The sequence below is a fragment of the Actinomadura sp. NBRC 104425 genome (assembly GCF_030269545.1).
GTDB lineage: Bacteria > Actinomycetota > Actinomycetes > Streptosporangiales > Streptosporangiaceae > Spirillospora > Spirillospora keratinilytica.
Genome location: NZ_BSTN01000035.1, coordinates 1 through 57,671 on the forward strand (window position 1 = coordinate 1; position 57,671 = coordinate 57,671).

Here is a 57,671-nt window from a genome sequence, read left to right on the forward strand (position 1 = left end):
GGGCCTCCTGGACGTCGGTGCAGATGTCGTCGCAATCCACACCGAAACCAGAAGGCCCTCCTGTCGTTCAACAACCACCCACGGCGTGTCGCCTGTCACCAACGTCCCCGAACAGCACACCTAGGGCATGTTTCGAAATTGGCCAGAGCCGTTCGTTGATGGCGGCGATGTGGACGGTGACCTGGTAGCGGACGGCGAGCTCGTCGAACCCGGGTGGTCGGCCGCCGCGGATGCCGAGCCGGCGCCGGTGGCCGGCCTGATCGGCCGGTTCGCAGATCGCGGCCGCGATGCCTCACTGCGTCCGGCGTGCGACATGCCGCCACTCACCACACTTCGAAACAGGTCCTAGTCCGCCTCCCAAATCGTCCTGCGCGTCCCGGTAGGAATTGGCGTTGCGCAGCCCGAAGCGCTCTTTGCAGTACAAGACGAGCCCATCAGGGGAAGCCCGGCGCTTTCAGAACTCCGGGACAGGCTTCTCCTGTCCGCAGTCCCGACATTTCTTGGTCGACATGGGCCCGACCCTGACCCACCCCTGTCCCATGTCAGCACTTTGCAATTAGCGACCAAAAAATGGTGTTCATCCTTGGCATTTCTTGTGTCCGTTTTGGACTATTGTCCGCCCTTCTGGATGTAGCTGCGGACGAATTCCTCCGCATTCTCTTCGAGGACTTCGTCGATTTCGTCCAGAATTGCATCGACGTCGTCGTCGAGCTTTTCCTTTCGCTCCTGCAGTTCCTCGGTGGTCGTCGCCTGGGTCTCCTCGACCTCTTCGGTGCGGCGCGTGGTCTGCTTCTGACCGCCGGTGTCCTTCGTGGCCATCCCGTTCCTCCTCTGCCGGTTGCCTCCAGCCTATCCCCGATCTTGGTCGGTGAGCGGATCATGTCGAGCCGTTTCACCGTCCCGGGTCGGCCGGGGGCCTGGTGGGGTTATCGCCCGTCCATCGCCCAGCGAAACGGTCATAACGGTCACAAACCAGCAGCGCCCCCATGTGGCGCTTTACCACATGGGGGCGCTTGTCAGCCCAGATGAAAGGGTTCGGTCAGCCCTCGCCGGTCAGGGTGGCGACCAGGTCGCCGGCGGTGCGGCAGCGGTCCAGCAGGGCGCCCACGTGCTGGCGGGTGCCGCGCAGGGGCTCCAGGGTGGGGACGCGCTGCAGGGACTCGCGGCCGGGGACGTCGAAGATGACCGAATCCCAGGAGGCGGCGGCCACCGAGTCGGCGTACTGGCGCAGGCAGCGGCCGCGGAAGTAGGCGCGGGTGTCCTCGGGCGGGTGCTCGATGGCGTGCTGGACCTCGTCCTCGGAGACGACGCGTTCGATGCGGCCGCGGGCGACCAGGCGGTTGTAGAGGCCCTTGTCGGGGCGGATGTCGGTGTACTGCAGGTCGACCAGCTGCAGCCGCGGATGAGACCAGTCGAGGCCGTCGCGGCTGCGGTAGCCCTCCAGCAGTGCGAGCTTGGCGACCCAGTCGAGCTCGCGGGACAGCTGCATGGGATCGTCGCCGAGGCGGTGCAGGACCGACTCCCAGCGGTCCAGGACGTCCTTGGTCATCTCGTCGACGTCGGCACCGTAGCGGTCCTCGACGTACTTGCGGGACTGCTCGAGGTATTCCATCTGCAGCTGGACGGCGGTCATCTTGCGGCCGTCGCGCAGGGTGAGCAGGTGCTTGCAGGACGGGTCGTGGGAGACGGCGCGCAGGGCGGCGACGGGCATGTCGACGGAGAGGTCGACGGTGAGGAAGCCGTCCTCGATCATGGCGAGGACGAGGGAGGTGGTGCCGAGTTTGAGGTAGGTGGAGACCTCGCTCATGTTGGCGTCGCCGATGATGACGTGCAGGCGCCGGTATTTCTCGGGGTCGGCGTGGGGTTCGTCGCGGGTGTTGATGATGGGGCGTTTGAGGGTGGTCTCCAGGCCGACCTCGACTTCGAAGAAGTCGGCGCGCTGGCTGATCTGGAAGCCGTCGCCGCGGCCGTCGACGCCGATGCCGACGCGGCCGGCGCCGGTGATGACCTGGCGCGAGACGAAGAAGGGGGTGAGGTGGCGGACGATGTCGGCGAAGGGGGTCTCCCTTCGCATGAGGTAGTTCTCGTGGCAGCCGTAGGAGGCGCCTTTGTTGTCGGTGTTGTTCTTGTAGAGCTGGATGGGGTGGGTGCCGGGGATCATGGCGGCGCGTTGGGCGGCGTCGGCCATTACGCGTTCCCCGGCCTTATCCCAGATGACGGCGTCGCGGGGGTTGGTGCATTCGGGGGCGGAGTATTCGGGGTGGGCGTGGTCGACGTAGAGGCGGGCGCCGTTGGTGAGGATGACGTTGGCGAGGCCGAGATCCTCGTCGGTGAGCTGGCTGGGGTCGGCGACCTCGCGGGCGAGGTCGAATCCGCGGGCGTCGCGGAGGGGGTTCTCTTCTTCGAAGTCCCAGCGTGCCCTCCGGGCGCGTGCGGCCGATGCCGCGAGGTAGGCGTTGACGACCTGGGACGAGGTCACCATCGCGTTGGCCCCTGGCTGGCCGGGTACGGAGATGCCGTACTCGGTCTCGATGCCCATCACCCGCCGAACACTCATATCGTCGAGCCTATAGGGGCGGAGGGGGTGGGGCCATGGGGCTCCTCCTCATCGCGCCGTGGTGTCGGGTCGGACGGCGTGTCTGCGGTGGTTTCGGCGGTCTTTTTGTCGGTGGTGCGGGCTTGGTCGGGCGTTTCGGGTGTGCTGTGGGTGGTGTTCTGTGTGCGGGCGGTTTTGCGGAGGCCGCGGTCGATGCGGCGGAGGCGGGTGAAGGCGTCGCGCAGGCGGGGCTTGAGCCAGGCGGCGGCGGGGCGTTCGACGAAGCGGTGGATGAGGTACGCGGCGGCGAGGACGGCGGCGACGATGATGGCGGTGGCGGGCCAGCGGGGGATGTCGGGGTAGATGGCGTGTCCGATGAGGGGCCCGAGTTCGTAGTGGATGAGGTAGGTGGGATAGGTGAGGGCGCCGAGGGTGGCGAAGAAGCGCCAGCGGAGGCGGCGGAGGGCGCCGACGGCGACGAGGGCCATGACGGCGTAGGTGGCGGTGACGATGACAGGGGCGGCGGGCCAGGCGTCGGCGGGGGCGATGTGGTAGGGCTTGCCGGTTGCGGCGGGGACGGCGTGGCGGATGGAGACGGCCCAGGAGAAGGCGGCGATGCCCCACAGGAGGATGTTGGAGCCGAAGCGGTGGATGAGGTAGAAGGCCATCCCGGCGACGAAGTAGGGGGCGTAGCTGGGGATGAGGAGGTTCTTGAGGGTTTCGTTGCCGGTTTCGTCGGCGAAGATGGCCAGGACGGTCCAGGTCCCCATGAACGCGAGGCAGTTGCGGTAGGTGGTGCCCGCGACGACCAGCAGGGCGATGAGGGCGTAGAAGTGCATCTCGACCCAGAGGGTCCAGTAGACGCCGCTGACGTCGGTGACGCCCATGCCGCGCTGGAACATGGTGAGGTTGGGGACGAGGTCTTCGGGGCGTCCCTTGCCCAGGCCGGTGGTGAGGTAGATGGCGCCGATGAGGGCGACGCTGAACCAGTAGGCGGGGTAGAGGCGGGTGATGCGGGAGACGGTGAAGTCGGCGAGGCCGCGCCCCCAGACGCTCATGAGGATGACGAAGCCGCTGATGAGGAAGAACAGTTCGACGCCGAGGTAGCCGAACTGGGTGACCTTCGAGATGGGGCTGAACAGGTCGCGGGCGGTTTCGTCCTTGAAGGCGCCTCCGTTGCCGCCGGTGTAGTGGTAAAGGACCACGGCCATGGCGGCGAGGAAGCGGAGCAGGTCCACCTCGTGGAGGCGGGTGTGGCCTGCGGGACGGGTGCTGGTGTGGGTCTGGGCGGGAGACATCGGCGTCGAGCTTAAGGGACGGGCCCGATGTGTTTGTGCGGTTCTCCGTATTTCGTGTGCTGGCGTGTGGCGGTGGTGGTCATGGTGGGCAGTACGGCTGCGGGGGCGCGTTCGGCCGGGTGGCGGGGCCGGGTGGCCTTTTCTTGCCGCGGGACGGCGGTGAGGGGGGTGGAGATGCGACGCGGCGGCCACCCTGGTGTGGGTGGCCGCCGCGTCGGGTCGTCGTGGTCGGTTGCGGTGTGGCCGTGCGGCCGGGCGGGTGCCCGGCCGTGTTACAGGTACTGGCCGGTGTTGGCGACGGTGTCGATGGACCGGCCTGCTTCGGCGCCCTGCTTGCCGGACACGAGGGTGCGGATGTAGACGATCCGCTCGCCCTTCTTGCCGGAGATGCGGGCCCAGTCGTCGGGGTTGGTGGTGTTGGGCAGGTCCTCGTTCTCGCTGAACTCGTCGACGCAGGCGGCGAGGAGGTGGCTGACGCGCAGTCCCTTCTGGCCGGTGTCGAGGTACTGCTTGATGGCCATCTTCTTGGCGCGGTCGACGATGTTCTGGATCATGGCGCCGGAGTTGAAGTCCTTGAAGTAGAGGACTTCCTTGTCGCCGTTGGCGTAGGTGACCTCGAGGAAGCGGTTCTCCTCGGTTTCGGCGTACATGCGCTCGACGACGCGCTGGATCATGGCGTCGACCGTGGCCTCGGGGCTGCCGCCGTGCTCGGCGAGGTCGTCGGGGTGCAGCGGCAGTTCGGGGCGGATGTACTTGGAGAAGATGTCCTTGGCGGCTTCGGCGTCGGGCCGCTCGATCTTGATCTTGACGTCGAGGCGGCCGGGCCGCAGGATCGCCGGGTCGATCATGTCCTCGCGGTTGGAGGCGCCGATGACGATGACGTTCTCCAGGCCTTCGACGCCGTCGATCTCGCTGAGCAGCTGCGGGACGATGGTGTTCTCGACGTCGGAGGAGACGCCGGAGCCGCGGGTGCGGAAGATGGAGTCCATCTCGTCGAAGAAGACGATGACGGGGGTGCCGGCGGAGGCCTTCTCGCGGGCCCGCTGGAAGACCAGGCGGATGTGGCGTTCGGTCTCGCCGACGTATTTGTTGAGCAGCTCGGGGCCCTTGATGTTGAGGAAGAAGCTCTTGCCCTCCTGGCCGGTCTTCTCGGCGACCTGCTTGGCGAGGGAGTTGGCGACGGCCTTGGCGATGAGGGTCTTGCCGCAGCCGGGCGGGCCGTAGAGCAGCACGCCCTTGGGCGGGCGCAGGTGGTGTTCGCGGAACAGGTCGGCGTGCAGGTAGGGCAGCTCGATGGCGTCGCGGATCATCTCGATCTGGGAGGCCAGCCCGCCGATCTCCTCGTAGGAGATGTCGGGGACCTCTTCCAGGACGAGTTCCTCGACCTCGGCCTTGTGGATCTTCTCGTAGGCGTAGCCGGAGCGCGGTTCGAGCATGAGGGAGTCGCCGGCGCGCAGCGGCACGCCGCGCAGCGGTTCGGCGAGCTTGACGACGCGCTCTTCGTCCGCGTGGGCGATGACCAGGGCGCGTTCGCCGTCGTCGAAGAGCTCTTTGAGCATGACGACCTCGCCCTGGTCTTCGAAGTCGAGGGCCTCGACGACGTTGAGGGCCTCGTTGAGCATGACCTCCTGGCCGCGCTGCAGTTTGTCGACCTCCACGGCGGGGCTGACGTTGACGCGCAGCTTGCGTCCGCCGGTGAAGATGTCGACCGTTCCATCGTCGCGGGCGCCGAGGAAGACGCCGAACCCGGATGGCGGTTGCGCGAGCCTGTCGACCTCCTCCTTGAGCGCCACGATCTGCTCGCGGGCCTCCTTGAGGGTGGCGACGAGTCGTTCGTTCTGCCCCGTCACGGCGGCCAGGTTGGCCTGTGCCTCATGGAGTCGTTCTTCAAGAACCCGAACTTGGCGCGGGGATTCCGCGAGCTTGCGGCGCAGCACGGAGATCTCCTCCTCCAGGAAGGACACCTGCGTCTGAAGGTCCCTGACCTCCTTGTCGTGCTGCGCCCTGCGCGCCCCAGCATCGTCTCGAGCGGCCACGCCCCGTCACCTCCTCACGAAGAGCCGACGACCTACTGAGACCCTACCTATCTGGCGGGCTTCCGTAACCTGCCCTTTCGGTACTCGTGTCGTGCCCGCCGCGGTGCGGCGGTGTGGGGTGGGCGGGTGGTCCGGGTCTCGGATTGCCGTTGTCTGCTGGATTACGCAGGAGAAACGCCGGGCGCGGGGGTGGGATTCCCGGGTCTCGGGGTGTGGGGGGCGGTTCCGGGGGGTCGGGTTCGGTGTGTGAATTGTTTGTTGCGTGCATGCCCGCAGGTGGTGGGGCGTTGCCGTGGGGTGGGGGCGGTGGGGCGGTGGCGGTTCGGGGTTTGCGGGGTGTGATCTAGCTTTCAGGGGTGTCGGGGGCGGTTTCGGCGGTGCCGTCGGTGGCGGGTCCGCCTGCAGCGGGCGTGTCGGGGGCGGGGTGGGCGCCTTTGGCGGGGCGGCGGCGGCGCGGCGGGGGTGTGACGCCTTCGGCGAGGCGGCGGGCGGTCACGAGGAATCCGGTGTGTCCGACCATGCGGTGGTCGGGGCGGACGGCGAGGCCGTCGATGTGCCAGGACCGCAGCAGTGTTTCGAAGGCGTAGGGCTCGGCGAAGGAGCCGTGGGCGCGCAGGTCCTCCACCACGCGGGACATCTGGGTGGTGGTGGCGATGTAGGCGCAGACCAGCCCGCCGGGGATGAGGGCTTTGGCGACGGCGTCCAGGCATTCCCAGGGGGCGAGCATGTCGAGGACGACGCGGTCGATCTCGGTTTCGGTGAGGGCGTCCTCGAGGGAGCCGACGGTGAGGCGCCAGGCGGGGTGCGGGCCGCCGAAGAAGCGTTCGACGTTGGCGCGGGCGACGTCGGCGAAGTCGGGGCGGCGTTCGTAGGAGGAGACCAGGCCGTGTTCGCCGACGGCGCGCAGCAGGAAGCAGGTGAGGGCGCCGGAGCCGGCGCCGGCTTCGACGACGCGGGCGCCGGGGAAGATGTCGGCCATGGCGACGATCTGGGCGGCGTCCTTGGGGTAGACGACGGCGGCGCCGCGGGGCATGCGCAGGGCGTAGTCGGCGAGCAGGGGGCGGAAGGCGAGGTATTCGGTGCCGCCGGTGCTGCGGAAGACGGAGCCTTCGGGGCTGCCGATGATGTCGTCGTGGGCGATGGCGCCTTTGTGGGAGTGGTAGTGCTTGCCGGGTTGGAGGGTGATGGTGTTGACGCGGCCTTTGGGGTCGGTGAGCTGAACCTGGTCGCCGGGGCGGAAGGGTCCGTGGGGGACGCGGCCGGTGGCCGGGCCCTTGGGCGTGGGTTCGCTCATGGTGGTCAGGTTATCGGTGTGCGGGGGCCGCTCAGGCCATTGCGTGAGCGGGCCGGGGGGTTTGCGGGGGGTGCTTCAGATTCCGGCGAAGGCGCGGTCGACGTCGGCGGTGACGAGGACGCCGTAGACGCGTCCGTCGTCCTCCAGGAGCAGGTATTCGGTGGCGGGGGCGCGGCGCAGCGCGGCGATGAGGTCCTCGCCGGTGAGGTCGGCGGGGAGGGTGAGGCCGGGTTCCAGGCCGCGGGACAGGTCGCCGATGGAGATCCAGGGGCGGCGCTGTTCGGGGGTGGCCTGGACGGCCTGCTCGTTGACCAGGCCGCGGGGGCGGCCGTCGCCGTCGACGATGACGAGGGCGCCGGCGTGGTCGCGGTGGGCGCGGCGCACGGCTTCGGAGACGGGGGTCTCGGCGGTGACGAGGGCGGCGCGGCGGGCCAGGCGGCGGGCGTCGAGGTGGGGGATGCGTTCGCGGACGCGTTCGGCGCGGATGGCCTGGCCGGCGCCGACCCAGATGAAGGAGGCGATGAGCGCCGACCACAGCAGGCCGAGCCAGCCGAAGGCGGCGCCGGTGCCGTCGATGCGGTAGGTGGCGATGAACGCGCCGGCGAGCAGGCACAGGACGGCGACGGCGCGGCCGACCCAGCCGGCGAAGACGGCGCCGCTGCGGGAGCGGCCGGTGGCCTTCCAGACTGCGGCGCGGACGAGGCGGCCGCCGTCCAGGGGCAGGCCGGGCAGCAGGTTGAACAGGCCGACGAGCAGGTTGGCGAAGGTGAGGGCGTCGGTGAGCAGGAGCCCGACGGGCGGCAGGGGCAGCAGCAGGTGCGCCAGTATGCCGAGTCCGGCGAGGACGAGGTTGACGAGGGGGCCGGCGAAGGCGATGAGGAATTCGCGGCCGGGGGTGGGGGCTTCGCGTTCGATGGAGGTCTCGCCGCCGAGGACGTGCAGGGTGACGTGGCGGACGGGCAGGCCGAGGCGCAGGGCGGTGACGGCGTGGCTGAGTTCGTGGACGAACACCGAGCCGTAGAGGAGCACGGCGTAGGTGAAGGCGACGGCGAAGCTGGCGGGGCGGGTGACGACGCCGTTGACCTGGCCTTCGAACATGATGGTGACGACGACGGCGACGATGAACCAGCTGGGCGAGACGAACATGGGGACGCCGAACAGGCGTCCGATGTAGAGGCCGGGGCCGGGGTCGCGGGGGCCGCCGCCTGGGCCCGTGGTGCCGCCGGTGCCGGTTTCGCCCTCGGTCTGGGGTGCGCTGTCTGCCACGTCATCGATGCTACGGCCCTGGCGGGGTCGGGCGGGTGGCAGGCCGCCGGGGGCCGGTGGGTGCGGGATTTCGTCGGGGGCGTCCCCTACGCTGCTGGGCTATGACGACCGCCGAGGCCGACCGCCCAGCCAGCTCGCAGTCTTCCGGGGTTCCGCCGGCGCCGCGGCGCGCGCCGGATCGGGAGCCGGGCCGACAGGGGGGCGGCGGTGTGGCGGTGGTGGGGTCGCTGTCGCCGTCGCGGGCGGGCGACTTCATGACGTGTCCGCTGCTGTACCGGTTCCGGGTGATCGATCGGATCCCGGAGCGGCCGAGTCCGGCGCAGGTGCGGGGGACGCTGGTGCATGCGGTGCTGGAGCGGCTGTTCGATCTGCCGACCGAGGCGCGTACGGTGCAGGCCGCGGTGGACATGCTGGTGCCGCAGTGGGAGCGGCTGGTGGCCGAGGAGCCGGAGCTGGCGGAGTTGTTCCGTGCAGCGCCGGACGGCGGCGACGGCGCGTCCGGTGGCACGTCCGGTGAGAGCGAGGCGGACTGGCTGGAGCAGGCGCGCCGCATGGTCGAGCGGTATTTCACCTTGGAGGATCCGCGGCGGCTGGAGCCGGCCGAGCGCGAGGTGTTCGTGGAGACGGTGCTGGAGTCGGGGCTGCGGCTGCGCGGGTTCATCGACCGGGTGGACGTGGCGCCGTCGGGGGACGTGCGCATCGTCGACTACAAGACCGGCACGGCGCCGCGTGCCGACTTCGAGGCGCGGGCGCTGTTCCAGATGAAGTTCTACGCGCTGGTGCTGTGGCGGCTGCGGGGCCGGGTGCCGCGGCTGCTGCAGCTGATGTATCTGGGCAACGGTGAGATCCTGCGGTACGCGCCGGACGAGGCGGATCTGCGGGCGACGCAGCGCAAGGTGGAGGCGTTGTGGCAGGCGATCCGGCGGGCGATGGACACCGGTGAGTGGCGGCACCGGCCGAGCCGGCTGTGCGACTGGTGCGACCACAAGGTGCGGTGCCCGGAGTTCGGCGGCACTCCCCCGCCGCTGCCGGAGGCGCCGGTGGGGCGTCCCTCCCCCGCCGATGCGGAGTCGTCGCTGCGCGAGCACGGCGACCTGTGACGCGGGGTCCTGCCGGGCGGGCGGGTGCGGCGCGGGGATGTGCCGTGTGCGGTGGGTGAGGCGGGCGGTTCCTCCTTGGGGAGGACGGCGAATCCGCGTCCAGGATGGCTCGGCGGCGGGTGCGGCCTCCTAGGGTGAGAACCGTGTCACCCCGCATCCGTGGAGTTCGCAGCTGCCGCGCCTGGCTGCAGGCGCGTCCGCGGGCGGCGGACGCGCTGCTGGCGGTCGTCCTGCTGGCGGCGGGGCTGCCGCAGCTGTACATGGAGCGGCTGCCGCCGGAGCTGAGCGGCGCGTTCGCCCGGCCGGACGCGTTGCAGCTGGTGCTGGTCGGGGCGGCGGCGATGGCGTTGACGTTCCGGCGGACGCATCCGCTGACGACGCTGTGCTTCCTGTCGGGGGTGCAGGTGTGGCTGGGGCTGGGGAATTACCGGCCGAGTGTGCCGGATGTGGTGGCGTTCCTGGTCGGCGTGTACAGCGTGGCGGCGCATCGGGCGCTGGCGCGCAGCTGCCTGGGCGGGCTGCTGGCGCTGGTGGTGTTCAACTGGGTGCTGCTCGGCTATCCGTTCGACCTCGGGTTCTTGATGTACCTGTCGAACAATGCGCTGCTGGTCGGGGTGTGGGTGCTGGGCCGCACCGTGCGGGTGCGGCGGGCGTACTACGCCGAGTTGGAGGATCGGGCGGCGCGGCTCGAGCGGGTGCGCGGCAACGATGCGCGGGCGGCGCGGATGGAGGAGCGGTCGCGGATCGCGCGGGAGCTGCATGACGTGGTGGCGCACCATGTGAGCGTGATGACGGTGCAGGCGGGTGCGGCGCGGCGGATCCTGGACCGCGATCCGGGCAGTGCGCGGGAGGCGATGACCACGATCGAGGAGGTGGGGCGGACCGCGTTGAGCGAGATGCGGCGGATCGTGGGGGTGCTGCGGACCGAGCGGGACGGTGAGCAGGAGGGCCGGGAGCTGGTTCCGCAGCCGGGTCTGGGTGATCTGGAGGAGCTGCTGGACAAGGTGCGGGAGACGGGCCTGTCGGTGCAGCTGTGGATCGAGGGTGAGGCGCAGACGCTGTCGCCGGGGGTGGATGTGGCGGCGTTCCGGCTGATCCAGGAGGCGTTGACCAATACGCTCAAGCATGCGGGGCCGCAGGCGCGGGCGTGGGTGCGGTTGTACTACACCGATGAGGATCTGACGGTGGAGATCGAGGACGACGGGCGCGGCACTGCGACGATCATGGCGGACAACCGGGACGAGCCGGGTCATGGTCTGGTGGGGATGTACGAGCGGGTGGCGTTGTTCGGTGGTGAGCTGCGGATCGGACCGCGGGTGGGGGGCGGTTTCGGGGTGCGGGCCCGTTTTCCGTTGAAGGCGTAGATTGGTCGGCGGTGTGGCGGGGACGGCGTCCCCCCATGTCGCCCTCCGGGTGGCCTCGGGCGGCCGTGTGGCCGTGGCCGGGGGACGGTTGCAGGGGCCCGGCGGCGAGGGCGCCGGGCGGCGAGGCGAGGAGCAGGTGGATGAGCGTGAGCCGGCACGCGGGACGCAGGGTCGGGGCGAGGTCATGAGCGCGGTTCGGGTGCTGCTGGTGGACGACCAGCCGCTGCTGCGGACGGGGTTCCGGCTCATCCTGGAGGCGGAGGCCGACATCGCGGTGGTGGGCGAGGCGGGGGACGGCGCCGCGGCGGTGGAGCTGACCCGGTCGCTGCTGCCGGACGTGGTGCTGATGGACATCCGCATGCCGGGGACGAACGGGATCGAGGCGACCCGGCGGATCGTGCGCGACGGGGCGGCCTCGCACGACCCGAAGGTTCTGATCCTGACGACGTTCGATCTGGACGAGTATGTGATCGAGGCGGTGCGGGCGGGGGCCAGCGGGTTCCTGCTGAAGGATTCGCCGCCGGAGGATCTGGTGCAGGCGATCCGGATCGTGGCGGCGGGGGATGCGATCGTGGCGCCGAGCGTGACGCGGAGGCTGCTGGACAAGTTCGCCACGCGGCTGCCGTCGGTGCAGGAGTCGGCGCCGCCGCCGGGGCTGGACACGCTGACCGAGCGGGAGCGCGAGGTGCTGACGCATGTGGCGCGGGGGCTGTCGAACGCGGAGATCGCCGCGGAGCTGGTGGTCAGTGAGACCACGGTGAAGACGCATGTGGGGAACGTGCTGGCGAAGCTGGGGCTGCGGGACCGGGTGCAGGCGGTGGTGTACGCCTATGAGACGGGGTTGAGCCGTCCCGGGCAGAACTGAACGCGGCGCCGCGCCGTTGACGTCACAGGGGCGCCGCAGGGTCGTTGCATGGACGCTGCGGGGTCGCTGCAGGTCGGCGCGGTCGTCCCTGACGGCGTCCCTGAGGCGCACCCTGATGTGGGCCCGGGTGCGGCCCCTGATGGGCCCCTGTCCTGTGGCCTAGGTCTCCTACTCCGGGAGGACGATGCGGGGGGTGGGGTCCTCCTGCCGGGGAGGGAGCACCGATTCCATGCCTGAGGGCCATCTTCCGGGCACTTGCGGCATCTAAGGTTTTCTTGGCGGCGGTCGACGGGGGAGCTCGGCGCCGCCGGGACGGCCCGGTTCGATGTCCGGTTCAGCCGTCTCTGCCAGTTCCGCCTTCCATTTCGCAGACAGGGGAGTTTACGTGACGAACACCGCCCCATCGACAGCAGACGCGTTCGACGCGCCCGGGGCGGGCGACTTCGCCGCGCGTGCAGAGCAGATCGCCAAGGTCTACGGCTCCGGTGACGCCAAGGTCATCGCGCTGGACGCGGTGACCGTCGGCATCCCGCGCGGCCGGTTCACCGCGATCATGGGTCCGTCGGGGTCCGGCAAGTCCACCCTGATGCACTGCATGGCCGGCCTGGACTCGGTGGACTCCGGGCAGGTCTTCATCGGTGACGTCGAGCTGACCCGGCTGCGCGACAAGCAGCTGACTCGGCTGCGCCGCGACAAGGTCGGATTCATCTTCCAGGCGTTCAACCTGGTGCCGACGCTGACCGCGCTGGAGAACATCACCTTGCCGATGGACATCGCCGGGCGCCGCCCCGACCGGGAGTGGCTGGACAAGGTGATCGACACCGTGGGGCTGCGGCAGCGGCTCAAGCACCGGCCCAACCAGCTGTCGGGCGGGCAGCAGCAGCGGGTGGCGTGCGCCCGCGCGCTGGCGTCCCGACCGGAGATCATCTTCGCGGACGAGCCGACCGGGAACCTGGACTCGCGGTCCGGGGCGGAGGTGCTGTCGTTCCTGCGCGACTCGGTGACCTCGATGGGCCAGACGATCGTGATGGTCACCCATGACCCGTCCGCCGCCGCCTACGCCGACCAGGTGCTGTTCCTGCAGGACGGGCGGATCGTCGACACCATGACCGAGCCGACCGCCGAGCGGGTGCTGGAGCGGATGAAGGGCTTCGACCTGCCGGGAGTGGCCGCCCGATGATGGCCCGGGTCACTCTCCGCAATCTGGCGGCACACAAGATCCGCCTGGTGCTCACCGCGGTCGCGGTGATCCTCGGTGTGGCGTTCGTGTCGGGCACGCTGATCTTCACCGACACGATGAACAAGCAGTTCGACGACCTGTTCGACAGCATCGGCAAGAACGTCGCGGTGGACGTTCGGGCCAAGAAGGCCGTCGACGACCCGATGGACGACGGGACGCAGGCGCTGCCGGTGCCCGCGTCGCTGGTGGAGACGCTGCGCAAGGTGGACGGCGTCAAGGACGTCGCCGGCAACGTCACCGGGTACGCCGCCGTCGTCGGCCGCGACGGCAAGATCGTCGGTACGGAGAGCCAGGGGCCGCCGCAGCTGGGCGTCAACTGGGTGCCCGGCGGCGACTACGAGCTGACCTCCGGGCGGGCGCCCCGCGGCTCCGGCGAGGTCGTGCTGGACTCCGACACCGCCGACAAGGCCGGGCTGCGCGTCGGCGACACCGTGAAGATCGCCACGCAGGGGCCGCCGCAGCGGATGCGGCTGGTCGGGGTGTTCGACGCCGGCGGCATGATGGGCGCCACCATCACCGCGTTCGACACGCCCACCGCGCAGCGGCTGCTGGGCCGCCCCGGCTACTTCAGCGACATCCAGCTGAGCTCGGCCGGGCCGAGCGAGACCGAGCTGCGGGACCGGGTCGCGCGGGTGCTGCCCGCCGGGTACGAGGCGATCACCGGCACCCAGCTGCGGGAGGACGCCAAGAGCGACGTCGCGACGTTCATGGGGTTCTTCCGCACGTTCCTGCTGGTGTTCGCGCTCATCTCGATCTTCGTCGGGGCGTTCATCATCTTCAACACCTTCTCCATGCTGGTCGCCCAGCGCACCCGGGAGCTGGCGCTGCTGCGCGCGATCGGCGCGGCCCGCCCGCAGATCACCCGCGCGGTGGTGGGTGAGGCCGTCGCGGTCGGCGCGGTCGGGTCGACGCTGGGCCTGGCCGCGGGCGCCGGGCTGGCGGCGCTGCTGAACGCCCAGATCATGGGCGAGGACGGCGGCGCCCTGGTGTTCACCGCCACCCCGGTGATCTGGTCGTACGCGGTGGGGATCGTGGTGACCGTGGTGTCGGCGTACTTCCCGGCGCGCCGCGCCGCCAAGGTGCCGCCGGTGGCGGCGATGCGCGACGACGTGGCGCTGCCGCAGCGGTCGCTGCGGGTCCGGGTGGCGCTGGGGTCGCTGCTGACCGCGGCGGGCGCGGCGCTGATCGCGCTGGGCCTGACCGCCGGCGGCGGGAACCCGGCGATCCCGGTGGGGATCGGGGCGCTGCTGGTGTTCCTCGGCGTCGCGATGCTCGCCCCGGTGATCAGCGTTCCGGTGGTGCGGGTGCTGGGTGCGCCGTTCGCGCGGCTGATGGGCGCGCCGGGGCGGCTGGCGCGGCAGAACGCGCTGCGCAACCCGCGGCGCACCGCCGCCACCGCCGCCGCCCTCATGATCGGCCTGGCGTTGATCACTGCGGTGAACGTGCTGGGATCGTCGATGCGGGCGTCGGTGGACGCGCAGATCGACAAGCAGTTCGCCGCCGACCTGGTGGTGTCGCCGACCGGTGCGGGCGGCATGGGCACCGAGGTCGCCGGGAAGGTCGCCGCCGCGCCCGGTGTGACGGCCGCCACCGCGTACTCCCTGGGGCAGGCCAAGTTCGACGGCAAGCGGCACTACTACGTGGCGGGCGACGTCGCGGCGCTGGCGCGGGGCTCCAACCTGAAGATGGTGTCCGGTGGGACGGCGCTGGGCCGCGACGGAATGCTGGTCGACGAGGACACCGCCGACGGCGGCAAGTTGACGGTCGGCAGCGTCGTGCCGGTGCAGTTCCCCGACGGCAAGACCGAGCGGCTGCGGGTCGCCGGCGTGTACGCCAAGAACGACCTGCTGGGTTCGCGGGTGGTGGCGCAGCAGACGTACCTGGCGCACACGCCCCGGCCGCGGGTGCAGGGCGTCATCGTCGAGGCGGCGGACGGCGCGGCCGTCAAGCAGGCGGTGGAGCGCGCCCTGGCCGACTACCCGAACGTCAAGGTGCAGGACCGTGCCGCGCTGAAGGAGCAGGCCGCCGAGCAGGTCGACGGGTTCGTGACGTTCCTGACCATCCTGCTGGTCATGTCGGTGATCATCGCGGCGGTCGGGGTGGTGAACACGCTGGCGCTGTCGGTGATCGAACGCACCCGGGAGATCGGGCTGCTGCGGGCCATCGGCACCGACCGGCGGCAGCTGCGCCGCATGATCCGGCTGGAGTCGATCGTGATCGCGGTGTTCGGGGCGGTGCTCGGCATCGCCATCGGCGTGGTGTTCGGCGCCGCGCTGCAGCAGGCCCTCGAGGGCGAGGGGCTGACCGAGCTGAGCGTCCCCGCCGGGACTCTGGGGGTCTACCTGGTGGTGGCCGCCGTGATCGGGGTGGTGGCGGCGGTGTGGCCGGCGTGGCGCGCCGGGCGCATGGACGTGCTGAAGGCCATCTCCACCGAGTGACCCGGCGCCGACTGTTCGAGCGGGCGTCCCGTGCGGCTGCGGCCGCGCGGGGCGCCCGTTCCCATGTCCGGCGTCATGTCCGGCGTCATGTCCGGCGTCATGTCCGGCGGGGGCTGACGGCGGCGTGCACGGCGTCGCCCAGCACGGTGAACGCGATCGTGGCGGCCAGCAGCAGCCCGGCCGGCACCAGCAGGAACCACCACGCCGTCTGGTAGTAGTCCTGCGCCTCGGCCAGCATCCCGCCCCAGCTGGGCGTGGCCGGGTCGGCGCCCGCGCCCAGGAACGTCAGCGTGGACTCCAGCACGATCGCCTGCGGCACCTGCAGCGCCGCCAGCGCCGTCACCGGCGCGGCCAGGTTCGGCGCCACCTCCACCGCCATGATCCACAGGGGGCCGGCGCCGAGGGCCCGCGCCGCCTGCACGTACTCCTGTTCGCGGATCGCCAGCACCTGCCCCCGCACCACCCGCGCCATCCCCGCCGCGGAGAACACGGCGATCACGCACACCGTCGTGGCCAGGCCGCCGCCGAACGTGGTCGCCACCACGATCGCGACCAGCAGGTAGGGGAAGGACAGGACGATGTCGGCGAGCCGGCCCAGCAGCGCGTCGGCGGCGCCGCCCAGCAGGCCCGCCGCCGTGCCGGCCGCCGTGCCCAGCAGCGTCGCCAGCGCCGTCGCGGCCACCCCGACCAGCAGCGACACGCGGGCGCCGTAGGCGGCGCGGACCAGCACGTCGCGGCCGAGGGCATCGGCGCCGAGCCAGAACTCCCCCGACGGTGGCACCGGCCGCCCCGAGGGGTCCAGGCCGGTCGCCGGGTAGCCGCGGCCGGCGGCGTGGCCGGTCCAGCGCTCCAGCAGCGGCGCGGCGGCGGCGAACGCCACCAGCAGCGCCAACACGGCCAGCGCGGCGGTCGCCGACCGGTCGCGGCGCAGCCGCGCCAGCGCCAGGCGCCACGGTCCGCGCGGCGCCGCGAGCCGCGCGGACGCGGCCCGCATCCGGGTCGTGGCGGCGAGCACCCCCGCGTCCCGCATCTGCCCTCCCGCGTCGTCCGGCCGATCCGTCACCGGGACGAATCTTTTGCACGGGAGGCATCGTGTCACGTCGAGTGGCCAGACCGTTACCCGACGGGGGCCCGGGAGTGTCAGGTCACCGGCGCCCGCGAGGCGGACGCCGCCCGACGCTGCTCGGCGCTGGTCAGGTCTGCGGCTACTCGTCGACGGGGACGGGGTCGGCCTCGGCGGCGGACGCGCCGCTGTGGGCGACGGCGGCCTTGGCGACCTCGTCGGTGGCGCTGACCGTGGCGTTCTCCGGGAAGTGGCAGGCGGCCAGGTGCCCCGGGCTCAGCTCCACCAGCGGCGGCTCGACCTGCTTGCAGATGTCCTGCGCCTTCCAGCAGCGGGTGTGGAAGCGGCAGGCCGGCGGCGGGTCCAGCGGGCTGGGCACGTCGCCCTGCAGGCGGATGCGCTCGCGGTCGCCCCGCCGCGCCGGGTCGGGGATCGGCACCGCCGACAGCAGCGCGTTGGTGTAGGGGTGCATCGGCCGCTCGTACAGGTCGTCGCGGTCCGCCAGCTCCACGATCTTGCCGAGGTACATGACGGCGACCCGGTCGGAGATGTGCCGCACCACCGACAGGTCGTGCGCGATGACGATGTAGGTGAGGTTCAGCTCGTCCTGCAGGTCCTCCAGCAGGTTCACCACCTGCGCCTGCACCGACACGTCCAGCGCCGACACCGGCTCGTCGGCCACGATCAGCTTGGGCCGCAGCGCCAGGGTGCGGGCGATGCCGATGCGCTGCCGCTGACCGCCGGAGAACTCGTGCGGGTAGCGGTTGTAGTGCTCGGGGTTGAGGCCGACCAGCTCCAGCAGCTCCTGCACGGCCTTCTTGACGCCCTGCTCGGTTGCGATCTTCTGCAGCCGGAACGGCGCCCCGACGATCGCCCCGACCGTCTGCCGCGGGTTCAGCGACGAGTACGGATCCTGGAAGATCATCTGGATGTCCCGGCGCAGCGGCCGCAGCTGCCGCTGGGACATGTGGGTGATGTCCTGCCCTTCGAAGGTGATCGAGCCGAAGCTGGGCTCCAGCAGCCGCATGATCATGCGGCCGGTGGTGGTCTTGCCGCAGCCCGACTCGCCCACCAGGCCCAGCGTCTCGCCCTTGCGGACCGAGAACGACACCCCGTCCACGGCCTTGACGGCGCCGACCTGCCGCCGCAGCAGCCCGGCGGTGACCGGGAAGTGCTTGCCGAGGTTCTGCACCGACAGCAGGAGCTCGGCCTCGGTGGCGGTCTCGGTCTCGGCCGCGGTTGTCTTGGTGCTCACAGTCGTCCCACCCGTGCTCGTCACAGTTTCGGCGCGATCTCGGTGTTCCAGATCTCCCGCCGCCGGCTCAGCGGCAGGTGGCAGGCGACCTTGTGGCCCGGTTCCACCTCGCGCAGCTCCGGCCGTTCCGTCTCGCTCTTGCCGTCGGTCAGCCCGGCGTAGGCGCAGCGCGGGTTGAACGCGCAGCCCTGCGGCACGTTGATCAGGCTCGGCGGGGTGCCCTTGATCGGCATGAGCCGTTCCGCGCGGGCCCGGTCCAGCCGCGGCATCGACCCGAGCAGGCCCCACGTGTAGGGGTGCAGCGGCCGGTGGAAGGCGTCGTCGACGGAGGCGTACTCCACGCAGCGGCCCGCGTACATCACCAGGATGTCGTCGGACAGCTCGGCCACCACCCCCAGGTCGTGGGTGATCATGATGACCGCGGAGTTGAACTCCTCCTGCAGATCGCGGATGAGGTCGAGGATCTGCGCCTGCACCGTCACGTCCAGCGCGGTGGTGGGCTCGTCGGCGATCAGCAGTTCGGGGTTGCAGGACAGCGCCATCGCGATCATCGCGCGCTGGCGCATGCCGCCGGAGAACTGGTGCGGGTAGTCGTCCACCCGCCGGTCCGGGCGGGGGATGCCGACCCGGCCGAGCATGTCGATGGCGTGCTTGCGGGCGACCTGCTTGGACACGTCGTTGTGCAGCCGGTACGCCTCGATGATCTGCTGGCCCACCGTGTAGAACGGGTGCATCGCCGACAGCGGGTCCTGGAAGATCATCGCCATGGTCCGGCCGCGGAGCCGACGCACCTCGTCGGGCGGGGCGCCGACCAGCTCCTTGCCGTTCAGCCAGATCTCCCCCGACACGCGGGCGTTACGCCGGTTGTGCAGGCCGAGGATGCCCAGGCTGGTGACGCTCTTGCCGGAGCCGGACTCGCCCACGATGCCGAGGGTCTTGCCGCGTTCGAGCCGGAACGACAGCCCGTCCACCGACTTGACCAGGCCGTCGTCGGTCGGGAAGTGGATGCGCAGGTCGCGCACTTCCAGGAACGCCGTCGACGGCGACCCGGCGGTGTCGGCGGCCGTCTTCACCAGGCCGATGCCCTCGCCGGCCTTCTCGCCGGCGCTCTTGCCGCCCTTCGTGCCGTCGACCTTGCGGACCGCGCCCGTGACGATCTCGACCTCGCCGGCCTTGTCGGCCTTGTCCTTGCCCTTCGCCATCAGCTGTGCCTCACCCTCGGGTCGACGATCCCGTACAGCAGGTCGACGACCAGGTTCGCCAGGACGATGAACAGCGCCGCGACCGACACCACGCCGAGCACCACCGGAAGGTCGCTGCCGACCACGCCGGCCAGCGCCAGCTCGCCCAGGCCGTGCAGCCCGAACGTGCGTTCGGTGAGCACCGCGCCGCCCAGCAGCAGCCCGATGTCCAGGCCGAACAGCGTCAGCAGCGGCGTCAGCGTGCCGCGCAGCGCGTGCTTGGTGATGACCGTCTTCTCCGGCAGCCCCTTGGCCCGCGCGGTGCGGATGTAGTCCTCGTTCAGGGTGTCCAGCATGCCCGCCCGCGTCATCCGCGCGTACATCGCCGCGTACAGGAACGCCAGCGTCACCCACGGGAGTATGAGATTACCCGCCCAGGCGAACGGGTTGTCCAGGAAGGAGTGGTAGCTGACCGGCGGCAGCAGGCCCCACTCGTGCACGATGAACGTCAGCGACAGCAGACCGGTGAAGAAGATCGGCAGCGACACTCCGGCCAGCGCCACCAGCATCGCGGCCCGGTCGAAGATCGAGCCCTTGCGCAGCGCCGACAGCACGCCGATGGACACGCCGATCGCCAGCCACAGCGTCGCCGCCCCCACCACCAGCGAGAGCGTCACCGGGAACCGGTCGACGATCTGGTCGGTGACGTTGGTGCTGGTGCGGAAGGAGTAGCCGAAGCACGGCGCCGGGCAGTCGATCTTCTCGGTGCCGGTGTCGTAGGTGTCGCCGACCACCACGCCCTTGAGGAACCGGCCGTACTGCACCGGGATGGGGTCGTCGAACCCGAGCCGTTCCTTGATGGCCTGCACCGTCTCCGGCGTCGGCGACTTGCCGGCGAAACGGGAGGCCAGTTCGTCGGTGCTGGTGCCGGCCAACCGGGGCAGCAGGAAGAAGATGGAGAAGGTGACCGCGCTGATGACCACCATCAGCGCGACCGCGCCCACGAGCCGGCGAACGATGTATGCGATCACGGTCTGCGGCGGTGGGCGGCCGCCCGGGCTCGTGACCCGGGCGGCCGCCCGACGCCTTCACCTGCTTTCGTTCAGCGAGTGGTGTCGGGGCCTCAGCCGCTCAGGCCGAGCGTGGAGTAGTTGTACATGCCGTAGCCCTCGTGGAAGAAGACGTTGGTCAGCGTCTCCGGCCGGTACAGCAGGGACTTGGCGTACACGTTGGGGATGACACCGGCCTCCTTGCGGAAGATGTCGTCCACCTGGTTGTACAGCTGGGCGCGCTGGTTGCGGTCGGCGATGCCCATCACGTCGTCCCAGATCTTGTTGACCTGGGCGTTGTCGAACAGGCCCGCGTTGGCGTTGCCGGACTCGACGATCGCGTCCTTGTCGGTGATCGCCTGCAGGAAGCCGTAGCCGGTCGGCCAGTCGGCGTGCCAGCCGTAGGTGCCGAGGCCGATGCCCTCCTTCTCGACGAAGGACGGCGAGCCGAACTGGTCGTTGGTGTAGGTGTTGGCCGGGTAGCCCTGCAGGTTCAGCTTGATGCCGACGCGGCCCAGGGACTGCTGCAGCGCCTCGGCGACCGCCTTCTCCTTCGGCCGGTCGCTGCGGTAGACCATCTTGGTCTCGAAGCCGTTGGGCTTGCCGCACCGCTGCAGCGCCTGCTTGGCCTGCTCGACGTCGCCGGTGTAGCCCTTCTCGGCCTTGGTGTAGTAGTCGGTGCCCTTCTGGCGGCCCTCGACGTTCGGCGGCATGATCGAGGTGGACAGCTCGCCGCCGACGTCACCGCCGTAGGCGCGCCACATCGCGTCGCGGTTGGCGGCCCACACCATCGCCTTGCGGCACTCCAGCGGGATCAGCTTGGTGTTGATCGGGTTGTACCAGCTGAAGCCGCCGGGCGGGTTGTCGGCGTTCTCCCGCTTCTTGGGGTCGGTGAGGATCGCCTTGCGGGCGTTGTCCTGCACGCCGGTGCCCGGCAGGTCCACGTGGATCTGCCCGGCCATCAGCTGGTTGTCCAGCTCGTCGGCGTTCATGCCGGCGATCAGCTGGATCTGGTCGGGCAGCTGCTTGCGGTTGGGGTCGGTGGACTGGTCCCACTGGTCGTTGCGGACCAGCGTGCCGCCCTTGCCGGGCTCGTAGTCCTTCTCCCACTTGTAGGGGCCGGACGACACCGGGTGCAGGCCGTACCGCTCGCCCTTGTCCTTGCTCTGCGGCACCGGCGTGGTCTGGCCGCTGAAGGTGACCAGCTCGTTGAACTCGGCGAACGGCTTCTTGAGGTGGAAGACGACGGTGTAGTCGTCGGGGGTGGTGACGCCCTTGAAGTGGTCGAGGTTCTTGTCCTTGTAGGGGCCCTTGTAACCGTCGGCGTCCAGGAGGGCGGAGAAGTAGCTCGGGCCGTTGCGCAGCACGCCGCGGTCGAAGGTGCGGGCCACGGCGTAGCGGATGTCCTTCGCCGTGATCTCCGTGCCGTCCTCGTACTTCAGGCCCTTCTTCAGCTTGTAGGTCCAGCTCTTGCCGTCCGGGCTGACCTGGCCGAGGCCCTCGGCGAGGTCCGGGACCGGCTGCCAGCCCTCGGCGCCGGGCTTGGCCGGGTAGGTCAGCAGCATCCGCGAGTACAGCCGGGCGAAGTTGTTCGCCCACGCGTAGTACATGTCGCCCGGGTCGATCGAGTCGATGTCGGAGCTGGTGGCCATCTTCAGCACGCCGCCGCGCCGGTCCGACGGGTTGTGGATCTTGCCGACGGCGGCATTGCTGACCTGGGTGCTGGCGCTGCCGCTTTCGTCGTCGCCGCCTCCGCACGCCGACACCAGGCTGACTGCCAGTGCGCCGGCGGCCGCGGCCGCAAGGACCTTGGGCCTTCTCATGAGTTCCCTTTCAACTATGACGGTCGTCCCCGCGGGGGTCAGCGGGTCCGGGGGTCGAGTGCGTCGCGCAGTCCGTCGCCGAACACGTTGAAGGCCATGACGGTGACGAAGATCGCGACACCGGGGATGACCACGTAGTAGGGCGCGATCTGGTAGGTGCTGACCGCGGTGGTCAGCATGCCGCCCCACGACGGCGTGGGCGGCTCGATGCCGACGCCCAGGAACGACAGCGCCGCCTCGAACAGGATGTTCGTGGGGATCATCAGGGTGGCGTACACCAGGATCGGCGCGACCAGGTTCGGCAGGATCTCGCGGACGATGATGTACGGGGCGCGGGCGCCCATGGAGCGGGCGGCGTCCACGAACTCGCGTTCGCGCAGCGACAGCGTCTGCCCGCGCACGATCCGGCCGATGTAGGGCCAGCTGAAGAAGCCGATGATGAACACCAGCATCGCGATCCGCAGCCCGTTGCCGCTCAGGCCCAGCATCGAGTCGGGCATCACGCCGACGATGGCGATGGAGAACAGCAGCAGCGGGAAGGCCAGGAACACGTCCATCAGCCGCGCGATCACCGCGTCGATCCAGCCGCCGAAGTATCCGGCGATGACGCCGAGGGCGGTGCCGATGACGGCGGCCACCACGGTGGCCAGGAAGCCGACCAGCAGCGACACCCGGGAGCCGTAGACGATGCGGCTGAACAGGTCGCGGCCGGTGGTGGGCTCCAGGCCGAGCAGGAAGTCGCCGCTCATGCCGCCGAGCGGCTTCATGGGGGCGCCCAGCGTCGGGTCGATGAGCTCCTGGTGGTACTCGTTCGGGGGGTGTCCGAACAGTTTGACCAGCAGCGGCGCGAAGACCGCCACGAGCACCAGCAGGATGATCACCACGCCGCCGGTCATGGCGACCTTGTCGCGCCGTAGCCGCAGCCAGGCGATCTGCCCGAGGGAGCGGCCCTGGATGGCTTTGCGCCCGACCCCCTCGAGGACGGCGTCCGGCTGGGCCGTGTCGGCCCCGGACACCTCGATCGGTGCGGTCACGCTGCGTACCTCCTACCGTTCGGCCACGTCGCCGCAGACGCACGCGCCGCGGGCACGGGATCACCGCGCCGCTTGCCCGTTACGCCGTTTTGCTGAGGGAAAACTAGTCCTTCGGCCACGACTGTCCATCCGCGGACCCGCTGTCTGCCAGTACCCGTTTCTGACTTGTGATCTCGTCGTCATCTGGGGCACATGCGATCCGCACAATGGAAGCGACAAACCGCCCAGATCGTACGCTTGGTTCCGGGCTGACCGAGCCGCCGGAGCCGGTCGACCCCGCAGGCTTTATCGTTCCGAAGCCGATTCGATATGGATTCGGCGCAGGTCAGGGGCGTGCGACGGGAGCGGCTTGCGGGAAGGCGGGCTCTGCCGTGACCGACGGGCCATGACCGATGGGCCGCGACCGACGGGCCGCGACCAATGGGAAACGGCCGGGACGTCGCGTCCCGGCCGCCGTCGGCGCGCCCGGCTCTCCTCCCCCGCCGCCCGCCGTCACGGGGCGTGCGGGGAGCGGCGCTCCTCGATCACGCTGCTCGCCGCCGTGCTACTGGATGCCGCGGTTGCGGAGGATCTGCTCGATCTCCGCCATCTCCGGGTCCACCTCGGCGGGCCGTGCCTTCTCCACGGCCCGGCCCTTCGGCGCGGCCGCCGCCCCCGCGGACCCTCCGCCGCGCTCCACGGCGCGGCCGCCCCCGCCGGCCCGGCGGCTCAGCATCGCCCCCGACGTCAGGTACAGCAGCACCGCCAGCCCGGCCACGGCCACCCCCGCCCACTTGGCGGGGCTGAACGCCAGGTCGGCCAGGAACCCGGTCACGCCGGTCATGGCGGCCGCCAGCGGCACCAGCGACCAGGCCGCGCCGCGCAGCCCCGAGGCGGCGCCGCGGCGGCGGTAGAGGCCCCAGCTGATCAGCAGCCCGAGCGCGGTGACGCCCAGGCTGATCGCGTAGATGACGGTGTCGCTCATGCCGGCCCCCTCAGTGCGTGCTGCCGTGCTCTCCCCATCGTCACACGTCCGGCGCGGACGTCGCTCCTCCCCGCGAAGGGTTGTGCGCCCCGGCGCTCCTCCCCCGGCGTGAGGCTCCCCCTGGGTAACGAGCGGGACCCCCGCGGCGCCTCCCGCCCCTCGGGTACCGGCCGGGGTCAGGCGACCAGGGCGGCCAGGCGCGGCAGATCGACCTCGGTCAGGGAGGCGACGACGGTGCGGCCCGGCGCGGACGGCACCGGCAGCAGGCTGGGCACCGCGACCGTCACGCACCCGGCGGCCTCGGCGGCGGCCAGGCCGTTGGGCGAGTCCTCCAGCGCCACGCAGCGGCGCGGCTGGACGCCCAGCCGGGCCGTGGCGGTCAGGTACGGCTCGGGGTCGGGCTTGGTGCGCGCCACCTCGTCACCGGCGACCGTCACCGCGAAGTGTTCGCGGCCGACCGCGTCCAGCACCGGCTCCAGGAGCCGCCGGTGGCTGGAGGACACCAGCGCGGCCGGCACCCCCGCGGCGCGGACCTCGGCCAGCAGCCGCTTGGCGCCCGGCAGCAGCGGCACGCATGCGCCGAGCCGCTCGGCCATGCCGTCCAGCATCCGCCGGGCCACCTCGGCGGGCGGCACGTCCGCGCCGGTCAGCTCCAGCATGTACCGGACGGCCTTGTCCAGCGAGCCGCCCAGCATCCGCTGCTGGTCCTCGGTGCTCCACGTGCCGCCCAGCCAGGCGACGACCTCCTCCTCGACCTCCAGCCACAGCCGCTCGGAGTCGATCAGCAGCCCGTCCATGTCGAACAGCACGGCCTGCGGCAGCTCGCCGGTACTCACGCGCCTCCTCGTGTCCATCGTGGTCGTCTCCCCACGGACGGTACGCGATCGCCGCCCGGACGGGGCCGCCCCGTAGCGGAGATCACAGCGCGCAGGCGCAGGTCACACGGGGTGCGGCGCAGGTCAGGTGTTGAAGTACTTGGCCTCCGGGTGGTGGACGACCAGGGCGTCGGTGGCCTGCTCGGGCACCAGCTGGTACTCCTCCGACAGGGTGACGCCGACGCGTTCGGGCCGCAGCAGCCGCACCACCTTGGCGCGGTCCTCCAGGTCGGGGCAGGCCGGGTAGCCGAAGGAGTAGCGGGCGCCGCGGTAGCCGACCTTGAGGATGTCGTCCAGGTCGTCGGGGTCCTCGGCGCCGAACCCGATCTCGGAGCGGATGCGGGCGTGCCAGTACTCGGCCAGCGCCTCGGTCAGCTGCACCGACAGGCCGTGCAGCTCCAGGTACTCGCGGTAGGAGTTCTTGGCGAACAGCTCCGCGGTGGCCTGGCTGACCTTCGACCCGACGGTGACGAGCTGGAAGGCGGCCACGTCGGTCTCGCCGGACTCGCGCGGGCGGAAGAAGTCGGCCAGGCACAGGTGCCGGTCGCGGCGCTGCCGCGGGAAGGTGAACCGTTCGCGTTCGGAGCCGTCGTCGCCGAGGATGACCAGGTCGTCGCCCTCGGACACGGCCGGGAAGTAGCCGTAGACGACGGCGGCCTCGATCAGGCCCTCGGTCTGGATGCGGTCCAGCCACATGCGCAGCCGGGGCCGCCCCTCGGTCTCCACCAGCTCCTCGTAGCCGGGGCCGTCGCCGCCGCGGGTGGGCTTGAGGCCCCACTGCCCCATGAAGGTGGCGCGTTCGTCCAGGTAGGCGGCGTAGTCGGCGAGGGGGATGCCCTTGACGACGCGGTCGCCCCAAAACGGCGGGTCGGGCACCTTGTTGTCGGTGGCGACGTCCGACCGGGCGGGCAGGTCTTCGGGTTCGGTGACCTGCAGGACGGCGCCCTTGCGGACCCGGCGTTCGCGCAGCGGCGGCAGCTGGGCGCCCTCCTCGCCGCGCTTGACGGCCATGAACGCGTCCATCAGCCGCAGCCCCTCGAACGCGTCGCGGGCGTAGCGGACCTCGCCGTCGAACAGCTCGGCCAGGTCCTGCTCGACGTAGGCGCGGGTGAGGGCGGCGCCGCCGAGCAGCACCGGCCACCGGTCGGCCAGGCCGCGGGCGTTGAGCTCCTCCAGGTTCTCCTTCATCACCACGGTCGACTTGACCAGCAGCCCGGACATGCCGATGACGTCGGCGTTCTCCTCGCGGGCGGCCTCCAGGATCGCCGACATCGGCTGCTTGATGCCGAGGTTGATCACCTCGTAGCCGTTGTTGGACAGGATGATGTCGACCAGGTTCTTGCCGATGTCGTGCACGTCGCCCTTGACGGTGGCCAGCACGATGCGGCCCTTGGAGCCCTCGCCCTCCACCTTCTCCATGTGCGGTTCCAGGTAGGCGACGGCGGTCTTCATCACCTCGGCGGACTGCAGCACGAACGGCAGCTGCATCTGCCCGGAGCCGAACAGGTCGCCGACGACCTTCATGCCGTCCAGCAGCACGTCGTTGACGATCTCCAGGGCGGGCCGCTGCCGCAGCGCCTCGTCCAGGTCGTCGTTCAGACCGTCCAGCTCGCCGTCGATGATGCGGCGCTTGAGCCGCTCCCACAGCGGCAGCGCGGCCAGCTCGGCGGCGCGGCCGGCCTTCAGCGCGGCGGTGTCGACGCCCTCGAACAGCTCCATGAACCGGTGCAGCGGGTCGTAGCCCTCGGAGCGGCGGTCGTAGATCAGGTCGAGGGCGACCTTGCGCTGCTCCTCGTCGATCCGCGCCATCGGCAGGATCTTGGAGGCGTGCACGATCGCCGAGTCCAGGCCGGCGTCGACGCACTCGTTCAGGAACACCGAGTTGAGCACCACGCGGGCGGCGGGGTTGAGGCCGAAGGAGACGTTGGACACCCCGAGGGTGGTCTGCACCTCCGGATAGCGGCGCTTGAGCTCGCGGATCGCCTCGATGGTCTCGACGGCGTCGCGGCGGGACTCCTCGGTGCCGGTGCCGATGGTGAAGGTCAGGCAGTCGACGATGATGTCGCCGAGCCGCATGCCCCACTTGCCGGTGAGCTCCTCGATCATGCGGGTGGCGACGCGGACCTTCCACTCGGCGGTGCGGGCCTGGCCCTCCTCGTCGATGCACATCACCACGATCGCGGCGCCGTGCTCCTTGACCACGGGCATGAGCCGGGCGAGCTTGGAGCCGGGCCCGTCGCCGTCCTCGAAGCTGACGGAGTTGACCACGGCGCGGCCGCCGAGCATCTCCAGGCCCGCGGTCAGCACGGGCACCTCGGTGGAGTCCAGCACGATCGGCAGGGTGGCGGCGGTGGCGAGCCGGGACGCCAGCTCCTTCATGTCGGCGACGCCGTCGCGGCCGACGTAGTCGACGCACAGGTCCAGCATGTGGGCGCCGTCGCGGGCCTGGTCGCGGGCGATCTTGACGCAGTCGTCCCAGCGGCCCTCCAGCATGGCCTCGCGGAACGCCTTGGAGCCGTTGGCGTTGGTGCGCTCCCCGATCGCCAGGTAGGAGGTGTCCTGCCGGAACGGGACGTGCTGGTACAGCGACGAGGCGCCCGCCTCGGGGCGGGGCCGGCGCGGGGCGACCTCGCGGCCGCGGACCCGCTCGACCACCTGCCGCAGGTGCTCGGGGGTGGTGCCGCAGCAGCCGCCGACCAGCGACAGCCCGAAGTCGCGGGTGAACGCGTCGTGCGCGTCGGCCAGCTCGGCGGGGGTGAGGGGGTAGCGGGCGCCGTCGGCGGTCAGCTCGGGCAGGCCCGCGTTGGGCATACAGGACAGGCCGATGCGGGCGTGCCGGGCCAGGTAGCGCAGGTGCTCGCTCATCTCGGCGGGGCCGGTGGCGCAGTTCAGGCCGATCAGGTCCAGGCCCAGCGGCTCCAGGGCGGTCAGCGCGGCGCCGATCTCCGAGCCGAGCAGCATCGCGCCGTTCTGCTCGATCGTCACGTGCGCGATCAGGACGGTGTCGGCGCCGGCGGCGGCGATGGCGCGCTTGGCGCCGATGAGCGCGGCCTTGGCCTGCAGCAGGTCCTGGCAGGTCTCCACCAGGATCGCGTGCACGCCGCCGGCCAGCAGGCCCTCGGCGTTGCGCTGGTAGGCGTCGCGCAGCTCGGCGAACGTGACGTGCCCGAGGGTGGGCAGCTTGGTGCCGGGGCCGACCGATCCGATCACCCAGCGGGGCCGGTCGGGCGTGGACACGGCGTCGGCGACCTCGCGGGCCAGGCGGGCGCCGGCCTCCGACAGCTCCTCGATCCGCTCGGTGATGCCGTACTCGCCCAGGTTCCCCAGGTTGGCGCCGAAGGTGTTGGTCTCGACGCAGTCGACGCCGGCGTCGAAGTAGGCCTGGTGGATCGAGCGGACGATGTCCGGCCGGGTGACGTTCAGGATCTCGTTGCAGCCCTCGTATCCCTGGAAGTCGTCCAGGGTCGGGGCCGCCTCCTGGAGCATCGTCCCCATGCCCCCGTCGGCCACGACGACGCGCTGCTGCAGGGCCTGCCGGAGGGACTGAGGTGTCGGAGTGCTCATGGTGCCCCAGCCTAGCCGGGCACGGCGGACGATCTTGCGGAGCCGTCGCGGATCCGCACAACGCCTACGGCGGCGCCCTACGGCGGGCGGAAGGGCGCGGGAAGGGGGTGGTGACGCTGCGCGCCCGACCGATACCGTGCCACCCTGCGAACTACTCATCGGTAAGGAGCGGCATGAGCGCGTACCGCACCATCCTCGTCGGCACCGACGGCTCCGACTCCTCGTTCCGCGCGGTGGACCGGGCCGCGCAGCTGGCCGCCGCCACCGGCGCCACGCTGCTGCTCGCCTCCGCCTACAGCCCCATGCCCGAGCGCGAGCGGCTCAGCGCCGCCGACCGGCTGGGCGACCTGGCCTACAAGGTGCAGGGGTCCACGCCCGCCGACGACGCGCTGCGCGCCGCCCGCGAACGCGCCGTCGCCGCGGGCGCCCGCGACATCGACCAGGTCGCCCAGGAGGGCGACCCGGTGGACGTGCTGGCCCGCCTGGCCCGGGACCGCGCCGTCGACCTGGTCGTCGTCGGCAACCGGGGCCTCAACAGCCTCGCCGGCCGCATCCTGGGGTCGGTTCCGGCGAACCTGTCCCATCGCTCCCCCTGCGACGTGCTCATCGTCCACACCACCGAGAAGGGCAAATGAGCCGTCACGGCGCGGCAAACGGCGCCCCCGCGGCGGACCCCGCTCCCTGTGGGGGAGTTCACGGGTCTGCCGGGGGCGAACGGCGCGCCGCAACTGTGGGGCAAGAAGGCGCCTAGGACGTAGGCTGACAGCACCGATCATGAGCGGGTCCGCCCCCCGGGAATCACGGCCCCCTCGGTGACGCTGTACCTGTCGTCGGAAGGAGGCAGCGCGTGGTCGAGCTGGAAAGCGTGCCCGAACTCGTCGATCCGGTCGTCGTGGCCGCCTTTGAAGGGTGGAACGACGCCGGAGAGGCCGCCAGCGGCGTCATCGGCCACCTGGAGTCGATCTGGGACGCCGTGCCGATCGCCGAGCTGGACCCGGACGACTACTACGACTTCCAGGTCACCCGTCCGCTCATCGAGATGGCCGACGGGGAGAGCCGCGGGATCACCTGGCCCACCACCCGGGTGTCCTGGGCGCGCCTGCCGTCCGGACGCGACGTGGTGCTGGTGCACGGCATCGAGCCCAACATGCGGTGGCGGTCGTTCTGCCGCGAGCTGGTCGGGCTGATGCTGGAGCTGGAGGTCAAGAACGTCGTCCTGCTCGGGGCGCTGCTGGCCGACGCCCCGCACACCCGGCCGGTACCGGTCACCGGCGCCGCCTCCGACGCGGGCCTGGTGAGCACCCTCCACCTGGAGCCGGCCCGGTACGAGGGGCCGACCGGCATCCTCGGCGTCCTGCAGGACGCGTGCGCCAAGGCGGATCTGCGCACGGTGTCGCTGTGGGCGGCGGTGCCGCACTACGTGGCCTCGCCGCCGTCCCCCAAGGCCACCCTGGCGCTGCTGCGCCGGGTGGAGGACGTGCTGGACGTCACCGTCCCCCTGGGCGAGCTGCCCGAGGAGGCGCGGGCCTGGGAGAACGGCGTCAACGAGCTGGCCGAGGAGGACTCGGAGGTCGCCGAGTACGTGCGCAGCCTGGAGGAGCAGAAGGACGCCCTGGAGCTGCCGGAGGCCAGCGGCGACGCCATCGCCCGCGAGTTCGAGCGCTACCTACGCCGCCGCGAGACCGGCTGATCCGGCGCGCAGGCCGTCACCCGCGCCGCGCCCGCCGCCCGCGCCGCGCGGTGCGGGCCGGTGTGCCCGGGACGGGTGGCGGGCGTATCATGGCGCGGCGGTGCAAGCCGCGTTCCGCACGGCGCCCCCGCGCGCCGGGGGCGTCCCGTCGACGGCCCGCGCACGCCGCGAAGTGCGCACGACATGGACCACGTCATGAACGCTGCCGATTCTTCCCGGGGCGGAGGCGCCCGCCGCCGGTGAGCGGCCGCGCGGGCCGCCGCCCGCGTCCCGCCGGGGCCTCTTCCGCCCGCGCCCCGGACTTCGATGCGGCCTCCGCGGCGGCCCGGCCGGCGATCCGCGTCCGGTCCCCCCGCGAGCTGAGACGCCGCCGCAGGAGCCGCGCCCACTCCTGCTGGGACCACCTCATCGCCGCGCCGCTGTGGCCGCTGCACGGCGCCAACCTGGGAACCCTGCTGCGGACCTGCGACGCCGTCGGCGCCTGCCTGGCGGTGCCCCGGCACCGGTGGGTGCCCGAGGCGCTGGCGCGCGGCAACACGCTGCGCAGGCCGTCCTGCGTGCACTGGGTCGGCGACCCGCTGGGCTGGCTGGCCCGCCAGCGCGAGGCCGGCACGCGGGTGGTGGGCGTGGAGCTGGCCGACGAGGCGGTGCGCCTGGCCGACCTGCCCGCCGCCCGCGGACGCACGGTGGCGGTGCTGGGGCACGAGCAGTACGGCATACCGGACGAGGCGCTGGACCTGCTGGACCTGGCCGTGGAGATCCCCATGGTGGGCACCGGCGCCAGCCTCAACGTGGCCGTCGCGGGCTCCCTCGTCCTCTACAAGCTGGCCGGGCTGCTGTGAGCCGCGCACCCCGGGCGGCCGGCCCCGCGGCGCCGCGCGGGGCGCGTCACAGGGCGACGCCGAGGAGGGCGTCGGTGAGCGCGCGGATCCGGGCGGGGGCCTCGGCGTCGGCGGCGCGGGCGTCCGGCTCGTCGGCCAGGGCCCGGTCGGCCCAGCGGTCGACGGCCGCCAGCGCACCGGGGGCGTCCAGGTCGTCGGCCAGGCGGGCGCGGACCTCGGCGGCGGTGCCGGCGGCGGGCGGCCCGGCGGGCAGGCGGACGGCGGCGCGCCAGCGCTCCAGCCGCGCCGTCGCCGCCTCCAGCAGGCCCGGCACCCACTCCCAGTCGGCGCGGTAGTGCTGGGCGAGCAGCGCCAGCCGGACCGCCATCGGGTCGGCGCCGTCGCGCCGCAGCCCGGACACGAACACCAGGTTCCCCCGCGACTTGGACATCTTCTCGCCGTCCAGGCCGACCATGCCGGCGTGCACGTAGGCGCGGGCGTGCGGGCGTTCGCCGGTGGCGATCTGGGCGTGCGAGGCGCCCATCTCGTGGTGCGGGAAGGCCAGGTCGGAGCCGCCGCCCTCGACGTCGAACGCCATGCCCAGGTACTCGACGGAGATCGCCGAGCACTCCACGTGCCAGCCGGGGCGGCCCTTGCCGAACGGGGAGTCCCAGCACGGCTCGCCGGGCCGCCGGGCCATCCACACCAGCGGGTCCAGCGGGTCCTTCTTGCCCGCCCGGCCCGGGTCGCCGCCGCGTTCGGCGAACAGCGGCAGCATCTGCTCGCGGGTCAGCCGGCTGACCCGGCCGAAGTCGGGGTCGGCGTCGACGGGGAAGTACAGGTCGCCGTCCAGCTCGTAGACGGCGTCCTTGGCGCGCAGCTTCTCCACCATCTCCGTGATCAGCGGGATGGCCTCCACGGCGCCGACGTAGTGGTCGGGCGGCAGGATCCGCAGCGCCGCCATGTCGTCGCGGAACAGCTGGATCTCCCGGTCGGCCAGCTCGCGCCAGTCCTGGCCGGTCTGGCGGGCACGTTCCAACAGCGGGTCGTCGACGTCGGTGGCGTTCTGGACGTAGCGGACCTGGTGGCCGAGGTCGCGCCAGACCCGGTTGACCAGATCGAAGGCCAGGTAGGTGGCGGCGTGCCCGAGATGGGTGGCGTCATAGGGGGTGATGCCGCACACGTACATCCGGGCGGTGGCGCCGGGGCCGGTGGCCCGTGCCCGTCCCGATCCCGTGTCGTGCAGGCGCAGCGGGGACGCGGCGGGGGGAAGACCGGCGGCGGGCAGGTGGGGAACCTCGGGTGCGGGCCACGATCGCATACCGGCAAGCTTATCCAGGCCCCGTCTACGGTTTTACGGCAACATCATCCGGATTGTCCGCAGGTGGGGTCACGGCAGCCGGATGCGCGGGTCCAGCGCGGAATGCACCAGGTCCGCGGCCAGCCCGGTGGCGATCACGCAGACGGTGACCAGCAGCGTCACCCCGATGACCACGGGGGCGTCGCCGGAGACGATGGACTGCTGCACCAGCTGCCCGACGCCCTGCAGCCCGAACACCTTCTCGGTGACGACGGTGGACCCGACCAGCGCCCCCGCGTCCGCGCCGAACTGGGTGACGACCGGCGGCAGCGCCGCGCGCAGCCCGTGCCGCACCAGCACCCGCCGCTCCGGCAGCCCCTTGGCGCGGGCGGTGCGGACGTAGTCCTCGCCGAGCACGTCCAGCAGGGCGCCGCGGGTGAGCCGGGCGCAGGCGGCGGCCATCAGCATCGCCAGCGCGCACCACGGCAGGACCATGCGGCGCCAGAAGTGCTCCTGCAGCGGCGGCCCCGCCTCGAAGAACCCGGTGCCGCCCGCCAGCGCCTGCAGCAGCACCAGCGCCAGCACGAACGGCGGCGCCGACAGCCCGACCAGCACCAGCACCGTCGTCAACCGGTCCCACACGCCGCGGGGGCGGGCCGCGCCGAGCACCCCGGCCGCCATGCCGCCCGCCAGCCACAGCGCGCCCGCGCCCAGCACCAGCCACAGCGTCGTGGGGAGCCGCTCGGCGATCAGCCGCGCCACCGGCACGCCGGTGACGTAGGAGTCGCCGAGGTCGCCGCGCGCCAGCCGCAGCAGGAAATGGGCGTACTGCACCGCCAGCGGGCGGTCCAGGCCGAGGCTGCGGCGGATCTGGGCGAGGGTGTCGGCGGTGGCGCGGGGGCCGCCGATGACCTGCTCCACCGGCACCGGCGACAGGTGCAGCAGCGCGAACACCAGCGTGGACACCAGCCACAGCACCACGACCGCGTGCAGCAGCCTGCGGACGACGAACGCTCCCATCCGGCGGCCCCACCTTTCCGCGCGGTCGCGACGGGTAACGAAGGTAGCACCGAACGTGGGCGCCCGGGGCCGCGCCGCCCCGACCGCGCCGCCCCGACCGCGCCGCCCCGACCGCGCCGCCCCGACCGCGCCGCCCCGACCGCGCCGCCCCGACCGCGCCGCCCCGAGCGCGCCGCCCCGAGCGCGCCGCACGGCCGGGGTGCGCGGTCAGATGATCCGGGTCCAGGCGCCGGGGTCGCCGGGGGCGGGTGAGAAGTCGTAGCGGACGCCGTCGGCCCGCAACGCCACCAGGCTCACCGACGTGGTGCCCCACACGCCCGTCCCGGGGAGTTCGACGAGCGGAAGCAGGGCGCGCGGGTCGGTGCGCGGCAGCCCGGCGCCCTCGGCGATCTCCAGCCACGCGCCCCACGCCTGCGCGGCCGTCCCGTCGCGGGGCTCGGGGCGGGGCGCGGCGGCCAGCCGGGGCCGGAAGTGGGCCAGGCGCGCGGCCATGTGCCGGTCGCCGTCGTCGGCGTGCCCGTCGCCGCGGCGGTGCCGCCCCTCCAGGCCGTTGTTGACCACCATGTGCAGGCCGGGGCCGAGCGCGCGCTCCACGAGCTCGACGCCGTCCCAGCTCCACAGCCGCACCGCGTCCGGCTCGGCGCACAGCAGGTGGAACGGGTCGAAAAGGGCCGGGTCCAGCCCGTCGGGCTTTCCGTCGGCCGCCGTCCGCAGCGGCAGCTCGCCGCGCGAGTGCCGCGCCGCCTCGGGCGCGTCGCGGCCGCGGCCGTTCAGCACGGTGGCGGCGCGCGCGGCGGCCGGGTCGACCGCGAGCCAGGTGCCCCCGGCGCGCCGGTCCCGGCCGCCGACCAGGCCCGGCCGGTCCGGCCAGTGCCGGCCCGGCGGCTCCCAGGCGCGGGCCAGGAACTCGTCCCGGACGCCCACCAGCAGCACCGGGACGGGAGACGAGGGGTCGAAACTCACGATCGCCGTGCACATGCGCACCATTGGAGCATTCCACCCGTAACGGGCGGCGGGGCGGGTCGGGCGGCGCCCGCGGGCGGCGGGTCAGAGCGGCGGCCAGGGGATGGCGGGCCAGTCCTCCGGCGGGTAGGGGTGGATGCGGTGCTTGAGCATCAGCTCGACGCGGCGGCGGGTGGCGTCGACCTCCTCGGCGGTCAGCAGGGCGGCCAGGCGCTCGCCCAGCGGACCGGCCAGCGCCGCCTCGACCCGGCCGAGCGCCTCCAGCGCCTCGTCGGTCAGCCGTTTGCCGCGCCACTGCCACAGCACCGTGCGCAGCTTGTACTCCACCGAGAAGCACACGCCGTGGTCGCAGCCGTAGACGTGGCCGTCGCCGGGCGGCAGCAGGTGCCCGATCTTGCGGTCGGCGTTGTTGATGACGGCGTCGAACACCGCCACCCGCCGCACCGCCGGGTCGTCCGACCGCGACAGCGCCACCAGGTCGACGTCGGGGTCGGGCTCCACCCACAGCTGCACCATGCCGGGCCCGTACGGGCCGTCGCGGTGCACGGTGGGCGGCACGATGTTCCAGCCCATCGCCTGCGACACCGCGTACGCGGCGACCTCGCGCCCGGCCAGCGTGCCGTCCGGGAAGTCCCACAGCGGACGCTCGCCCGCCACCGGCTTGTACACGCAGGCGGCGGTGAGGTTCTCCCATTCGACCGAGCAGTACAGCGTGGCGTTGGAGGCCTGGACCAGCCGTCCCTCCACGGTGAGGCGGCCCTCGGAGAGCAGCCGTTCGGCGAGATCGGTGTCGCGGGGGGAGACGGTGCGGCCGGGACCGTCGTCGGCGGGGCTGCGATCCCGGGAGGGCTGCGTCATGCGTCCATTGTCCCGGGCGCCGCGCCCATGATCCAGCACGGGCGGAGGTGACGTGCGCCGCCGCCGGCCGCCGCGCGCGTGCCGCCCCGGCGCGTGCCGCCCGGGGACGTCCCGTGGTTCACGCACGGCGGCCGTTCACGCCCCGTACCAGTCGTTCAGCCCTGAGCCCCTTCACACCTACGACCCGTTCACACCTACGACCCGTTCACGCCTTGTGCCCGTTCTGGCGGGGGCAGATGTGCCCGTTCGCGTCCAGCGGCAGCCCGCACAGCGGGCAGGGCGGGCGGCCCGCCGCCACCACCTTCAGGGCGCGCTCGGCGAACGCCCGGGCCTGCGCGGCGGTGATCCGCACGCGCAGCACGGTGATGGCCGGGTCCTCCTCGCCGATCTCGGCCTCCTCCTCGTCGGACTCGGTGACCTCCTGCGCCTCGATGATCACGCGTTGCTCCTCGGGGTCCCAGGCCAGCGCCATGGTGCCGACCCGGAACTCCTCCTCGACCGGCTGGTCCAGCGGGCCGTCGTCCTGCAGCTCGGCGGGAGTGACCGCGGGCACCGGGGCGGTGCCGCCGCTGCGCCGCAGGATCTCGTCCAGCAGCTCCTCCAGCCGCTCGGCCAGCAGCGTCACCTGGAACTTCTCCAAGCCCACGCTGGTGATGCGGCGGCCCTCGCGGGCCTGCAGGTAGAACGAGCGCTCCCCCGGGCGCCCGACGGTGCCGGCGACGAACCTGTCCGGCAATTCATAGGAGATGACCGGCATGACAACGACCCTACGCGCCGCCGCCGACGGCCGCGTCACTGCTCCCCGGGCCCTGCCCGCGGTCCCGCCGCCGCTCCTCCTCGGGCGCGGGCAGCAGGTCGTCGACGCCGCCGCCGGTGTCGTTGAGGCGCACCACGAACGGCCGCAGCTCGGTGTAGCGGATCACGGTGAGCGACGCGGGCGCGACCTGGATCCGCTGGAACTGGTCCAGGTGCAGGCCGAGGGCGTCGGCGACGACGGCCTTGATGATGTCGCCGTGGCTGCACACCGCGTACGCGGCGTCCGGGCCGTGCTCGGCGGCGATCCGGGCGTTCCAGTCGCGGACCGCGGCGACCGCGCGGTGCTGGGCGCCCGCCAGCGACTCGCCCTCCTCGCCGGGGAAGCGGGCCGCGCTGGGATGGGCCTGCACGACCCGCCACAGCGGCTCCTCGGCCAGCTCCTTGAGCGGGCGGCCCGTCCAGTCGCCGTAGCGGACCTCGCCGAACCGCTCGTCGACCTCGACCTTGTCGACGGGTTCGGCGCGGCCGGAGGCGATCGCCTCGGCGGTCTCCACGCACCGCTCCAGGGGGCTGGACACCACCGCCGCCAGCGGCACCGGCGCCAGCCGCGCGGCCAGCGCCCGCACCTGCCCGCGGCCGCGCTCGTCCAGCCGCACCCCGGGGGTCCAGCCCGCCAGCACGGGCCCGGTCAGCGCGGTCAGTCCGTGGCGGACCAGCAGCAGCGTCGTCACGACACGCACTCTACGAGATGCGCGGCCCCGGTGTGATCATCGAGCGGCCGGGACGTGCCGGCGGTCGGGCGCGGGCGCCAGCAGCACGGCCCACAGGTGCGACTCGGCGCCGCCCGCCTCCAGGCGGCGCCGCACCCGCTCCACCCCGCCCGCCGTGGGCAGCGCCAGGCCGAGCAGCAGCGGGTAGCCCACCGCGAACGCCGCCAGGAACACCGTCTCGTCGCGGGTGGTGACCGCCAGGGCGAGGCCGAGCATGATGACGGCGTCGGCGAGCGCGAACCGCACCAGGATCGCCTGCCGGAACTGCAGCAGCGCCGCCGCGGCGGCCTCCTCGCGGTCGCGGCCGGGGCGCAGCGGACGCGGCGTGCGGGGCCCGGCCAGCGCCGCGACCAGCACGGCGGCCGCGACGGGCGGGACCGTCCACGGGGCGGGCAGCGGGCCGGGCCCGCCGGGGACGAGCGGCGGCGAGATCGCCAGGATCAGCACCTGCGCCACCGCCAGCACCAGCATCACCGCGCGCAGCCGCGCCAGCACCGTGCCGGTGCGCAGCGACCGCAGGTAGCCGGGGTCGTCGGCGCGTCCCGCGCCGTACCGGGGGCGCACCAGCGGACCGCCGTCCGCCGGGGTGCGCGGCGAGTACATCGAAAAGGGCGGGGTCGCCATGAGCGCGCACTGTAACCCGGGGACCGGCCCCGGCGATACGCACGCGGGCGACAAAAATCGGCCCCGGCCGGGCGCAGCGCGGTCAGGCGCTGATGGCCCCGGCGGCGAGCAGGCCCAGGATGACGCCGCCGAGCGCCACCCGGTAGTAGACGAACACCATCATCGAGTGCCGGCCCAGGAACTTCAGCAGCCAGGCGATGCAGGCGTAGCCGACGAGGAACGACGCCGCCGTCGCCACCGCGGTCGGCATCACCTGCAGGTCGCCGGAGAACGCCTTGCGCAGCTCGAACAGCCCCGACAGCACCACGGCCGGCACCGACAGCAGGAACGAGTACCGCGCCGCCGCCTCCCGCGTGTAGCCGAGGAACAGCGCGCCGGTCATGGTGGACCCCGAGCGGGACGAGCCGGGGATCAGCGCCAGCGCCTGGAACGTTCCGATGATCAGGCCGTCGCGCAGGTTGAGGTCGCCGACGTCGCGTTTGCGCGTCCCCCACCACTCGGCGACCATCAGCAGCAGGCCCATGACGATCAGCGACGTGGCGTTGATCCACAGGTTGCGGGCGGGCTCCTCGATGAAGTCCTCGAACGCCAGGCCGCACACCCCGATCGGGATCGTGCCGAGGCCGATGTACCAGCCCATCCGGGCGTCCTGGTGGCGGCGCAGCTCGGGCCGCCACAGGCTGCGCGACCAGGTGAGCAGGATGCGCCACAGGTCGCGCCAGAAGTAGATGATCACGGCGGCCATGGTGCCGATCTGGATGACCGCGCTGAAGGCCGATCCGGGGTCCTCCCAGCCGAGGAACTTCGGCACGAACAGCATGTGCCCCGAGCTGGAGATGGGCAGGAACTCGGTCAGGCCCTGGACGATGCCGAGGACGGCCGCTTCCACGACGTTCACGATCCGTGAGCCTAGTGGTCGCGGGGCGTGCCCGGCCCGCGGGCGACACGCGCCCGGCGCGCCGCCGCCCCCCGGTCACCCTTCCGAAGCCGGCGCATCACCGCCGGGACACACCCGCGGCGCCGCCACCGGCGCGGTGGTCCGACCGGCCGGGCCGCTACTGTGACCGCCTATGGAAGAGCGTCACCTCGGGCGCAGCGGGCTGCTGGTGTCCCGGCTGGGCCTGGGCACCATGACCTGGGGGCAGGACACCGAACCCGACGAGGCGGCCGCGCAGCTGACGGCGTTCGTGGACGCCGGGGGCACCCTGGTCGACACCGCCGACGTCTACAGCGAGGGCGCCAGCGAACGCATCCTCGGGCACCTGCTGCGCGACGTGGTGGACCGCGACTCGATCGTGCTGGCGACCAAGGCGGCGATCCGCCCCGACGGCCGCTACGACGGCTCCCGGCGGCATCTGCTGGCCGCCCTGGACGCGTCGCTGGACCGTTTGGACGTCGACTACGTCGACCTGTGGCAGCTGCACGTGTACGACCCGTCCACGCCCCTGGAGGAGACGCTGTCGGCGGTGGACGAGGCGGTGGCCAGCGGCCGCGCCCGGTACGCGGGGGTGTCGAACTACGCGGGGTGGCAGCTGGCCAAGGCGGCGGCATGGCAGAACGCGTGGCCGGGCCGCGCCCCCATCGTGTCGGTGCAGGCGGAGTACTCGCTGCTGCGGCGCGACATCGAACGCGAGCTGCTGCCCGCGGCGCTGGACGCGGGGGTGGGCGTGCTGCCCTGCTCCCCGCTGGGCCGCGGGGTGCTCACCGGCAAGTACCGCACCGGCATCCCGGCGGGTTCGCGGGCGGCCGCGCCGCATTTCTCGGAGTTCGTGCAGCCGTACCTGGACGAGGAGTGCGCCCGCATCGTCGAGTCGGTGGTGACGGCCGCCGAGGGGCTGGGCGTGTCGCCGCTGGACGTGGCGCTGGCCTGGGTGCGCGACCGTCCCGGGGTGGCCGCGCCGATCGTGGGGGCGCGCACGTCGGCGCAGCTGGGGCAGGTGCTGCGCAGCGACAAGCTGACGCTGCCGCAGGAGATCCGGGACGCGTTGGACGACGTGTCCGACATGTCGGCGCCCCACCCGTGACCTGTGCGCGCGCCCCGGGCGCGCGGCCTTTGCGGCGCATGGCGCCCTGACCCGGGCGGCCGCGTATGGCACCCTCGGGACCGGGATCCGACGAGCCCGGGCGGCGGACCGCGCCCGGGCGGGCAGCACTGACGGGAGGCACGTGACCGACTCCGCGCCCGACCTGGCCCAGCTGTTCGAGGCGACCGGCGTGCCCGCCGCGCTGGTGCCGCGCGCCGCCGCGCGGCTCGGCGCCGACGCGGCGGGGCGGCTGCGCGCCGACCCCTGGCAGCTGCTGCGCGTGCCGGGCGTGCTGCCGCGGCAGGCCGACCACTTCGCCCGGCGGCTGCTGGGCGACCAGGCGCGTCCCGACGACCCCCGGCGGGGGCGCGCGCTGGTGCTGCACCTGCTGACCGAGGCCGCCCGGCAGGGCCACACCGCCACCCCCGTCGCGGACGTGGCGGCGGCGCTGGCCGCGCAGCGGGTGCCGGACGCGCGGCAGGCGGTCGACGGGGCGCTGGACACCGGCGAGGCGGTGCTGCTGGTCGAGGAGCCGGAGTTCGACGAGGACTCGCCGGAGGCGCTGGAGGAGGAGCCGCCCGAGCCGGAGGAGTCGCTCGGCGTGGCGCGGTGGGCGCTGGCCGAGGAGGCCGCCGCCGAGGGCTTCCAGCGGCTGGCCGCCACCGCCGGGCCGCTGCTGGACGACCCGACGATCAAGGCGGTGCGGCAGGGCCTGCCCGAGGACCGGTCCCTGGCGCTGACCGCCGCGCTGCGCACGGGCGTCAGCGTGCTGCGCGGCGCGGCCGGAGACCTGGCGGCCACGGCCCTCGGCATCGCCTCCGTCGCCGCCGGCAACGGCCTGCGGGTGGCCGTCGTCGCCCCCACCGAGCACGCCGCCGCCGCGCTGGCGCGCGGCCCCGCCCCGGCAGAGCCGCTCCCCGAGGGCGCGGTCGTCGGCCTGCACCGGCTGCTGGAGGCCCGTCCCGCGCCGCCGCCGGCCCCGCCGGGCACGGTGCTGTTCGGACGCGGCGAGCAGAACCCGCTCGACCTGGACCTGGTGGTGGTGCCGGACGCGTCCGCGCTGGACGTGGAGATGACCGCGGTGCTGGTCGAGGCGTGCCCGGACGGCGCGCACCTGGTGCTGGGCGGCGAGCCGGGGGCGCTGCCGCCCGCCGGGCCCGGCCGGGCGCTGGACGACCTGGAGGCCTCGGAGACCGTGCCGGTCGTCACGCTGGAACCCGGGGCCGGGGCCGGTCCGCTGCAGGAGCTGACGGCCGCCGTGCGCGGGGGCGAGCTGATCGCGGTGGACGCGCCCGACCTGGAGGTCGTGGTCGTGCCCGCCGCGTCCGGCGCCGAGGCGGTGCACCGCGCGGTCCAGCTCGTCACCGACTCGATCCCGCGGGCGCTCGGCATCCCCGCCGGGGACGTCCAGGTCGTCGCGGCCGCCGCGGGCGGGCAGGCGGGCGCCGCGGCCCTCAACGCCGCCCTCAAGAGCCGCCTCAACCCCGGGCCGGGGGCGTTCGGCGGCTTCGACCCGGGCGACCGCGTCATCGTGGCGGTGCCGCTGCCGCAGGCCGCGCTGGGCGAGCCGGGCGTGGTCACCGGCGCCGACGCCGACGGCCTGCACGTGGAGTTCACCGGCGGCGCCGCCACGGTCCCTCCCGCGCTGAGCACGCGGCTGCGGCACGGCTGGGCCGCCCCGGTTGCGCTGGCCCGCGCGAACCGCCGCCCCGCCGTGGTGGCCGTCCTCACCGACGAGGCGGAGGCGGGCCTGTCGCGGCCGATGGTGGCCACCGCGTTCGGGCTGGCGCTGCGCCACCTGTCGGTCGTGCAGGCCGCCGGGCCCGCCCTGGCCAGGGCCGTCCGCGAGGTGGACGCCCCCGCGCGGCGCACCAGGCTGGCGCGGCTGGTGGTGCGGTAGCGGCGCCGGGAGGCGGCGGAAACCGCCCGTGCCGGGGTTTACGCGTGCGCCCGCCCAGGGAAGCACTCCGCCCCCGCGCACGCCGGCCCCGCCGCCCGCGCGTCAGACCGCCGGGGAAGGGCCGACCGCCCTCGTATGCCGGACCACCTGCGGAGACCAGGCCGCCCGGGAGAAGTCCGGACCGCGTGATCAGGCCGTCCGTGTACACCGGGCCGTCCGGGGAGGCCCGGACCGCGTGATCAGGCCGCCCGCGTACGCCGGGCCGCCCGCGCGGTCGGGGCGCTTGCCCGGGTGCGGGCGGCGGGTGGGCGGGTCAGTCCAGGTCGGGGCCGGGGTCGGGGGCGCCGACGGCGTGCAGGCCGCCGTCCACGTGCACGATCTCGCCCGTGGTGGCCGGGAACCAGTCCGACAGCAGCGCCACCACCGCCCGCGCGGTGGGCTCGCTGTCCTTGATGTCCCAGCCGAGCGGCGCGGCCTGCGGCCACATCTCGGTCAGCCCGCCGAAGCCGGGGATGCTCTTGGCCGCCATCGTGGCCAGCGGCCCGGCCGACACCAGGTTCACCCGGATGTTCTTCGGGCCCAGGTACTTGGCCAGGTAGCGCGCGCACGACTCCAGGCCCGCCTTGGCCACGCCCATCCAGTCGTACACCGGCCAGGCCTTGGTGGCGTCGAAGTCCAGGCCGACCACCGACCCGCCCTGCTCCATCAGCGGCAGGCACGCCATGGTCAGCGACTTCAGCGAGTACGTCGAGGCGTGCAGCGCGGTGGCCACATCCTCCCACGGGGTGTCCAGGAACGTTCCGCCCAGCGCGCTCTGCGGCGCGAACCCGATGGCGTGCACCACGCCGTCCAGCCGGTCGAACCCGTGCTCGCGCAGCCGCCCGGCCAGCGCGTCCAGGTCCTCGGTGCTGGTGACGTCCAGCTCGATGACGGGCGGCGGGTCGTCCGGCCCCGACGGCAGCCGCTTGGCGGTGCGCTGGGTGAGCGTGGGACGCGGGTAGGCGGTGAGCGCCACCCGCGCGCCCTCCTCCTGCGCCACGCGCGCCACGTGGAAGCCGATGGAGGCGTCGGTGAGGACGCCGGTGACCAGGATCCGCTTGCCTTCCAGGATGCCCATGATCGGTCAGTGCCCCATTCCCAGGCCGCCGTCCACCGGGATCACGGCCCCGGTGATGTAGGCGGCGTCGTCGCCGGCCAGGAACCGTACGGCCTTGGCCACCTCCTCCGGCTGCGCCACCCGGCCCAGCGGGATCGCCTTCTTGATCGCGTTCTGCTGGTCCTCGCTGAGCGCGGCGGTCATGTCGGTGTCGACGAAGCCGGGGGCGACCACGTTGACGGTGATGTTGCGCGAGCCCAGCTCGCGGGCCAGCGACCGGGCGAAGCCCACCATGCCCGCCTTGGAGGCGGCGTAGTTGGACTGGCCGGCCGAGCCGAGCAGCCCCACCACCGACGACACCAGCACGATCCGGCCGCTGCGCTTGCGCATCATGCCCTTCACCGCGCGCTTGGCGACCCGGTACGCGCCGGTGAGGTTGGTGTCCAGGACGGAGGTGAACGACTCCTCGCTCATGATCGCCAGCAGGGTGTCGTCGGTGATGCCCGCGTTGGCGACCAGCACCTGCACCGGCCCCTGCTCCGCCTCGACCTTGCCGAAGGCGGCGTCGACGTCCTCCATGCTGGTCACGTCGCAGCGCACGCCGAACAGGCCCGCGGGCGGCTCGCCCGACCGGTAGGTCACCGCCACCGCATCGCCCGCGGCCGACAGCTCCCGCGCGATCGCCAGACCGATGCCCCGGTTCCCGCCGGTCACGAGGACAGAGCGACTCATCTCGTACCCTTCATCGACTCACCACAGCGAGCCGAGCGTATCGGCCTACCGCCGGTAACGCGGATGTGCGAGCCCCACAAGATCCGCGTCCCGCCCTTTGTTCCCCGGTCCGCCGGGGCGGCGGGCACGGCCCCGCGGCCCCGGCGCCCGGGCGGGCGAAAGGGGTAGGTTGCAGAGGGTGCACGACATCGATCCCGATTTCACCGCACTGCCTCTGCGCGAGCTGGCCGACGCGGCGCTGACCCGGGCCCGCGAGCTGGGCTGCGAGCACGCCGACTTCCGGCTGGAGCGCATCCGCAGCCAGACCCTGCGCCTGCACGACGCGGCGCTGGAGACCGCGCTGGACGCCGACGACCTGGGCCTGTCGGTGCGCGTGGTCAAGAACGGCACCTGGGGCTTCGCCGCCGGCATCGACCTGAGCACCGCCGGCGCCGCCCGGGTGGCCGCCCAGGCGGTGGAGGTCGCCGCGGTCGCCGCGGCGGTCAACCGCGAGCCCATCGAGCTGGCGCCCGAGCCGGTGCACGGCGAGCGCACCTGGGTGTCGTCCTACGAGGTGGACCCGTTCGCCGTGCCGACCGCCGACAAGGCGGCGCTGCTGGCCGACTGGAGCCGCCGCCTGCTGGACGACCCGCGCGTGCAGCACGTCGACGCCACGCTGCTGCAGGTCAAGGAGAACAAGTTCTTCGCCGACCTGGCCGGGACCGTCACCACCCAGCAGCGCGTGCGGCTGCACCCGGTGGTCAACGCGGTGGGCATCGCCGACGGCGCGTTCGACACCATGCGCACGCTGGCGCCGCCCGCCGGGTACGGCTGGGAGTGGCTGACCGGCCCGCACTGGGACTGGGACGGCGAGCTGGCGCGGCTGCCGGAGCTGCTGGCCGAGAAGCTGGCGGCGCCGTCGGTGGACCCGGGCGCCTACGACGTGGTGATCGACCCGTCCAACCTGTGGCTCACCATCCACGAGTCGATCGGGCACGCCACCGAGCTCGACCGCGCCCTGGGCTACGAGGCCGCCTACGCGGGCACCTCCTTCGCCACCCCCGACAAGCTCGGCCGGCTGCGCTACGGGTCGCCCGTCATGAACGTCACCGGCGACCGCACCGCCGAGCACGGCCTGGCCACCATCGGCTACGACGACGAGGGTGTGCAGACCCAGTCGTTCGACATCATCACCGAGGGCGTGTTCACCGGCTACCAGACGGACCGGCGCATCGCCCGCCTCACCGGCGCCGAACGCTCCAACGGCTGCGCGTTCGCCGATTCGTCCGCCAGCATGCCGCTGCAGCGGATGGCGAACGTGTCGCTGCGGCCCGCGCCGGACGGCCCGTCCACCGAGGAGCTGATCTCCGGCGTGGACCGGGGGATCTACATCGTCGGCGACAAGAGCTGGTCGATCGACATGCAGCGGTACAACTTCCAGTTCACCGGGCAGCGGTTCTACCGCATCGAGAAGGGGCGGCTGGCCGGGCAGCTGCGCGACGTCGCCTACCAGGCCACCACCACCGACTTCTGGAACTCCATGGAGGCCGTCGGCGGGCCCGGCACCTACGTGCTGGGCGGCGCGTTCAACTGCGGCAAGGGCCAGCCCGGGCAGATCGCCCCGGTCAGCCACGGCTGCCCGTCGGCGCTGTTCCGCGGGGTCAACATCCTCAACGCGCGCAAGGAGGCCGGGCAGTGAGCACGATGAGGCCGCAGGAGGCCGTCGAGCGGGCGCTCGAGCTGTCGCGCGCCGACGACTGCGTGGTCATCGCCGACGAGTCCAGCACCGCCAACCTGCGCTGGGCGGGCAACACGCTGACCACCAACGGCGTGACCCGCTCCAACCGGCTGACCGTGATCGCGCTGCGCCGCACCGGCGCGGGCGTCGCCGCCGGCGTGGTGTCGCGGGCCGCCGTCGCCGCGGGCGACGTGGCGGAGCTGGTGCGCGCCGCCGAGGCCGTCGCCGCCGAGAACGAGCCCGCCGAGGACGCCGCGCCGCTGGTGGGCGGCACCGCGCCCGCCGCCGGCTGGGACGACGACCCGGCCGAGACCGGCATCGGCGTGTTCGCCGGCGTCGCGCCCGCGCTCGGCGAGGCGTTCGCCGCCGCCGAGGCCGCCGGGCGCCGCCTGTACGGGTTCGCCAACCACATGGTGACCTCGACGTTCCTCGGCACCTCGGCGGGGCTGAGGCTGCGGCACGACCAGCCCGCCGGGCTGCTGGAGCTGAACGCCAAGGACGACCGCGGCGGCTCGGCGTGGGCGGGCGCGGCCACCCGCGACTTCACCGACGTGGACGTGCCCGGGGTCGCCGCCGGCCTGGCGCGCCGGCTGGACTGGGGCGCCCGCCGCGTCGAGCTGCCCGCGGGCCGCTACGAGACCATCCTGCCGCCCAGCGCGGTCGCCGACCTGATGATCTACCTGTACTGGTCGGCGGGGGCGCAGGACGCCCACGACGGCCGGACCGTGTTCAGCGCGCCCGGCGGCGGCACCCGCGTCGGGGAGAAGCTGGCGAGCCTGCCGGTGCGGCTGTCCAGCGACCCGGCCGCGCCGGGCCTGGAGTGCGCGCCGTTCGTCATCGCGCGCGCCTCCAGCCGCGAGGCGTCGGTGTTCGACAACGGGCTGGCGCTGTCGGCCACCGACTGGATCGCCGACGGCACGCTCACCGCGCTCACCCAGACCCGCCGGTCCGCCGAGCGCACCGGTCTGCCGCTCACCCCCGGCATCGACAACCTGATCATGAGCGGGGGCCGGGACGGCGGGGCGTCGCTGGAGGACATGGTGGCGCGCACCGAGCGCGGCCTGCTGCTGACCTGCCTGTGGTACATCCGCGAGGTGGACCCGCAGCGGCTGCTGCTCACCGGCCTCACCCGCGACGGCGTGTACCTCGTCGAGGACGGCGAGGTCGTCGGTGCGGTCAACAACTTCCGGTTCAACGAGAGCCCGGTGGACCTGCTGTCGCGGCTGACCGAGGTCGGCGCCACGGCGCCCACGCTGCCGCGGGAGTGGTCGGACTACTTCACCCGGGCCGCCATGCCGCCGCTGCGGGTGGGCGATTTCCACATGTCCACCGTCAGCCAGGCGACGTAGCCGACAGGACGTCGTCACAGTACGTCGTCACAGTACGTCGCGGCAGGCCGTCACAGCCGGGGCGCGGCTGCCGGGAGCGCCTCCCCCGCCGCGGGGGAGGCGCTCCCGGCTGCGGCGCGTCGTGTGACCGCGCGCCGCGCCGGCGCGCGGTCAGGCGTCCTCCAGTCTGAAGCCCACCTTGAGCCCCACCTGGTAGTGCGCGATCCGGCCGTCCTCGAGGTCGCCGCGGATCTCGGTGACCTCGAACCAGTCCAGGTGGCGCAGGGTCTGCGCGGCGCGGGCGATGGCGTTGCGGATCGCGGCGTCGACGGACTCCGGCGAGCTGCCGACGATCTCGGTCACCCGGTAGGTGTGGTCGCTCATCTGGGTCTCCTTCCCCCGTGAATCCCCCTGATGTCGCCGTGCTGCTCCTACGGGCGTACCGTGAAAATGTGAAGGTCATTCCCCGCAAGCGCGATGCGGTCTACACGGTGACCGACGCTCCCAAGCCGATGTCGGAGGACATCGGCTACCGGCAGCGCCGCTACCTGATCTCGATGGGGATCCGGACGGCCTGCTTCGTGGGGGCGGTGGCCGCCGCGATGCTCGGCGCGCCGCTGTGGCTGGTGGTCCTGCTGGTGCTGGGCGCGCTGTTCCTGCCGTACATCAGCGTGATCTTCGCCAACGGCGGGCGCGAACCGCAGCCGACCGCCAGCTTCACCGACGAAAGCACGGACCGGAAGGCGATTTCCGGACATGGTCCGGAAATCGGGTCGTGACTTTCTCTTGACTAAGGGCGGGGGGGTTCGGTGTACGATTTGTCTCGGCGCTCTGGTCCCCCGTCGGAGCGCCCGTGCCGGTGTTCCGGGCCCCCGTCGGAACACCGATGATGCGACGCCGGGTGGATTGCCCCCGTATCCACCCGGCGTCGCTTTCTCTTTGCGGAGCCTTGGCTCCGCTCCCCCGTTCCAGCGCGTTCACTGAGACAGACGGACGCTGAGGCCGCGCGGTTCCCGCCGCTGACCGGACCCGGCCAACACGTTGCGGCGCCTCGTTCCGAGCGGCCCCGCCGCGCCTCCGCGGGGCGTCCGCGCGCAACCGCGCTCAGAACGCCGTGGAGCCTCCGCCGACCGCACCCCCAACCGATCTTGCCGGAGGCGCCCGCCGGGCCCTCACGGGCGCGCACACGGCCGTGCGGGGCCGTCCCGGGGTCAGCGGCGCAGGACGGCGGCGAGCTGGGCGGCCAGCACGCGCGGCGCGTCCACCAGCGACGGGCCGTACCAGGTGAGGTACCGGCCGTCGACCAGGGCGACGTCGACACCGGGGAAGCACTCGGGACCGTCGTCGGCGGTGAAGCGGTACGGCTCGTCCGGCAGCACCACCAGGTCGGCGCCGGCGGCGGTCAGCTCGTCCAGGCCGATCTTCGGGTAGCGGTCGGGATGGCCGGCGTAGACGTTGTCCACGCCGAGCCGCGCCAGCACGTCCCCGGTGAAGGTGTCGCGGCCGACGATCATCCACGGCCGCCGCCACACCGGGACGACCGCTCTGCGGCGGCGCGGCGGGACGGGCGGCGAAGCCCACGCGCGGGCGGCCTGGTCCAGCCAGGGCGGGACGGGCACGCGGCAGGCCTCGGCGAGCATGCGGCGCAGCGAGGCCAGGGCCTGGTCGACGGTGCGGATGTCGGTCATCCACACCGCGATCCCGGCCGCGCGCAGCGCCGCGACATCGGCGGGGCGGTTCTCCTCGGCGTTGCCGAGCACGACGTCGGGGCGCAGCGCGGCGATGCGCTCCAGGTCGGGGTTCTTGGTGCCGCGCACCCGCGCGACGTCCAGGCCGGGCGGGCGGGTGCACCAGTCGGTGGCGCCGACCAGCAGGCCGGGCGCCGTCACCGCGACCGTCTCGGTCAGCGACGGCACCAGCGACACCACCCGGCGCACCCGGTCCGGGACGGGCACGGGCGCGCCGGTGTCGTCCAGCGGGGCGGCGGAGGGCGGGGCGGTCATCGCACGGCCGTCACACGTTGCGCCGGTACTGGCCCCCGACCTCGAAGAACGCCTCGGTGATCTGCTGGAGGGTGCACACCCGCGCCGCGTCCATCAGCACCGCGAACACGTTCTCCCCGGACCGGGCCGCCTCCTTCAGCGCCTCCAGGGCGGCCGGCGCCTCCTCGCGGTGGCGCTCTGTGAAGGCGCGGACGCGCTCCAGCTGCGACCGCTTCTCCTCCTCGGTGGCGCGGGCCAGCTCCAGCGGCCCGTCCGCCGCGTCGTCGCCGTCGGGGTTGCGGAAGGTGTTGACGCCGATGATCGGCAGGGAGCCGTCGTGCTTGCGCTGCTCGTACAGCATCGACTCGTCCTGGATGCGGCCGCGCTGGTAGCCGGTCTCCATGGCGCCCAGCACCCCGCCGCGCTCGCTGATCCGCTCGAACTCGGCGAGCACCGCCTCCTCGACCAGGTCGGTCAGCTCCTCGATGATGAACGAGCCCTGCAGCGGGTTCTCGTTCATCGCCAGGCCCCACTCCCGGTTGATGATGAGCTGGATGGCCAGGGCGCGGCGCACCGACTCGGCGGTGGGCGTGGTGACGGCCTCGTCGTAGGCGTTGGTGTGCAGGCTGTTGCAGTTGTCGTAAATGGCGATGAGGGCCTGCAGCGTCGTGCGGATGTCGTTGAAGTTCATCTCCTGGGCGTGCAGGGACCGGCCCGACGTCTGGACGTGGTACTTCAGCTTCTGGCCGCGTTCGCCGGCGCCGTACCGCTCGCGCATGGCGATCGCCCAGATGCGGCGGGCGACCCGTCCGATGACGCTGTATTCGGGGTCCATGCCGTTGGAGAAGAAGAACGACAGGTTGGGCGCGAAGTCGTCGACGTCCATGCCGCGCGCCAAATAGGACTCGACGTAGGTGAACCCGTTGGCCAGCGTGAACGCCAGCTGGCTGATCGGGTTCGCGCCGGCCTCGGCGATGTGGTACCCGGAAATGGACACCGAGTAGAAGTTGCGGACGTTGTTGGCGATGAACCATTCCTGGATGTCGGCCATCATCCGCAGGGAGAACTCGGTGGAGAAGATGCAGGTGTTCTGCCCCTGGTCCTCCTTGAGGATGTCGGCCTGCACGGTGCCGCGCACCGTGGACAGCACCCGCGCCCGGACGTCGGCGGCCTCCTGCTCGGTGGGTTCGCGGCCGTGCTCGGCGCGGAAGGCGTCCAGGCCCTGGTCGATCGCGGTGTTGAGGAAGAACGCCAGGATGGTGGGCGCCGGGCCGTTGATCGTCATCGACACCGAGGTGGTCGGCGCGCACAGGTCGAAGCCGTCGTAGAGCGCCTTCATGTCGTCCAGCGTGGCGATGGAGACGCCGGAGGTGCCGACCTTGCCGTAGACGTCGGGGCGTTCGCCCGGGTCGCGCCCGTACAGCGTCACCGAGTCGAACGCGGTGGACAGGCGGGTGGCGGGCTGGCCCTCCGACAGCAGCTTGAAGCGGCGGTTGGTGCGGAACGGGTCGCCCTCGCCGGCGAACATGCGCGCCGGGTCCTCGTTGTCGCGTTTGAAGGGGAACACCCCGGCGGTGAAGGGGAACCGGCCGGGCAGGTTCTCCGCGCGCAGGAACCGCAGCAGCTCGCCGTGGTCCTGGTAGCGGGGCAGCGCGACGCGCGGGATGCGGGTGCCCGACAGGCTTTCGCGGGTGAGCTTGGTCCGCAGCTCCCGGTCGCGGACGCGGACGACCTGCTCCTCGCCGGAGTAGGCCTCCACGACCCGCGGCCACTGCTCGATCAGCGCGGCGCTGTCGGCCGAGACGGCGCGGCGGGCCTCGTCCAGCAGCCGGCCGACCTCGTCGGCGGCGGCGCCGGTCAGCTCCTCGCGTACGGCCGCCAGGCGCTGCACCCGCCGCACGGCCTCGACCTGGCGGGCCGTCTCGGCGTGGTAGCCGCGGACGGTGCGGGCGATCTCGGCGAGGTAGCCGGCGCGGGCGGGCGGGATGATCTGCGCGGTGCGGGTGGAGACGCGGGTGTCGACCCTGGGCAGGGTGCCGGGTTCCAGGTGCAGGCCGCGCTCGGCCAGCAGCCCGGTCAGGTGCTGGTAGAGGGCGGTGACGCCGTCGTCGTTGAAGGTGGCGGCGCTGGTGCCGAACACCGGCATGTCCTCGGGCCGCGAGCCGAACGCCTCGCGGTTGCGCAGCAGCTGGCGGGACACGTCGCGGAGGGCGTCGGCGGCGCCGCGCCGCTCGAACTTGTTGATCGCCACCACGTCGGCGAAGTCCAGCATGTCGATCTTCTCCAGCTGGGACGCGGCGCCGAACTCGGGCGTCATCACGTACAGGGCGACGTCGGCCAGCGGGACGACCGCGGCGTCGCCCTGCCCGATGCCGGGGGTCTCCAGGATGACCAGGTCGTATCCGGCGGCGCGGCAGGCGGCGACGATGTCGTCGATGCGGTCGGGCAGCTCGCGGGCGCCGCGGGTGGCCAGCGAGCGGAAGAACACATGGTCGCCGTCCAGGGAGTTCATCCGGATGCGGTCGCCGAGCAGCGCGCCGCCGCCGCGGCGCCGGGTCGGGTCGACCGCCAGCACCGCCACGCGCAGCTTGTCCTGCTGGTCGACGCGCAACCGGCGCACCAGCTCGTCGGTGAGGGAGGACTTGCCGGAGCCGCCGGTGCCGGTGATGCCGAGGACGGGGACGGCGCGGCGGGACGCGGCCTCGGTGATGACCTCGCGGTCGCGGTCGGGCAGCCGCCCTTCCTGCAGGCAGGTGATGGCGCGGGCCAGGGCGCGCCGCTCCCCCGCCAGCACGCCCTCCACCGGTTCGGGCGGCAGTTCGGCGTCGCAGTCGCGGATCAGCTCGTTGATCATTCCGGGCAGGCCGAGCCGCTGGCCGTCCTGCGGGGAGTAGATGCGCACGCCGGAGCGGGCCAGCCGGGCGATCTCGTCCGGGACGATCACGCCGCCCCCGCCGCCGAAGATCTTCACGTGGCCGGCGCCGGACTCGCGCAGCAGCCGCGCCAGGTACTCGAAGTACTCCACGTGGCCGCCCTGGTAGGAGCTGATGGCCACGCCGTGGGCGTCCTCCTCCAGGACCGCGTCCACCACCTCGCGCACGGAGCGGTCGTGCCCCAGGTGGATCACCTCGGCCCCCTGCGACTGCAGGATCCGCCGCATGATGTTGATCGCCGCGTCGTGCCCGTCGAACAGGGCCGCCGCCGTCACGAACCGCACCGGGCGCGCCGGGACGTGCATGAACCACCTCGCATGATCTGCGGACTCGGTCTGCGGACTCGACCCGTGGTGAACCGGGTCTGCGGACCGCTCTCCGGCCTTCCTACCCAAGACCTTGGACATCCAATATTTGGAAGCTAAAATAATTCGCATGCGCGACGCGGTCAAGGCTCCGGCCGACGGATACGGTGAGGCCGTGCCCGTTCCCGACCCCATCGCCGAAGCGCACCGGCAGTGGAGCGCGCGCTGGCCCGAGCACGCCGACCGGATGGCCGCGGTCACGTCGGTGATGCGCGTCCAGCAGCTGCTGCTCGCCCGGATCGAAACCGCCCTCAAGCCGCACGGCCTGACGTTCGCCGCCTACGAGGCGCTGCGCCTGCTGGCCTTCACCCGCACCGGCGCCCTGCCCATGGGCAAGATGGGGGCGCGGCTGATGGTGCACCCGGCGTCGGTCACCAACGTCATCGGGCGGCTGGAGCGCCGGGGCCTGGTGCAGCGCCGCCCTTCCCCCGACGACCGCCGCGTGGTCCTCGCCGAGATCACCCCCGCCGGGCGCGAGCTGGCCGAGGACGCCACCCGCGCCCTGCACGAGGCGTCGTTCGGGCTGCCCGACCTGACCGCCGAGCAGGCCGAGCAGGTCACCGCCGTGCTGCGCGCCGTGCGCGCCGCGGCCGGCGAGATCCCCCCGGAGCCGCCGCGGCCGCGCACCGGGCGTTGACTTCCCCGCGCCTCGTGCGGAGCGTGGGAGCAGATCACGAGCGGCAGGACAGGGAGGGAGTGCCCGCGTGGCGAACGAGACCGTGTTCACCTACGGCGCGCCGCAGCTGAAGTTCGGCCCCGGCGCGGCCGACGAGATCGGCTACGACCTGGCCCGGTACGGGGCGCGGCGGGCGCTGGTGGTGACCGACCCGGGGGTGGCCGCGACCGGGGCCCCGCAGCGCGTCGCGGACGCCATGAAGGCCTACGGCGTGGCGGCGGCGGTGTTCGACGGCGTGCAGGTGGAGCCGACCGACGACAGCCTGCGCCGGGCCGCCGACCACGCCCGCGGCACCGGCCCCTACGACGCGATCGTGGCGGTCGGCGGCGGGTCCAGCATCGACACCGCCAAGGCCGTCGACCTGCTGCTCACCAACGGGGGCGACCTGGCGGACTACCTCAACCCGCCGGTCGGCGCCGGGCGCGCCCCGGCCAAGCCGCTGCTGCCGCTGGTGGCCGTGCCGACCACCACGGGCACCGGCGCCGAGAGCACCACCGTGTGCGTGCTGGACGTGCTGGACCTGAAGGTCAAGACCGGCATCAGCCATCCGGCGCTGCGCCCCGTCCTGGCCGTGGTGGACCCCGACCTGACGGTGTCCCAGCCCGCCGGAGTGACCGCGTCGGCGGGGATGGACATCGTCTGCCACGCCCTGGAGTCCTACACCGCGCGGCCGTACGACGCGTTCGACCGCAAGGCGCCCGAGCAGCGCGTGCCGTACTGCGGCGCCAACCCGATCTCCGACATGTGGTCGGAGCGGGCGCTCACACTGATCGCCCGGTCGCTGCGCGCCGCCGTGCGCGACGGCGGCGACACCCGCGCCCGCGGCGACATGGCGCTCGCCGCGACGTTCGCCGGGCTCGGGTTCGGCAACGCCGGCGTGCACGTGCCGCACGCCAACGCCTACCCGATCGCGGGCCGCGTCCGCGGGTTCCGCCCGGCCGGCTACCCCGGCGACGGGCCGCTGGTGCCGCACGGCATGGCGGTGTCGCTGACCGCGCCCGAGGCGTTCCGGTTCACCTTCCAGGCATGCCCGGAGCGGCACGCGCGGGCGGCGGAGCTGCTCGCCCCCGGCCTGGAGCGCCCGGACGACCCGGCCGAGCACCTGCCGCGCGCGCTGCTGGCGCTGATGCGCGACATCGGCATCCCGGACGGGGTGGCCGCGGTCGGCTACACCGAGGCCGACGTGCCGGACCTGGTGGCGGGAACGATGAAGCAGCAGCGCCTGCTGGCCATCGCACCGCGCCCGGTGACCGAGGAGGACGTCGCCGGGATCTTCACCCGTTCGCTGCGCCTGTGGTGAGCCGCACCGGCCCCGTTCGGGAGGCCGCGCGGCGGCCGGGGGGACGCAGGTGAACTGGATCACTCTGCCTTTGTCCCGGTATATACCGTGATGAACCCCGGACCGCGGGCGGGTGGGGACCGGCACGACGTGGTGCCGGGCGTGCCCGGGGCGGGGCTGGAGCGGGAGATGACACACGCACCTCGCGGGGCCGAGGCACTGACCTACGGCTCCTACCTTCGGCTGGACCGGCTGCTGACCTGCCAGGAACCGCGCACCGGCGCGCACGACGAGCTGCTGTTCGTCGTCATCCACCAGGTCTACGAGCTGTGGTTCAAGCAGATCCTGCACGAGGCGGCGCTGCTGCAGCGCAGACTGGAGGACGGCAACAGCGCCGGATCGCTGCACACCGCCCGCCGCATCGCCAAGATCCTCAAGACGGTGGTGGGGCAGATGGACGTGCTGGAGACGATGACGCCCCGGCAGTTCGCCTCGTTCCGCGACGCCCTGGGCACCTCCAGCGGGTTCCAGTCGGACCAGTTCCGGCGGATCGAGGCGGTGCTGGGCCGCCGCTCGTTCCCCGCCTCCGACCTGCGCGACGACCCCGAGCTGCGGGAGACCGTGCGCCGCCCGTCGCTGATGGACTCGCTGCTGCGCTACCTGGCGGGGCGCGGCCGCCCCGTGCCCGCCGACCTGCTCGGCCGCGACCCGGCGCGGCCGTGGGAGCCCGACCCGCGGGTGCAGGACGTGCTGGTGGCGGTGTACGCCGACGACACAAGCCCCGAGGCGGAGGTCTGCGAGGCGCTGGTGGACGTGGACGAGGGCGTGCAGGAGTGGCGGTACCGGCACGTCAAGATGGTCGAGCGCACCATCGGCGCCAAGCTCGGCACCGGCGGGTCGGCCGGGGCCGACTACCTGCGCTCCACGCTGTTCACACCCGCGTTCCCGGACCTGTGGGAGGTCCGGTCGAAGATCGAGGAGGAGCCCGTCGATGGCGCGTGAGGAGAGCGTGGCCGTGGTCGGGGCGGGCCTGGCCGGATGCCTGCTGGCCACGCTGCTGGGCCGGCGCGGCGTGCCGGTGACGGTGTACGAGCGGCGCCCCGACCCGCGCGTCGCCGGGCCCGAACGCGGCCGGTCCATCAACCTGGCGATCTCCACGCGCGGCCTGGCCGCGCTGGAGGAGGTCGGGCTGCGCGAGGAGGCCCTGGCCCGCGCGCTGCCCATGCACGGCCGGATGGTGCACCCGCTGGGCGCAGGCCGCAACTTCCAGCCCTACAGCGCCGACCGCACCCGCGCGATCAACTCGATCAGCCGCGCCGAGCTGAACCTGGCGCTGCTGGACGCCGCCGAGGCCACCCCCGGCGTGACGGTGCGGTTCGGGCACCGGCTCACCAACGTCGACGCCGCCAAGGGCCGGCTGACGCTGGAGACGCCGGACGGCGTGGTCGCCGAGGACGCCGGCGTCGTGCTGGCCTGCGACGGCGCCTACAGCGCGGCGCGCCGCACCATCGAGGGCGTCGAGCCGTTCACCTGCACCCAGGACTTCCTCGAACACGGCTACAAGGAGCTGACCATCCCGCCGACGCCCGGCGGGGACTTCGCGCTGGACCCCGACGCCCTGCACATCTGGCCGCGCGGCGACGCCATGATGATCGCGCTGCCGAACCTGGACCGCTCGTTCACCTGCACGCTGTTCTGGCCGAAGGCCGACTTCGACGCGCTGGACACGCCGCACCGGGTGCGCGAGCACCTGCGGGCCCGCTACCCCGACGCGGCCGGGCTCATGCCGGGCCTGGTCGACGACTTCGCGCGCAACCCCGTCGGGTCGCTGGTGACGGTGCGCTGCTGGCCGTGGGTGCGGTTCGGCCGGGGCGCGACGGTGGCGCTGCTCGGCGACGCCGCGCACGCGATCGTGCCGTTCTACGGGCAGGGCGCCAACTGCGCGTTCGAGGACTGCGTGGAGATCGACCGGTGCCTGGAGGAGACCGGCGGGAACTGGCGGCGCGCGCTGTCGCTCTACCAGGAGCGGCGCAAGCCCAACACCGACGCGATCGCGCAGATGGCGCTGGACAACTTCGTGGAGATGCGCGACCGGGTCGCCTCCCCGGTGTTCCGGCTCGGCCAGGCCGCGCAGCACGTGCTGGAGCGGCGGCTGCCGGGCCGGTACGTGTCGCGGTACGAGCTGGTGTCGTTCAGCACCGTGCCGTACGCGCGGATCCCCGAGCGGATCAGACGGCAGAACCAGGCGCTGGCGGCGGCGGGGCTTGCGGCGTTCGCGGCGACGGGGCTGACCGTCCGGGCGACTCGGGCCGCCCTGCGCCGCCGGTCCGCCGCCGCGCCGCCCGCGGCCGGCGCCCGCGCCGTCCGCGCCGTCCGCGCCCTGCGGCGGAGCCGCTGACCAGGTCGTACAGCGCGGCGAGCAGGGCCGCCAGCACGAATGCGATGACGACGAACAGGCCGTGCCGGAACGCCAGCGCCCAGTCGCCGTGCGTGCCGGCGACGGTGGCGAAGTAGACCGCGCCGGTGGTGGCGATGCCGACGGCGGCGCCGAAGCGCTGCCCGGTCTGCAGCACCCCGGCGGCGCTGCCGCCGCCCGACTGCGGCACCTCCGCCAGGGTGATCGTCTGGTTGGGCGCGATGACCAGGCCGCTGCCGACCCCCGCCACCAGCAGCGGCAGGGCGGTGAACCACGCCACGTCCGGACCGGGCCGCAGCTCCACGGCGGCCCACAGCGCGATCAGCCCGGCGGCGACGACCGCCAGCCCCGCCGCGACGAGGGGGCGGCCGTAGCGCGCCACGATCCGCCCGCCGACCGTGGCGGCGATGGCCGACCCCAACGCGAACGGGGTCATCGCCGCGCCCGCCGGCAGGGCGCCGTAGCCGAGCCCGATCTGCAGGTAAAGGGTGTAGGTGAAGAAGATCGCGGTGAACCCGGCGAAGTACAGCACGGCGATGGCGGTGCCCAGGCCGTAGGAGCGCAGGCGGAACAGCGCCAGATCCACCATCGGCGAGGGGTGCCGCCGCTCCCACACCGCGAACTCCGCTATCACGGCGGCGCCGAGCGGCAGCAGCAGCCACTTTCCGCCGCCGTGCCACTGCCGCTCCTGCACGAACGGCAGCATCACGCACACCACGCCGACGCCCAGCAGCAGCACGCCGAGCGGGTCGAGGCCGCGCCGCTCCCCGTACCGGGGCGGGGGCAGCAGCCGCCACGCCAGCGGCAGCGCCACCAGACCGACGGGGATGTTGACGTAGAACACCCAGCGCCAGCCCTCCTCGACCCCGGCCAGGGCGATCAGCGCGCCGCCGAGCATGGGCCCGACGGCGGTGGCGATGCCGATGACGGCGCCGAGCGCGCCGAACGCCCGGCCGCGTTCGGCGCCGAGGAACAGCTGCTGGATCAGCCCGGCGGTCTGCGGCTGCAGCACGCCCGCCGCCGCGCCCTGCACCAGCCGGGCCGCCACCAGCAGCCCGACGGTCGGGGCGAGCCCGGCCAGGCCGCTGGAGGCGGTGAACAGCGCCAGCCCGGCCATGAACACCGCGCGGCGGCTGCGCGCGTCGCCGAGGCGCCCGGCCGGCACCAGCACCAGGCCGAACGTCAGCGCGTATCCCGAGACGATCCACTGCAGGCCCGACTCCGAGGCGTGCAGCCCCTGGCGGATCGACGGCAGCGCGACGTTGACGATGCTGACGTCCAGGAGGGTCATGAACGCGGCGACCAGGCACACCGCCAGGGCCCGCCAGCGCCGCCGGGCGCAGCGCACCGCCGCGGGCGCGCTCGCCGATCCGGTGGGCGATCCGGTGGGCACGGACCGGATCATGTCCGGGGCCGTCACGCTCCAAACACGGTGCCGACCGCGGCCCCGCGCGGGTCATCCCGCGGGTTTTTGTGACAAGGTGGTCATGTGACGGAAGTGCCGCCGGACCCCGCCCCCGACGACGAGGCGCCGCGGTGCTCGGCCAAGGGCTGCCGGGACGCCGCCGTGTGGGCGCTGCGCTGGAACAACCCGAAGATCCACACCCCGGAGCGGCGCAAGATCTGGCTGGCGTGCGACGCGCACCGCGAGCACCTGTCGGCGTTCCTTGACCGCCGCGGGTTCCTGCGCGACGTCGTCCCGCTCGCCGAGCTGGACGGGCCCGCCTAGCGCCGCCGGCCCGCCCGGGCGCAGACCCGCGCCTTCAGGCCAGGCCGGGCGGCGACTGCGCCGCACCGGACGCGCCGGCCGCCTTGCGCCTGGCCTCCCAGCCCTCGGCCAGCTCGGTGATGCGCGCGGCGGCGTCCCGGGCGGGCGCGCCGCGGCCGACGGCCAGGCCGAGCAGGAAGGCCGTCAGCGGGGCGCCGGGCCGGGCCACGCCGTGGGCGACGTCGCGGGCCAAATCCAGCACCAGGTCCCGGTCGACCTCGCCGCGGGCCAGGCCGAGCTCCCGGCAGACGGCCTCGATCCACTCCTCCAGCATCGTCATCCCTCCCCTTCGGTCAGCAGGCGCCGGGCGTGCGCCAGTGCGCCGGGGGTGTCGCAGTCGTACCACGCAGGCCGCTCCCGCTCCGCGCCGCCCGGCCCGAGGGACACCCGGGCGGGCGCCAGCGGGCC

Annotated in this window: 48 protein-coding genes and 1 pseudogene (1 of these 49 running past the window's edge); 18 read left to right on the top strand and 31 right to left on the bottom strand. The window is 73.0% G+C overall.

All coding sequences use genetic code 11. The features are described 5' to 3' along the window. Positions 1–609 precede the first annotated feature (609 nt). From QSK22_RS30510 to QSK22_RS30535, 6 genes are all read right to left on the bottom strand, one after another. Positions 610–819: a ubiquitin-like protein Pup gene (locus QSK22_RS30510; RefSeq protein ID WP_285497922.1), complete on the bottom strand. Its 210-nt coding sequence runs from the start codon at positions 817–819 to the stop codon at positions 610–612. Between the two features lie 220 nt (positions 820–1,039). Next, complete coding sequence (gene dop / locus QSK22_RS30515; RefSeq protein ID WP_285497923.1) at positions 1,040–2,557, bottom strand: depupylase/deamidase Dop; 1,518 nt, start codon at positions 2,555–2,557, stop codon at positions 1,040–1,042. Next, positions 2,554–3,834, bottom strand: coding sequence for an acyltransferase family protein (locus QSK22_RS30520; RefSeq protein ID WP_285497924.1), 1,281 nt, complete (start codon positions 3,832–3,834; stop codon positions 2,554–2,556). The genes dop and QSK22_RS30520 overlap by 4 nt, the downstream gene beginning before the upstream one ends. Before the next feature lie 272 nt (positions 3,835–4,106). Beyond that, a complete protein-coding gene (gene arc, locus QSK22_RS30525) occupies positions 4,107–5,870 on the bottom strand; it encodes a proteasome ATPase (RefSeq protein WP_285497925.1) in 1,764 nt (587 codons plus the stop codon). Between the two features lie 343 nt (positions 5,871–6,213). Next, positions 6,214–7,164, bottom strand: a complete 951-nt coding sequence (locus QSK22_RS30530) for a tRNA (adenine-N1)-methyltransferase (protein WP_285497926.1) — start codon at positions 7,162–7,164, stop codon at positions 6,214–6,216. 75 nt (positions 7,165–7,239) lie between these two features. Next, the gene (locus tag QSK22_RS30535) at positions 7,240–8,430 is read right to left on the bottom strand and encodes a site-2 protease family protein (RefSeq protein WP_285497927.1); all 1,191 of its coding nucleotides are present in this window, start codon (positions 8,428–8,430) and stop codon (positions 7,240–7,242) included. 254 nt (positions 8,431–8,684) lie between these two features. On the opposite strand from QSK22_RS30535, the gene QSK22_RS30540 reads away from it, so the two are divergent. The 5 genes from QSK22_RS30540 (at position 8,685) to QSK22_RS30560 (ending at position 15,437) form a co-directional block, all read left to right on the top strand. After that, positions 8,685–9,530, top strand: a complete 846-nt coding sequence (locus QSK22_RS30540) for a RecB family exonuclease (protein WP_502872390.1) — start codon at positions 8,685–8,687, stop codon at positions 9,528–9,530. Between the two features lie 143 nt (positions 9,531–9,673). After that, the gene (locus QSK22_RS30545) at positions 9,674–10,894 is read left to right on the top strand and encodes a sensor histidine kinase (RefSeq protein ID WP_285497930.1); all 1,221 of its coding nucleotides are present in this window, start codon (positions 9,674–9,676) and stop codon (positions 10,892–10,894) included. Positions 10,895–11,078: 184 nt separating this feature from the next. Then, entirely contained in the window at positions 11,079–11,759 is a 681-nt protein-coding gene (locus QSK22_RS30550; protein WP_285497931.1) for a response regulator, read from the top strand. A gap of 385 nt (positions 11,760–12,144) precedes the next feature. Then, positions 12,145–12,939, top strand: a complete 795-nt coding sequence (locus tag QSK22_RS30555) for an ABC transporter ATP-binding protein (protein WP_285497932.1) — start codon at positions 12,145–12,147, stop codon at positions 12,937–12,939. A 47-nt stretch (positions 12,940–12,986) separates the two neighbouring features. Beyond that, entirely contained in the window at positions 12,987–15,437 is a 2,451-nt protein-coding gene (locus tag QSK22_RS30560) for an ABC transporter permease (RefSeq protein WP_285497933.1), read from the top strand. A gap of 97 nt (positions 15,438–15,534) precedes the next feature. Here QSK22_RS30560 and QSK22_RS30565 read toward each other — a convergent pair whose 3' ends face one another. From QSK22_RS30565 to metH, 9 genes are all read right to left on the bottom strand, one after another. Next, positions 15,535–16,500 (bottom strand): ABC transporter permease, encoded by a 966-nt coding sequence (locus QSK22_RS30565; protein ID WP_285497934.1) that lies wholly within the window; start codon positions 16,498–16,500, stop codon positions 15,535–15,537. Positions 16,501–16,642: 142 nt separating this feature from the next. Beyond that, the gene (locus QSK22_RS30570) at positions 16,643–17,755 is read right to left on the bottom strand and encodes an ABC transporter ATP-binding protein (protein WP_285497936.1); all 1,113 of its coding nucleotides are present in this window, start codon (positions 17,753–17,755) and stop codon (positions 16,643–16,645) included. Positions 17,756–17,775: 20 nt separating this feature from the next. Continuing rightward, positions 17,776–18,957, bottom strand: coding sequence for an ABC transporter ATP-binding protein (locus tag QSK22_RS30575; RefSeq protein WP_285497937.1), 1,182 nt, complete (start codon positions 18,955–18,957; stop codon positions 17,776–17,778). Further along, the gene (locus tag QSK22_RS30580) at positions 18,957–19,967 is read right to left on the bottom strand and encodes an ABC transporter permease (protein WP_285497938.1); all 1,011 of its coding nucleotides are present in this window, start codon (positions 19,965–19,967) and stop codon (positions 18,957–18,959) included. Before QSK22_RS30580 ends, QSK22_RS30575 begins: the two co-directional genes overlap by 1 nt. 92 nt (positions 19,968–20,059) lie before the next feature. After that, positions 20,060–21,808 carry an ABC transporter substrate-binding protein gene (locus QSK22_RS30585; RefSeq protein ID WP_285497939.1) on the bottom strand — a complete coding sequence of 583 codons (1,749 nt, stop codon included), beginning with the start codon at positions 21,806–21,808 and terminating at the stop codon, positions 20,060–20,062. A 38-nt stretch (positions 21,809–21,846) separates the two neighbouring features. Beyond that, on the bottom strand, positions 21,847–22,842 hold the full coding sequence (locus tag QSK22_RS30590) for an ABC transporter permease (RefSeq protein WP_285497940.1): 996 nt from the start codon (positions 22,840–22,842) through the stop codon (positions 21,847–21,849). Between the two features lie 544 nt (positions 22,843–23,386). Further along, entirely contained in the window at positions 23,387–23,806 is a 420-nt protein-coding gene (locus QSK22_RS30595) for a hypothetical protein (RefSeq protein WP_285497941.1), read from the bottom strand. Between the two features lie 176 nt (positions 23,807–23,982). Next, positions 23,983–24,660, bottom strand: coding sequence for an HAD family hydrolase (locus tag QSK22_RS30600; RefSeq protein ID WP_502872389.1), 678 nt, complete (start codon positions 24,658–24,660; stop codon positions 23,983–23,985). Between the two features lie 105 nt (positions 24,661–24,765). Beyond that, positions 24,766–28,245, bottom strand: a complete 3,480-nt coding sequence (gene metH / locus QSK22_RS30605; RefSeq protein ID WP_285497943.1) for a methionine synthase — start codon at positions 28,243–28,245, stop codon at positions 24,766–24,768. A gap of 173 nt (positions 28,246–28,418) precedes the next feature. On the opposite strand from metH, the gene QSK22_RS30610 reads away from it, so the two are divergent. The 3 genes from QSK22_RS30610 to QSK22_RS30620 all read left to right on the top strand — a co-directional run bounded on the left by QSK22_RS30610 (position 28,419) and on the right by QSK22_RS30620 (position 30,777). Then, complete coding sequence (locus QSK22_RS30610) at positions 28,419–28,880, top strand: universal stress protein (RefSeq protein ID WP_285497945.1); 462 nt, start codon at positions 28,419–28,421, stop codon at positions 28,878–28,880. A gap of 212 nt (positions 28,881–29,092) precedes the next feature. Further along, a complete protein-coding gene (locus QSK22_RS30615) occupies positions 29,093–29,935 on the top strand; it encodes a PAC2 family protein (RefSeq protein ID WP_285497946.1) in 843 nt (280 codons plus the stop codon). A gap of 239 nt (positions 29,936–30,174) precedes the next feature. After that, positions 30,175–30,777, top strand: a complete 603-nt coding sequence (locus QSK22_RS30620) for a TrmH family RNA methyltransferase (protein WP_285497947.1) — start codon at positions 30,175–30,177, stop codon at positions 30,775–30,777. Between the two features lie 46 nt (positions 30,778–30,823). Here the strand turns inward: QSK22_RS30620 and mshC are convergent, their stop codons facing one another. From mshC to QSK22_RS30660, 8 genes are all read right to left on the bottom strand, one after another. Further along, complete coding sequence (mshC, locus tag QSK22_RS30625; protein ID WP_285497948.1) at positions 30,824–32,077, bottom strand: cysteine--1-D-myo-inosityl 2-amino-2-deoxy-alpha-D-glucopyranoside ligase; 1,254 nt, start codon at positions 32,075–32,077, stop codon at positions 30,824–30,826. Positions 32,078–32,146: 69 nt separating this feature from the next. After that, positions 32,147–33,076 carry an ABC transporter permease gene (locus tag QSK22_RS30630; RefSeq protein ID WP_285497949.1) on the bottom strand — a complete coding sequence of 310 codons (930 nt, stop codon included), beginning with the start codon at positions 33,074–33,076 and terminating at the stop codon, positions 32,147–32,149. 207 nt (positions 33,077–33,283) lie between these two features. Then, complete coding sequence (locus tag QSK22_RS30635) at positions 33,284–34,054, bottom strand: NRDE family protein (protein ID WP_285497950.1); 771 nt, start codon at positions 34,052–34,054, stop codon at positions 33,284–33,286. 69 nt (positions 34,055–34,123) lie between these two features. Then, positions 34,124–34,897 (bottom strand): SCO1664 family protein, encoded by a 774-nt coding sequence (locus QSK22_RS30640; protein WP_285497951.1) that lies wholly within the window; start codon positions 34,895–34,897, stop codon positions 34,124–34,126. 205 nt (positions 34,898–35,102) lie between these two features. Beyond that, positions 35,103–35,654 carry a DUF3090 domain-containing protein gene (locus QSK22_RS30645; protein ID WP_285497952.1) on the bottom strand — a complete coding sequence of 184 codons (552 nt, stop codon included), beginning with the start codon at positions 35,652–35,654 and terminating at the stop codon, positions 35,103–35,105. Between the two features lie 10 nt (positions 35,655–35,664). Then, positions 35,665–36,384: a histidine phosphatase family protein gene (locus tag QSK22_RS30650; RefSeq protein ID WP_285497953.1), complete on the bottom strand. Its 720-nt coding sequence runs from the start codon at positions 36,382–36,384 to the stop codon at positions 35,665–35,667. 36 nt (positions 36,385–36,420) lie between these two features. Continuing rightward, positions 36,421–37,047, bottom strand: a complete 627-nt coding sequence (locus tag QSK22_RS30655; RefSeq protein WP_285497954.1) for a hypothetical protein — start codon at positions 37,045–37,047, stop codon at positions 36,421–36,423. An 82-nt stretch (positions 37,048–37,129) separates the two neighbouring features. Then, a complete protein-coding gene (locus tag QSK22_RS30660; protein WP_285497955.1) occupies positions 37,130–37,945 on the bottom strand; it encodes an undecaprenyl-diphosphate phosphatase in 816 nt (271 codons plus the stop codon). Positions 37,946–38,117: 172 nt separating this feature from the next. On the opposite strand from QSK22_RS30660, the gene QSK22_RS30665 reads away from it, so the two are divergent. Continuing rightward, a complete protein-coding gene (locus tag QSK22_RS30665) occupies positions 38,118–39,071 on the top strand; it encodes an aldo/keto reductase (protein WP_285497956.1) in 954 nt (317 codons plus the stop codon). A 142-nt stretch (positions 39,072–39,213) separates the two neighbouring features. Beyond that, a complete protein-coding gene (locus QSK22_RS30670; protein ID WP_285497957.1) occupies positions 39,214–40,971 on the top strand; it encodes a helix-hairpin-helix domain-containing protein in 1,758 nt (585 codons plus the stop codon). A 313-nt stretch (positions 40,972–41,284) separates the two neighbouring features. Here QSK22_RS30670 and fabI read toward each other — a convergent pair whose 3' ends face one another. Together fabI and QSK22_RS30680 are read right to left on the bottom strand one after the other, a co-directional pair. Then, entirely contained in the window at positions 41,285–42,088 is an 804-nt protein-coding gene (gene fabI, locus QSK22_RS30675) for an enoyl-ACP reductase FabI (protein WP_285497958.1), read from the bottom strand. Positions 42,089–42,094: 6 nt separating this feature from the next. Continuing rightward, positions 42,095–42,799 (bottom strand): beta-ketoacyl-ACP reductase, encoded by a 705-nt coding sequence (locus QSK22_RS30680; protein ID WP_285497959.1) that lies wholly within the window; start codon positions 42,797–42,799, stop codon positions 42,095–42,097. Positions 42,800–42,977: 178 nt separating this feature from the next. Here QSK22_RS30680 and QSK22_RS30685 point away from each other — a divergent pair, with 178 nt between their 5' ends. Further along, a complete protein-coding gene (locus QSK22_RS30685; RefSeq protein WP_285497960.1) occupies positions 42,978–44,477 on the top strand; it encodes a TldD/PmbA family protein in 1,500 nt (499 codons plus the stop codon). 5 nt (positions 44,478–44,482) lie between these two features. Then, the gene (locus QSK22_RS30690; RefSeq protein WP_285497974.1) at positions 44,483–45,865 is read left to right on the top strand and encodes a metallopeptidase TldD-related protein; all 1,383 of its coding nucleotides are present in this window, start codon (positions 44,483–44,485) and stop codon (positions 45,863–45,865) included. 150 nt (positions 45,866–46,015) lie between these two features. Here QSK22_RS30690 and QSK22_RS30695 read toward each other — a convergent pair whose 3' ends face one another. Next, positions 46,016–46,228 carry a dodecin gene (locus QSK22_RS30695; protein WP_285497961.1) on the bottom strand — a complete coding sequence of 71 codons (213 nt, stop codon included), beginning with the start codon at positions 46,226–46,228 and terminating at the stop codon, positions 46,016–46,018. A 38-nt stretch (positions 46,229–46,266) separates the two neighbouring features. Here QSK22_RS30695 and QSK22_RS30700 point away from each other — a divergent pair, with 38 nt between their 5' ends. Further along, the gene (locus QSK22_RS30700; protein ID WP_285497962.1) at positions 46,267–46,623 is read left to right on the top strand and encodes a DUF3099 domain-containing protein; all 357 of its coding nucleotides are present in this window, start codon (positions 46,267–46,269) and stop codon (positions 46,621–46,623) included. 432 nt (positions 46,624–47,055) lie between these two features. Here the strand turns inward: QSK22_RS30700 and QSK22_RS30705 are convergent, their stop codons facing one another. Both QSK22_RS30705 and icmF read right to left on the bottom strand, forming a co-directional pair. Continuing rightward, a complete protein-coding gene (locus QSK22_RS30705; protein ID WP_285497963.1) occupies positions 47,056–47,847 on the bottom strand; it encodes a helical backbone metal receptor in 792 nt (263 codons plus the stop codon). Between the two features lie 10 nt (positions 47,848–47,857). Continuing rightward, positions 47,858–51,064, bottom strand: a complete 3,207-nt coding sequence (gene icmF, locus QSK22_RS30710) for a fused isobutyryl-CoA mutase/GTPase IcmF (protein WP_285497964.1) — start codon at positions 51,062–51,064, stop codon at positions 47,858–47,860. A gap of 130 nt (positions 51,065–51,194) precedes the next feature. On the opposite strand from icmF, the gene QSK22_RS30715 reads away from it, so the two are divergent. The 4 genes and pseudogenes from QSK22_RS30715 to QSK22_RS30730 all read left to right on the top strand — a co-directional run. Further along, positions 51,195–51,761 (top strand): MarR family transcriptional regulator, encoded by a 567-nt coding sequence (locus QSK22_RS30715; protein WP_285497965.1) that lies wholly within the window; start codon positions 51,195–51,197, stop codon positions 51,759–51,761. Between the two features lie 67 nt (positions 51,762–51,828). Further along, a complete protein-coding gene (locus QSK22_RS30720; RefSeq protein WP_285497966.1) occupies positions 51,829–53,100 on the top strand; it encodes a hydroxyacid-oxoacid transhydrogenase in 1,272 nt (423 codons plus the stop codon). 90 nt (positions 53,101–53,190) lie between these two features. Continuing rightward, complete coding sequence (locus QSK22_RS30725) at positions 53,191–54,081, top strand: tryptophan 2,3-dioxygenase (protein WP_285497967.1); 891 nt, start codon at positions 53,191–53,193, stop codon at positions 54,079–54,081. Further along, positions 54,071–55,126 (top strand): annotated as a pseudogene (locus QSK22_RS30730) (FAD-dependent oxidoreductase); the annotation flags it as partial. The gene QSK22_RS30725 and the pseudogene QSK22_RS30730, both read left to right, overlap by 11 nt. 181 nt (positions 55,127–55,307) lie before the next feature. On the opposite strand, the gene QSK22_RS30735 reads toward QSK22_RS30730, so the two are convergent. After that, positions 55,308–56,888: an MFS transporter gene (locus tag QSK22_RS30735; RefSeq protein WP_285497968.1), complete on the bottom strand. Its 1,581-nt coding sequence runs from the start codon at positions 56,886–56,888 to the stop codon at positions 55,308–55,310. 96 nt (positions 56,889–56,984) lie between these two features. On the opposite strand from QSK22_RS30735, the gene QSK22_RS30740 reads away from it, so the two are divergent. Continuing rightward, entirely contained in the window at positions 56,985–57,224 is a 240-nt protein-coding gene (locus tag QSK22_RS30740; protein WP_285497969.1) for a hypothetical protein, read from the top strand. A 34-nt stretch (positions 57,225–57,258) separates the two neighbouring features. Here the strand turns inward: QSK22_RS30740 and QSK22_RS30745 are convergent, their stop codons facing one another. Together QSK22_RS30745 and mobA are read right to left on the bottom strand one after the other, a co-directional pair. Next, entirely contained in the window at positions 57,259–57,543 is a 285-nt protein-coding gene (locus QSK22_RS30745; RefSeq protein WP_285497970.1) for a DUF6457 domain-containing protein, read from the bottom strand. Then, a protein-coding gene (gene mobA / locus QSK22_RS30750) for a molybdenum cofactor guanylyltransferase (RefSeq protein WP_285497971.1) crosses the window boundary here: on the bottom strand, positions 57,540–57,671 show its 3' end. The gene runs 501 nt beyond the window's last position; only the last 132 of its 633 coding nucleotides appear in the window; its start codon lies beyond the right edge, outside the window — the gene reads right to left on this strand; it ends in the stop codon at positions 57,540–57,542. Before mobA ends, QSK22_RS30745 begins: the two co-directional genes overlap by 4 nt.

Coding starts and splice junctions, on each gene's coding strand:
- QSK22_RS30510 (WP_285497922.1), bottom strand. CDS start 819: ATGGCCACGAAGGACACCGGCGGTCAGAAGCAGACCACGCGCCGCACC.
- dop (WP_285497923.1), bottom strand. CDS start 2,557: ATGAGTGTTCGGCGGGTGATGGGCATCGAGACCGAGTACGGCATCTCC.
- QSK22_RS30520 (WP_285497924.1), bottom strand. CDS start 3,834: ATGTCTCCCGCCCAGACCCACACCAGCACCCGTCCCGCAGGCCACACC.
- QSK22_RS30530 (WP_285497926.1), bottom strand. CDS start 7,164: ATGAGCGAACCCACGCCCAAGGGCCCGGCCACCGGCCGCGTCCCCCAC.
- QSK22_RS30540 (WP_502872390.1), top strand. CDS start 8,685: ATGACGTGTCCGCTGCTGTACCGGTTCCGGGTGATCGATCGGATCCCG.
- QSK22_RS30550 (WP_285497931.1), top strand. CDS start 11,079: ATGAGCGCGGTTCGGGTGCTGCTGGTGGACGACCAGCCGCTGCTGCGG.
- QSK22_RS30575 (WP_285497937.1), bottom strand. CDS start 18,957: ATGGCGAAGGGCAAGGACAAGGCCGACAAGGCCGGCGAGGTCGAGATC.
- QSK22_RS30585 (WP_285497939.1), bottom strand. CDS start 21,808: ATGAGAAGGCCCAAGGTCCTTGCGGCCGCGGCCGCCGGCGCACTGGCA.
- QSK22_RS30595 (WP_285497941.1), bottom strand. CDS start 23,806: ATGAGCGACACCGTCATCTACGCGATCAGCCTGGGCGTCACCGCGCTC.
- QSK22_RS30600 (WP_502872389.1), bottom strand. CDS start 24,660: ATGGACACGAGGAGGCGCGTGAGTACCGGCGAGCTGCCGCAGGCCGTG.
- metH (WP_285497943.1), bottom strand. CDS start 28,245: ATGAGCACTCCGACACCTCAGTCCCTCCGGCAGGCCCTGCAGCAGCGC.
- QSK22_RS30610 (WP_285497945.1), top strand. CDS start 28,419: ATGAGCGCGTACCGCACCATCCTCGTCGGCACCGACGGCTCCGACTCC.
- mshC (WP_285497948.1), bottom strand. CDS start 32,077: ATGCGATCGTGGCCCGCACCCGAGGTTCCCCACCTGCCCGCCGCCGGT.
- QSK22_RS30630 (WP_285497949.1), bottom strand. CDS start 33,076: ATGGGAGCGTTCGTCGTCCGCAGGCTGCTGCACGCGGTCGTGGTGCTG.
- QSK22_RS30635 (WP_285497950.1), bottom strand. CDS start 34,054: ATGTGCACGGCGATCGTGAGTTTCGACCCCTCGTCTCCCGTCCCGGTG.
- QSK22_RS30640 (WP_285497951.1), bottom strand. CDS start 34,897: ATGACGCAGCCCTCCCGGGATCGCAGCCCCGCCGACGACGGTCCCGGC.
- QSK22_RS30645 (WP_285497952.1), bottom strand. CDS start 35,654: ATGCCGGTCATCTCCTATGAATTGCCGGACAGGTTCGTCGCCGGCACC.
- QSK22_RS30655 (WP_285497954.1), bottom strand. CDS start 37,047: ATGGCGACCCCGCCCTTTTCGATGTACTCGCCGCGCACCCCGGCGGAC.
- QSK22_RS30665 (WP_285497956.1), top strand. CDS start 38,118: ATGGAAGAGCGTCACCTCGGGCGCAGCGGGCTGCTGGTGTCCCGGCTG.
- fabI (WP_285497958.1), bottom strand. CDS start 42,088: ATGGGCATCCTGGAAGGCAAGCGGATCCTGGTCACCGGCGTCCTCACC.
- QSK22_RS30680 (WP_285497959.1), bottom strand. CDS start 42,799: ATGAGTCGCTCTGTCCTCGTGACCGGCGGGAACCGGGGCATCGGTCTG.
- QSK22_RS30690 (WP_285497974.1), top strand. CDS start 44,483: ATGAGGCCGCAGGAGGCCGTCGAGCGGGCGCTCGAGCTGTCGCGCGCC.
- QSK22_RS30695 (WP_285497961.1), bottom strand. CDS start 46,228: ATGAGCGACCACACCTACCGGGTGACCGAGATCGTCGGCAGCTCGCCG.
- QSK22_RS30705 (WP_285497963.1), bottom strand. CDS start 47,847: ATGACCGCCCCGCCCTCCGCCGCCCCGCTGGACGACACCGGCGCGCCC.
- icmF (WP_285497964.1), bottom strand. CDS start 51,064: ATGCACGTCCCGGCGCGCCCGGTGCGGTTCGTGACGGCGGCGGCCCTG.
- QSK22_RS30715 (WP_285497965.1), top strand. CDS start 51,195: ATGCGCGACGCGGTCAAGGCTCCGGCCGACGGATACGGTGAGGCCGTG.
- QSK22_RS30725 (WP_285497967.1), top strand. CDS start 53,191: ATGAACCCCGGACCGCGGGCGGGTGGGGACCGGCACGACGTGGTGCCG.
- QSK22_RS30745 (WP_285497970.1), bottom strand. CDS start 57,543: ATGACGATGCTGGAGGAGTGGATCGAGGCCGTCTGCCGGGAGCTCGGC.